Source organism: Candidatus Villigracilis saccharophilus, from assembly GCF_016711665.1.
On record NZ_JADJSO010000042.1, the window covers coordinates 1 to 57,671 of the forward strand.

51 protein-coding genes, 2 tRNA genes, 5 pseudogenes and 1 riboswitch (1 of these 59 running past the window's edge) are annotated in these 57,671 nt (G+C 49.8%); of the genes and pseudogenes, 27 read left to right on the forward strand and 31 right to left on the reverse strand.

Going from position 1 to position 57,671, the window contains the following annotated elements:
- The 3 genes and pseudogenes from IPL17_RS13375 to IPL17_RS13385 all read right to left on the reverse strand — a co-directional run.
- Positions 1–321, reverse strand: a pseudogene (locus IPL17_RS13375) (hypothetical protein); the annotation flags it as partial.
- 94 nt (positions 322–415) lie between these two features.
- On the reverse strand, positions 416–934 hold the full coding sequence (locus tag IPL17_RS13380) for a hypothetical protein (protein WP_345307585.1): 519 nt from the start codon (positions 932–934) through the stop codon (positions 416–418).
- 601 nt (positions 935–1,535) lie between these two features.
- Positions 1,536–1,793, reverse strand: a complete 258-nt coding sequence (locus IPL17_RS13385) for a fasciclin domain-containing protein (RefSeq protein WP_345307586.1) — start codon at positions 1,791–1,793, stop codon at positions 1,536–1,538.
- A 212-nt stretch (positions 1,794–2,005) separates the two neighbouring features.
- Here IPL17_RS13385 and IPL17_RS13390 point away from each other — a divergent pair, with 212 nt between their 5' ends.
- Both IPL17_RS13390 and IPL17_RS13395 read left to right on the forward strand, forming a co-directional pair.
- A complete protein-coding gene (locus IPL17_RS13390) occupies positions 2,006–2,365 on the forward strand; it encodes a type II toxin-antitoxin system RelE/ParE family toxin (protein ID WP_345307587.1) in 360 nt (119 codons plus the stop codon).
- Between the two features lie 17 nt (positions 2,366–2,382).
- A pseudogene (locus IPL17_RS13395) lies at positions 2,383–2,647 on the forward strand (Fis family transcriptional regulator).
- 151 nt (positions 2,648–2,798) lie between these two features.
- Here the strand turns inward: IPL17_RS13395 and IPL17_RS13400 are convergent.
- Positions 2,799–3,779, reverse strand: a complete 981-nt coding sequence (locus IPL17_RS13400) for a fasciclin domain-containing protein (protein WP_345307588.1) — start codon at positions 3,777–3,779, stop codon at positions 2,799–2,801.
- Between the two features lie 469 nt (positions 3,780–4,248).
- On the opposite strand from IPL17_RS13400, the gene IPL17_RS13405 reads away from it, so the two are divergent.
- Complete coding sequence (locus IPL17_RS13405; RefSeq protein ID WP_345307589.1) at positions 4,249–5,010, forward strand: tryptophan-rich sensory protein; 762 nt, start codon at positions 4,249–4,251, stop codon at positions 5,008–5,010.
- Between the two features lie 405 nt (positions 5,011–5,415).
- Positions 5,416–5,610 (forward strand): hypothetical protein, encoded by a 195-nt coding sequence (locus IPL17_RS13410; RefSeq protein WP_345307590.1) that lies wholly within the window; start codon positions 5,416–5,418, stop codon positions 5,608–5,610.
- 27 nt (positions 5,611–5,637) lie between these two features.
- Here the strand turns inward: IPL17_RS13410 and IPL17_RS13415 are convergent, their stop codons facing one another.
- From IPL17_RS13415 to IPL17_RS13455, 9 genes and pseudogenes are all read right to left on the reverse strand, one after another.
- Positions 5,638–6,588, reverse strand: a complete 951-nt coding sequence (locus IPL17_RS13415) for a nucleoside hydrolase (protein WP_345307591.1) — start codon at positions 6,586–6,588, stop codon at positions 5,638–5,640.
- Positions 6,589–6,595: 7 nt separating this feature from the next.
- Complete coding sequence (gene rbsK / locus IPL17_RS13420; protein ID WP_345307592.1) at positions 6,596–7,531, reverse strand: ribokinase; 936 nt, start codon at positions 7,529–7,531, stop codon at positions 6,596–6,598.
- A 27-nt stretch (positions 7,532–7,558) separates the two neighbouring features.
- On the reverse strand, positions 7,559–8,761 hold the full coding sequence (recF, locus tag IPL17_RS13425) for a DNA replication/repair protein RecF (RefSeq protein WP_345307593.1): 1,203 nt from the start codon (positions 8,759–8,761) through the stop codon (positions 7,559–7,561).
- An 84-nt stretch (positions 8,762–8,845) separates the two neighbouring features.
- Positions 8,846–9,376, reverse strand: a complete 531-nt coding sequence (gene def / locus IPL17_RS13430; RefSeq protein WP_345307594.1) for a peptide deformylase — start codon at positions 9,374–9,376, stop codon at positions 8,846–8,848.
- Positions 9,377–9,408: 32 nt separating this feature from the next.
- Entirely contained in the window at positions 9,409–11,199 is a 1,791-nt protein-coding gene (locus tag IPL17_RS13435; protein WP_345307595.1) for a cyclic nucleotide-binding domain-containing protein, read from the reverse strand.
- A 12-nt stretch (positions 11,200–11,211) separates the two neighbouring features.
- A complete protein-coding gene (locus IPL17_RS13440; RefSeq protein ID WP_345307596.1) occupies positions 11,212–11,715 on the reverse strand; it encodes a redoxin domain-containing protein in 504 nt (167 codons plus the stop codon).
- A 45-nt stretch (positions 11,716–11,760) separates the two neighbouring features.
- Positions 11,761–12,189 carry an NAD-binding protein gene (locus IPL17_RS13445; RefSeq protein ID WP_345307646.1) on the reverse strand — a complete coding sequence of 143 codons (429 nt, stop codon included), beginning with the start codon at positions 12,187–12,189 and terminating at the stop codon, positions 11,761–11,763.
- A pseudogene (locus tag IPL17_RS13450) lies at positions 12,175–12,660 on the reverse strand (NAD(P)-binding domain-containing protein); the annotation flags it as partial. The gene IPL17_RS13445 and the pseudogene IPL17_RS13450, both read right to left, overlap by 15 nt.
- Before the next feature lie 145 nt (positions 12,661–12,805).
- Positions 12,806–13,534, reverse strand: a complete 729-nt coding sequence (locus IPL17_RS13455) for an SIMPL domain-containing protein (protein ID WP_345307597.1) — start codon at positions 13,532–13,534, stop codon at positions 12,806–12,808.
- 132 nt (positions 13,535–13,666) lie between these two features.
- On the opposite strand from IPL17_RS13455, the gene IPL17_RS13460 reads away from it, so the two are divergent.
- The 9 genes from IPL17_RS13460 (at position 13,667) to IPL17_RS13500 (ending at position 20,838) form a co-directional block, all read left to right on the forward strand.
- Entirely contained in the window at positions 13,667–14,851 is a 1,185-nt protein-coding gene (locus IPL17_RS13460; protein ID WP_345307598.1) for a DNA double-strand break repair nuclease NurA, read from the forward strand.
- A 62-nt stretch (positions 14,852–14,913) separates the two neighbouring features.
- Entirely contained in the window at positions 14,914–15,507 is a 594-nt protein-coding gene (locus tag IPL17_RS13465; RefSeq protein ID WP_345307599.1) for a hypothetical protein, read from the forward strand.
- 74 nt (positions 15,508–15,581) lie between these two features.
- Positions 15,582–17,273 carry an ATP-binding protein gene (locus tag IPL17_RS13470; protein WP_345307600.1) on the forward strand — a complete coding sequence of 564 codons (1,692 nt, stop codon included), beginning with the start codon at positions 15,582–15,584 and terminating at the stop codon, positions 17,271–17,273.
- Between the two features lie 75 nt (positions 17,274–17,348).
- Positions 17,349–18,128 carry a DpnI domain-containing protein gene (locus IPL17_RS13475; protein ID WP_345307601.1) on the forward strand — a complete coding sequence of 260 codons (780 nt, stop codon included), beginning with the start codon at positions 17,349–17,351 and terminating at the stop codon, positions 18,126–18,128.
- Positions 18,129–18,134: 6 nt separating this feature from the next.
- Positions 18,135–18,299 (forward strand): hypothetical protein, encoded by a 165-nt coding sequence (locus IPL17_RS13480; RefSeq protein ID WP_345307602.1) that lies wholly within the window; start codon positions 18,135–18,137, stop codon positions 18,297–18,299.
- A 17-nt stretch (positions 18,300–18,316) separates the two neighbouring features.
- A complete protein-coding gene (locus IPL17_RS13485; RefSeq protein ID WP_345307603.1) occupies positions 18,317–18,844 on the forward strand; it encodes a hypothetical protein in 528 nt (175 codons plus the stop codon).
- A 363-nt stretch (positions 18,845–19,207) separates the two neighbouring features.
- Complete coding sequence (locus IPL17_RS13490; protein WP_345307604.1) at positions 19,208–19,438, forward strand: DUF433 domain-containing protein; 231 nt, start codon at positions 19,208–19,210, stop codon at positions 19,436–19,438.
- 35 nt (positions 19,439–19,473) lie between these two features.
- Complete coding sequence (locus tag IPL17_RS13495; protein ID WP_345307605.1) at positions 19,474–19,800, forward strand: DUF5615 family PIN-like protein; 327 nt, start codon at positions 19,474–19,476, stop codon at positions 19,798–19,800.
- A gap of 258 nt (positions 19,801–20,058) precedes the next feature.
- Entirely contained in the window at positions 20,059–20,838 is a 780-nt protein-coding gene (locus IPL17_RS13500; RefSeq protein WP_345307606.1) for a hypothetical protein, read from the forward strand.
- Positions 20,839–20,995: 157 nt separating this feature from the next.
- On the opposite strand, the gene IPL17_RS13505 is transcribed toward IPL17_RS13500, so the two are convergent.
- Positions 20,996–22,783, reverse strand: a complete 1,788-nt coding sequence (locus IPL17_RS13505) for a right-handed parallel beta-helix repeat-containing protein (protein ID WP_345307607.1) — start codon at positions 22,781–22,783, stop codon at positions 20,996–20,998.
- Positions 22,784–22,841: 58 nt separating this feature from the next.
- Positions 22,842–22,929: riboswitch (cyclic di-GMP riboswitch) on the reverse strand.
- Positions 22,930–23,214: 285 nt separating this feature from the next.
- Here IPL17_RS13505 and IPL17_RS13510 point away from each other — a divergent pair.
- Complete coding sequence (locus IPL17_RS13510; RefSeq protein WP_345307608.1) at positions 23,215–24,027, forward strand: exonuclease domain-containing protein; 813 nt, start codon at positions 23,215–23,217, stop codon at positions 24,025–24,027.
- 123 nt (positions 24,028–24,150) lie between these two features.
- Here the strand turns inward: IPL17_RS13510 and IPL17_RS13515 are convergent, their stop codons facing one another.
- The 5 genes and pseudogenes from IPL17_RS13515 to glgP all read right to left on the reverse strand — a co-directional run bounded on the left by IPL17_RS13515 (position 24,151) and on the right by glgP (position 30,580).
- Entirely contained in the window at positions 24,151–25,125 is a 975-nt protein-coding gene (locus IPL17_RS13515; protein WP_345307609.1) for a pentapeptide repeat-containing protein, read from the reverse strand.
- A 170-nt stretch (positions 25,126–25,295) separates the two neighbouring features.
- Positions 25,296–25,856: pseudogene (locus IPL17_RS13520) on the reverse strand (DsbA family oxidoreductase); the annotation flags it as partial.
- A 230-nt stretch (positions 25,857–26,086) separates the two neighbouring features.
- A complete protein-coding gene (locus IPL17_RS13525) occupies positions 26,087–27,682 on the reverse strand; it encodes a DUF4173 domain-containing protein (RefSeq protein ID WP_345307610.1) in 1,596 nt (531 codons plus the stop codon).
- A gap of 366 nt (positions 27,683–28,048) precedes the next feature.
- Complete coding sequence (locus tag IPL17_RS13530) at positions 28,049–28,393, reverse strand: rhodanese-like domain-containing protein (protein ID WP_345307611.1); 345 nt, start codon at positions 28,391–28,393, stop codon at positions 28,049–28,051.
- A gap of 54 nt (positions 28,394–28,447) precedes the next feature.
- Positions 28,448–30,580, reverse strand: coding sequence for an alpha-glucan family phosphorylase (glgP, locus tag IPL17_RS13535; protein ID WP_345307612.1), 2,133 nt, complete (start codon positions 30,578–30,580; stop codon positions 28,448–28,450).
- A gap of 205 nt (positions 30,581–30,785) precedes the next feature.
- Between glgP and IPL17_RS13540 the strand changes: the two genes are divergently transcribed.
- From IPL17_RS13540 to leuS, 8 genes and pseudogenes are all read left to right on the forward strand, one after another.
- Positions 30,786–31,901 (forward strand): ATP-dependent 6-phosphofructokinase, encoded by a 1,116-nt coding sequence (locus tag IPL17_RS13540; protein ID WP_345307613.1) that lies wholly within the window; start codon positions 30,786–30,788, stop codon positions 31,899–31,901.
- A 106-nt stretch (positions 31,902–32,007) separates the two neighbouring features.
- Positions 32,008–32,733: a (Fe-S)-binding protein gene (locus IPL17_RS13545; RefSeq protein ID WP_345307614.1), complete on the forward strand. Its 726-nt coding sequence runs from the start codon at positions 32,008–32,010 to the stop codon at positions 32,731–32,733.
- Between the two features lie 7 nt (positions 32,734–32,740).
- Complete coding sequence (locus IPL17_RS13550; RefSeq protein WP_345307615.1) at positions 32,741–33,295, forward strand: dual specificity protein phosphatase family protein; 555 nt, start codon at positions 32,741–32,743, stop codon at positions 33,293–33,295.
- The gene (locus IPL17_RS13555; RefSeq protein ID WP_345307616.1) at positions 33,232–35,274 is read left to right on the forward strand and encodes an LUD domain-containing protein; all 2,043 of its coding nucleotides are present in this window, start codon (positions 33,232–33,234) and stop codon (positions 35,272–35,274) included. The genes IPL17_RS13550 and IPL17_RS13555 overlap by 64 nt, the downstream gene beginning before the upstream one ends.
- Positions 35,275–35,373: 99 nt before the next feature.
- Positions 35,374–35,446, forward strand: a tRNA-Ala gene (locus IPL17_RS13560).
- A 22-nt stretch (positions 35,447–35,468) separates the two neighbouring features.
- A tRNA-Ala gene (locus IPL17_RS13565) sits at positions 35,469–35,541 on the forward strand.
- Between the two features lie 302 nt (positions 35,542–35,843).
- A complete protein-coding gene (locus tag IPL17_RS13570) occupies positions 35,844–36,767 on the forward strand; it encodes a branched-chain amino acid transaminase (protein WP_345307617.1) in 924 nt (307 codons plus the stop codon).
- A gap of 541 nt (positions 36,768–37,308) precedes the next feature.
- Positions 37,309–39,832, forward strand: a pseudogene (gene leuS, locus IPL17_RS13575) (leucine--tRNA ligase).
- Between the two features lie 93 nt (positions 39,833–39,925).
- Here the strand turns inward: leuS and IPL17_RS13580 are convergent.
- Both IPL17_RS13580 and IPL17_RS13585 read right to left on the reverse strand, forming a co-directional pair.
- The gene (locus IPL17_RS13580; RefSeq protein ID WP_345307618.1) at positions 39,926–40,897 is read right to left on the reverse strand and encodes an aldo/keto reductase; all 972 of its coding nucleotides are present in this window, start codon (positions 40,895–40,897) and stop codon (positions 39,926–39,928) included.
- Between the two features lie 57 nt (positions 40,898–40,954).
- Positions 40,955–41,413, reverse strand: a complete 459-nt coding sequence (locus IPL17_RS13585) for a hypothetical protein (RefSeq protein ID WP_345307619.1) — start codon at positions 41,411–41,413, stop codon at positions 40,955–40,957.
- 230 nt (positions 41,414–41,643) lie between these two features.
- Between IPL17_RS13585 and IPL17_RS13590 the strand changes: the two genes are divergently transcribed.
- Complete coding sequence (locus IPL17_RS13590) at positions 41,644–43,269, forward strand: long-chain fatty acid--CoA ligase (protein WP_345307620.1); 1,626 nt, start codon at positions 41,644–41,646, stop codon at positions 43,267–43,269.
- A 108-nt stretch (positions 43,270–43,377) separates the two neighbouring features.
- Positions 43,378–45,465 carry a hypothetical protein gene (locus tag IPL17_RS13595; RefSeq protein ID WP_345307621.1) on the forward strand — a complete coding sequence of 696 codons (2,088 nt, stop codon included), beginning with the start codon at positions 43,378–43,380 and terminating at the stop codon, positions 45,463–45,465.
- Positions 45,466–45,497: 32 nt separating this feature from the next.
- Here the strand turns inward: IPL17_RS13595 and IPL17_RS13600 are convergent, their stop codons facing one another.
- Genes IPL17_RS13600 through IPL17_RS13610 form a run of 3 tightly spaced genes read right to left on the reverse strand, consistent with a single transcriptional unit; the run spans position 45,498 to position 49,808 of the window.
- Positions 45,498–46,520 carry a CAP domain-containing protein gene (locus tag IPL17_RS13600; protein WP_345307622.1) on the reverse strand — a complete coding sequence of 341 codons (1,023 nt, stop codon included), beginning with the start codon at positions 46,518–46,520 and terminating at the stop codon, positions 45,498–45,500.
- 2 nt (positions 46,521–46,522) lie between these two features.
- Positions 46,523–48,793 (reverse strand): hypothetical protein, encoded by a 2,271-nt coding sequence (locus IPL17_RS13605; RefSeq protein ID WP_345307623.1) that lies wholly within the window; start codon positions 48,791–48,793, stop codon positions 46,523–46,525.
- Positions 48,794–48,836: 43 nt separating this feature from the next.
- Positions 48,837–49,808: a glycosyltransferase family 2 protein gene (locus tag IPL17_RS13610; protein WP_345307624.1), complete on the reverse strand. Its 972-nt coding sequence runs from the start codon at positions 49,806–49,808 to the stop codon at positions 48,837–48,839.
- Positions 49,809–49,859: 51 nt separating this feature from the next.
- Here IPL17_RS13610 and IPL17_RS13615 point away from each other — a divergent pair, with 51 nt between their 5' ends.
- Complete coding sequence (locus IPL17_RS13615) at positions 49,860–51,029, forward strand: response regulator (protein WP_345307625.1); 1,170 nt, start codon at positions 49,860–49,862, stop codon at positions 51,027–51,029.
- A gap of 5 nt (positions 51,030–51,034) precedes the next feature.
- A complete protein-coding gene (locus tag IPL17_RS13620; RefSeq protein WP_345307626.1) occupies positions 51,035–52,483 on the forward strand; it encodes an ATP-binding protein in 1,449 nt (482 codons plus the stop codon).
- A gap of 194 nt (positions 52,484–52,677) precedes the next feature.
- On the opposite strand, the gene IPL17_RS13625 is transcribed toward IPL17_RS13620, so the two are convergent.
- The 5 genes from IPL17_RS13625 to ssb form a co-directional block, all read right to left on the reverse strand.
- Positions 52,678–53,094 carry a nucleoside 2-deoxyribosyltransferase gene (locus tag IPL17_RS13625; protein WP_345307627.1) on the reverse strand — a complete coding sequence of 139 codons (417 nt, stop codon included), beginning with the start codon at positions 53,092–53,094 and terminating at the stop codon, positions 52,678–52,680.
- On the reverse strand, positions 53,091–53,705 hold the full coding sequence (locus IPL17_RS13630) for a hypothetical protein (protein ID WP_345307628.1): 615 nt from the start codon (positions 53,703–53,705) through the stop codon (positions 53,091–53,093). Before IPL17_RS13630 ends, IPL17_RS13625 begins: the two co-directional genes overlap by 4 nt.
- A 4-nt stretch (positions 53,706–53,709) precedes the next feature.
- Complete coding sequence (locus tag IPL17_RS13635; protein WP_345307629.1) at positions 53,710–54,396, reverse strand: haloacid dehalogenase; 687 nt, start codon at positions 54,394–54,396, stop codon at positions 53,710–53,712.
- 7 nt (positions 54,397–54,403) lie between these two features.
- Positions 54,404–54,742 (reverse strand): DUF3467 domain-containing protein, encoded by a 339-nt coding sequence (locus tag IPL17_RS13640; protein WP_345307630.1) that lies wholly within the window; start codon positions 54,740–54,742, stop codon positions 54,404–54,406.
- A gap of 123 nt (positions 54,743–54,865) precedes the next feature.
- The gene (ssb, locus tag IPL17_RS13645) at positions 54,866–55,297 is read right to left on the reverse strand and encodes a single-stranded DNA-binding protein (RefSeq protein WP_345307631.1); all 432 of its coding nucleotides are present in this window, start codon (positions 55,295–55,297) and stop codon (positions 54,866–54,868) included.
- A gap of 146 nt (positions 55,298–55,443) precedes the next feature.
- Between ssb and IPL17_RS13650 the strand changes: the two genes are divergently transcribed.
- Positions 55,444–55,977 (forward strand): cytochrome b/b6 domain-containing protein, encoded by a 534-nt coding sequence (locus tag IPL17_RS13650; RefSeq protein WP_345307632.1) that lies wholly within the window; start codon positions 55,444–55,446, stop codon positions 55,975–55,977.
- Positions 55,978–56,016: 39 nt separating this feature from the next.
- On the opposite strand, the gene IPL17_RS13655 is transcribed toward IPL17_RS13650, so the two are convergent.
- Both IPL17_RS13655 and IPL17_RS13660 read right to left on the reverse strand, forming a co-directional pair.
- On the reverse strand, positions 56,017–57,204 hold the full coding sequence (locus IPL17_RS13655) for an alkaline phosphatase family protein (protein WP_345307633.1): 1,188 nt from the start codon (positions 57,202–57,204) through the stop codon (positions 56,017–56,019).
- 2 nt (positions 57,205–57,206) lie between these two features.
- A protein-coding gene (locus tag IPL17_RS13660; RefSeq protein ID WP_345307634.1) for an NAD(P)/FAD-dependent oxidoreductase crosses the window boundary here: on the reverse strand, positions 57,207–57,671 show its 3' portion. It continues 810 nt past the right edge of the window; only the last 465 of its 1,275 coding nucleotides appear in the window; its start codon lies off the right edge, out of view; it ends in the stop codon at positions 57,207–57,209.

Consider the following 57,671-nt stretch of genomic DNA (forward strand, 5'->3'; position numbering starts at 1 on the left):
GGGGATAACTTTCAAATCGCTGTTGGATGTGCTGGATGGGCCTTTCTTATGATAATTATTGATCCAGTTAACGTAACTTTCACCTAGAGTGCAATTGAGCTGTTGGTGTGAAAACGTCCATTGCGGATTATAGGTAGTGTTATTGATCACCTGTGCGATACCGCATAACTGCATAAGCGGATTACGTTCAGCGTTATGAGCCATCAGGTTATTGAGGACGGATATATTTTCCGATCCCTTGCCGCCAGATTCACTGCCTTGATACCCGCCGATCATAAGTCCCTTGCTGTGAGCGCCTTTTGAGTGTGTGCTGTTATTCAACGCCTCAGAGATCAGTGACCACTGAATCGTAGCATCACGGACTCTGTACCAGGTTTCAATATTCGAATCGACACCCCAACTCAGGGAGTTATGGTCAATAATGATATTGTATAGCTCGGTGCCGTTTTTGCGATCTGGTTGGCATGGGTTTCTCCACGGGGCCAGGCCGCGCTGTGATATATCGAATCACAACATCATGAGTTTGGGTGGAGAATATATCTCCACCGGAAGCCGTCTTCAACGTAATCCCGCCTCCGGGTGCTGTTTGACCCGCGATGGTGATATATGGATTAACGATCCTTAGTGCTGATTGCAATACGATCAGTCCGCCGGTGCGAAAAACGCAGGTCCGCGCTCCGCTGGCTTCAACACATGCCCTAAGACTTCCCGTGCCTGTGTCATTCAGATTCGTAACTTCATATATGATTCCGCCTCGTCCGCCAATTGAATTTGCCCCAAACCCTTCCGCCCCGGGAAACGCAGGAAGCGTCACTGCCTGACTCTGTGGGAGCTGCCCCACATATGAAAATGCAGCACCTGCACTAGTAGAGTTTCCAAGCATCAAAACGAATGCTGTCAAGAGACTCATCATTCTGGAAATTATCTTACTCACTACTTTCTCCTTCTAACTTTATAAAAAAACTGCCTGACAATGCCAGGCAGTTTTGATGAATTGTATTCTTCAGCCTGGCGATGATGGCAAATGAACTACTTTGGCTCCTTGGTTTAGCAACTCTGAACGTCGACAGAGATGCTTTTTCTGGGATGGTGTTAGTGTTCATAATGGACAAATGTCACATCACTAATATTTAGGTTAACACAGGAGTCTCTGCGAAATGAAGGATATGAGCAGAAACTGCCTTACAAATCTGGTAACCTTCAATTAAATGAGTATTATCCGTTCTTTTATTACCAAATTCGCATAAACTTGCCTATCATCAAAGCATCCCCGACCCTGCAATAAACATCCGCTGTTAGGATTTGGGTATGGAATGTCAACATTAGGTGAGAATTTGCCTCCCGTGTTATGGCCGATACGGCTCTGGTGGTAACAGCGCCCGGGTCGCAACAGTGCTTGTGCTTGGGCTGGCGATCTACAGCATCATTCAACGGCGGCGCACGAAGGCATAACAAACGCAATTCAGGAATCAAAAGGACGGGCAATTTGCCCGTCCTTTCTTTTTACACTCAATCTAGGAGGAGAGAGATGCTTCTTATTGAGGCGGGAGAAGAACCGCGTCAATTACGTGGATGACACCATTGGAGGCTTCGATGTCAGTAATGATGACTTGCACGGTGTCGTTCAGGAAAACCTTGCCATCCTTGACGGTGATGGTGACATCCTTGCCAAGTACAGTGGTGGCGCCGGAAAGAATGACTACATCCGCGGCCATGACCTTGCCAGAAACGACATGATAGAGCAGGATGTCGGTCAGCGCTTGCTTGCTTTTCGGGCAGGAGCAATGTGTCAAGTGTGCCAGCGGGTAATGCAGCGAAGGCATCGTCCGTGGGGGGCGAAAACGGTGGCTGAAGCCCTTCCTCAGTTCGTGAAGTCGGCTGCGCCGACTCAGCACGGAGCGCATCCACGCGAAGCGCTGAGATAGGTTTTATCCCGAAGCGAAAGTAAGGATAAATCCCAAGGAGCTTCCCTTGACGGGCGTATCAATTACGGTACACTGTCCGCATGGATAAAGACGAAGAGGGCAAACCAATTCTGAATGTAGTGTTCTACAAAACCGAAGCAGGCAAAGAGCCTGTGCGGGAATGGCTGAAAGACATGCCAAAGGAGGATCGTCAAACCATTGGCGAAGACATCAAAACCGCACAATATGGCTGGCCGCTAGGAATGCCATTGATCCGCAAGATCGAACGCGGACTTTGGGAAGTACGCTCCCATATTGGAGCAGGAATTGCGCGGGTATTTTTTACGGTTATGGATAAGACCATGATCCTCTTGCATGGGTTTGTCAAAAAGTCACAGAAAACACCTCAAGACGAATTGGATACCGCCCGTCGTCGCTTGAATAATGTAGAGAAGGATTAAGCCATGAACAAAAACACATTGGAAGCAACTTAGATGATTTTCTCAAAGAAGAAAAATTTACGAGCAGGTACAGGCTGCCGCCATCAAGCGAGTCATAGCCTATCAAATTACAGAAGAAATGAAGAAAAGAATTTGACCAAGACTGAAATGGCAAGCCGCATGAAGACCAGTCGCGCGGCATTGGAGCGTCTGCTTGACCCTGAAAATGCTTCGATCACTTTAATCACGCTTGAGCGTGCCGCATCCGCGTTGGGGAAGAAGTTGACGGTACAGTTGGCATAATATCGAAAAAAGCAAAAACTGAGCGTGCATCCCGATAAATTAATTTTTGAGCCGGGCGGACCTCTCTCTGATCGAGACGATTTATGAATCAAAAGGACGGGCAATTTGCCCGTCCTTTCTTTTTACACTCAATCTAGGAGGAGAGAGATGCTTATTGAGGCGGGAGAAGAACCGCGTCAATTACGTGGATCACACCATTGGAGGCTTCGATGTCAGTAATGATGACTTCCACGGTGTCGTTCAGGAAAACCTTGCCATCCTTGACAGTGATGGTGACATCCTTGCCAAGTACAGTGGTCGCGCCGGAAAGAGTAACTACATCCGCGGCCATGACCTTGCCAGAAACGACATGATAGAGCAGGATGTCGGTCAGCGCCTGCTTGCTTTCGGGCAGGAGCAATGTGTCAAGTGTGCCGGCGGGTAATGCAGCGAAGGCATCATCCGTGGGGGCGAAAACTGTGAAGGGACCATCGCCGCTCAAAGTCTCGACCAGCTCGGCGGCTGTCAGGGCAGCTACCAGGGTGGTGAAGCGGCCGTCAGCGACAGCGATGTCAACGATGGTGTTCTTTTCTTCCATCGCAGCTTCATCGGCTGGAGGCAGGAGGACTGCATTGATCACGTGGATCACGCCATTGGAAGTGGCGATATCAGTGATAACCACCTGCGCTTCGTTGATGTAGACATTGCCCATGTCAACTTTGACGGTGACATCCTTGCCAAGCACGGTGGTGGCACTGGTCAGAGCGGTCACATCGGCGGCCATAACTTTGCCAGAAACTACATGATAGAGCAGGATGTCGGTCAGAGCCTGCTTGTTTTCGGGCAGGAGCAAGCTATCGAGTGTGCCTTCGGGTAAAGCAGCGAAAGCATCATCGGTGGGGGCGAAAACGGTGAACGGACCTTCGCCCTTGAGCGTATCCACCAACTCAGCGGCCTGGACTGCGGCCACAAGCGTTGTGAAGCGGCCATCGGCGACAGCGGTGTCTACGATATCGCTGAGCATCGGCTCAGGGGTGGCGGTTGGCTCCGGCATCGGTGTAGCGGTGGGAGCGGGGGTGGCGGCGGGCGCGCAGGCGGCCAAAGCCAGGGAAGCGATTACGAGTAAGACTGCGAACATTGAAAAGCGTTTCATTTTTTTCTCCATTTCTAAGGTTGTTATATGTTTGCACATGTTTTGCACATATATTGTTCGTATTTTACATGCTTTGTACAGCCTGTCAATATACTAGAATAATCTCTAATAAATCACTTAATCTAGCCAGAATTTTTGGATGCAACTACGAGGGTTTGATGAGAACGCTATAATATTGTCATTAATCTTCCGAAGAAAACAGGTTTAGAAACATTGAGGTGATTAATAAAATTGAAGCGATTTTGGTTGACTTGTCCATTTGCGGAACATGATGCTCCCGCTGCTCTTGTGGGATCCTGTAGGATACTGGAACAAATGGCATTTTTTCTTGTCTGCGTTTCAATCCCCTCAATCGGGGTGATTTGTGAACTAGATAATTGTCGCCCGCCCCGCTTATGATAGCAATTGACAGTAAGAAGTTGTATGATGAACCTGTCCCTGTGGCAAATATTTCATTATGGAGAATTTCATGAACAAAGACACACTTCGCCAGCTCGCCAACGCGCTATCCGTTGCAGTCGCGCTTACCGTCAACATCCTCGCCAGCACCCTGCCGCTGAATGGACAGAATACAGGCGAGATCTCAGATCGCTTTCAGGTCTACTTCGTCCCCGCGGGATACGTCTTCGCCATTTGGGGCATCATCTACATCGGCTGGATCGCCTTCGCAATTTATCAGTTTGGATCGGCACAGAAGGAAAGTCCGCGCCTGCGCAACCTCGGATATTTATTTGCGTTGAGCGGAATCTTCAACGCGGCCTGGCTGTTCTGCTGGCATTACAACCTGTTCGGTTTCAGCGTGCTGGTCATGCTGACCCTGCTCGGTCTGCTGATCGCCAGTTATCTCAAATTGAATGTCGGGCGCACAGCCGTGAGCAACACCGAAAAATGGAGCGTGGATGTTCCCTTCAGCGTATATCTCGGCTGGATCTCTGTCGCCACGGTTGCCAATGTCACCGATTATCTATACTTCATCAACTGGACTGGATTCGGGATCGCCCCGCAAATATGGGCGGTCATCTTGCTGGTGATTGCAAGCGTGCTCGCCCTGGCAATGACGGTCACGCGCAGGGACAGCGGCTACGCCTTCGTGTTGGTTTGGTCCTTCGCTGGGATCGCTCAAAAGCAGGCCGACACGGCTCTGGTGGCGAATAGCGCCTGGGTCGCAACAGTGTTCGTGCTTGGGCTGGCGATCTACAGCATTATTCAACGCCGTCGCAAGACAGCATAATTCCAGATACAACAGGGATCGTCTATAACCTGACAGGGTGGGATCTTCCCCACCCTGTCATTTTTTGCGAAGCACTAAAAAGGGAACATATTTTTATAAATCCCTGGAGGTTGAACTTATTCCAGAAAATCGTATAATTTAATTGGCGCGGGGGAATGAAATGGGCTGTGAAAACTGGAGGTTCAATGAAAACCATCGGTGTGTGGATCGATCATAAAAAAGCGGTCATCGTGATCCAAAGCGAACAAGGTGAGGAAATTCAAACAATCGAGATCAATTCAAGAACTTAAGTCAATTGGCGGGAGCAGCACATCCAAGATCCAAATACAGCGCCCAGTATCAACAGGGGAGGATGATCAACTGGATAATAAATTCACAGAACAACTGAATAAATATTATGAAAAAGTGATCGAACAATTCCGCTCGGCCGAAGCGGTCTTGATCATCGGGCCAGGCGAGGCGAAGCGGGAGCTTGAAAAACGCATGGCACATCACAAGGTCAATGCGCCGATATTGGGCGTCGAGTCCGCCGACAAATTGACCGACCGCCAGATCGCGGCCAGAGTTCGGAATTATTTTCAGGAGGCGGAAATAGCCTGATCGTTGAACGGGGATTTATTCTGTGAATTAAATCCTGCGGCTCAGGCTTTCCATGCGATCAATAAACAGTTCAACGAAATCACGTCCGCGCACGTCCATCGCCACTCTCATGTTGACTGGCTTTTTGGATACCTTCATGAGATCTGCGAATGTATTCCCGTGCGAGACTCCGCCTGAAATATCCACATCCACATGATGCTCTTCAAAGGTGAGCAATTCGGGCGCGATGAGGGTCGCCAGGGTCAACGGATCGTGCAGGGCGCAGCCGTCAAAGTTTTCATATTTTTTGTAAAAGTCCATATAAACTGCGGTTGCGTCACGCACAAAGCGCGCGATGGGTGAGTCGATCCTGTTGAGGTGTTCCACATCAGCGGTGGTGAGCAGGCATTTATAAGTCGCATCGAGCGGGATCAACGTGATCGGAATGCCCGCATGAAAGACGATATGCGCGGCGTGGGGGTCTGCGTAGATGTTGAATTCTGCCAGCGGCGTGACGTTTCCGCCCTGCTTGATCGCGCCGCCCATGATGACGAGTTCCTTCAGGGCCGGCACGATGCGCGGTTCTTTTCGGATGGCCAGCGCGAGGTTGGTCATCGGTCCGATCATGAAGAGCGTGATCTCCTGCGGCTCTGCCAGAATGTGCTCGATCAAAAAATCGATGGCATGTTGATCTACTATCTGAGATTTTGGCTCTGGCAAATCAGCTTTCCCGAGTCCGCTTGTGCCGTGGACCGCCTCGCCTGATGTTCCAAGCGGGCTGACCAGCGGCAGCGCACATCCGCGCGCGACGGGGATGCGGCTCGCGCCTGCCAATTCCAGTACAGCCAGCGCGTTGCGTGTGGTTTTGTCAATGCCAATGTTGCCGCAGACGGTGGTCAGCGCTTCGAGTTGGATCTCCGGAGAGGCAAGCGCCAGCAGGAAGGTCAGCGCGTCGTCCACGCCGGGGTCGGTGTCAATGATGATTCGTTTTGTGGTCATGGTTTTCTCATCCTTGTTTGATGAATTTTTCCACTTCTTCTTTTGTCGGCAGGGACGGCTGTGCGCCGAATTTTGTCGCCGCCAAGGCTCCGCAGGCGTTGGCGTATTTCACGGCTTCTTCAACTTCAAGTCCGCGCAATAGTGCGGATGCGAATCCGCCGATGAAAGCGTCGCCCGCGGCGGTGGTGTCCACCACCTCCACTTTGAATGCAGGGATGTGTTTTATTTCATCGTCGAATTTATCCACGATCAACGCGCCATTGCCGCCCATGGTCACAAGTACGCTGAAATTTCCATGCTCCTGCAGGGAGCGCGCCGCTTTTTCTGCGGAGGCAAGATCGGTCACCTGAATTCCGCTTAAGATGCTTAATTCAGTTTCGTTGGGGATGAGATAATCGATGACTTTAAATAATTCATCAGGCAATGTGCGGGCAGGCGCGGGATTAAGAATGACAAGGGCATCATTCCCAAAACTGGATTGGGCCGCATATACAACCGTCTCAAGCGGAATTTCCAATTGAAGCAGAACAGCTTGCATGGCTTGAAAACCGGGCGAGTGTTTCTTTACATCCTCCCTGGTCACTTTGCCGTTCGCGCCGGCTGAGAGGATGATGCTGTTCTGTCCATCTTCATCGACGACGATAATGGCCGTCCCAGTGGATGCATCATCGCGTTCAACGTCGGAAATATCCACCCGATTATTTTTTAGATTCTGCAGCAGGACATCACCGAAGCCATCCTTCCCCACCCGCCCGATCATCCCCACGTTCGCGCCTTGTCTCGCGGCGGCGACAGCTTGATTGGCTCCCTTGCCGCCCGGGATGATCTGCAGGTCGTCTCCGCTGATGGTTTCACCGGGCCGCGGAAAGTGCGGTGCGCGCACCACCAGGTCCGCATTGAGCGAACCAATTACCAGAATATCGTATTTGAATGTGTGGGACATGAAGGATATTTTACATCAATGACGGCACTATTTTCTCGGGGTTACCACGCCGCCGCTGACATCCCACACTTCGGCTTGTTCGACGAACTCCGGCGTGAACAGACTCAGGTCCGTCGTGGTAATTAAAACCTGTTCGCTTTTGCCGACATATTTCAGCAGGTCGGCGCGGCGGTTGCCGTCCAATTCGGCCATCACTTCATCGAGCAAAATGACCGGCCATTCGTTGGTGCGTTCCTGCATCCATTCCACTTCGGCGAGCTTGAGCGCCAGCAGGGTCGTGCGCATCTGTCCGCGCGAACCGTAATCGCTGACATCCGCTTTGTTGATGATGAAGCGGATGTCGTCACGGTGCGGACCGATGGTGGTCACGCCGCGCGCGATCTCTTCACTGCGCAGGGATTTCAACTTCGCTAAAAATCCCTTTTGAATTTCATCCAATTCCAAACCAGAGCGGTCAATCTTCGTATCCAGTTTAAGTCCCAACTGCATCTCAGGTTTGAGCGGATCATAGGACGGTTCATAGGCGAGACGCAGCACCTCGGTTCCGCGAGTCAACTCGTGATGAATGCGCGAAGCGAATCGTTCGATCTCCTGAACAGCATGGATGCGATGCAGGATGATCTGCGCACCGAGCCGTACCAGCGCTTCATCCCACACCTGAAGCTGGTCGCTGTTTCCTCCGCGCTCATTCAACGCTTTGAGAAGCGCGTTGCGCTGGGTGAGCGCCTGGTGATAATCACTTAAGATGCGCGCATACGCGGGGACAGTTTGTGCCAGTGCGAGGTTGATGTAGCGGCGGCGTTCATCGGGACCGCCCTCGATGATCTGCGACATTTGCGGCACAAAGATGACCGCGTTGAAATGTCCCATCACCTCACTGACCTGTTTCTTCGCGCCGTTCAATAAAATTTCCTTGCGCAGCCGCTGGCCATTCACCCCGCTTGGTTCAAGGATCAGACGCGCTTCGACGCGCTGCTTCGTCTTGCCGCGTTGATAGTCAGCCACGAGCCGGGTCACCGCCAGTGGATTCTTGGCTTCATGGAAATTAACGATCTGCCGGTCCACATGTGTTTGCAGTGAGGTGAATGCCGCCAGGAAATAAATGGCTTCGAGCACGCTTGTTTTACCCTGTGCGTTGCTGCCAACAAGCAGAACAACCCGCCGTGGAAGTTCCATATCCAGGCGGGTGAGACTGCGAAAGTTGGTCAGTGATAGGTGTTTTAAGTACATGTTTATGGGTTTGAAGGTTGGCAGGTTAAAAGTTGAAGGTCTTTAACTTGCAACTTTCCAACCAGTAACTTTCAACCGATGTTCTTACAGCTCGTGCTCTTCCTCTTCCTGAAATTTCCACAGCCGTTCAGCGAGGTCGGTAAATAACACGCCGTTGAGATGGTCTATTTCGTGCTGAAAGATGCGTGCCATCCAGCCGTGGACTTTAAGTTTTTGCGGTTTGCCAAAGCGGTTCAGCCCTTTGACCTGGATCGCCTCAAACCGTTCCACTTCGCCCTGAATGCCGGGGATCGAGAGACAGCCTTCGACACCCAAAACTTTTTCCTCTGAAGTCTTGGTGATCTCAGGGTTGATCATCACATAAAGTTTTTTCGGTTTTTCAGGTTTTTCTTCCGCATCTTCATCATCGTCCTCATCCTCTTCTGAATATTCGACGACGATCAATTGTTCCGAGATATTGACCTGCGGCGCGGCCAGACCCACGCCCGGCGCGTCGCGCATGGTCTCGATCATGTCATCGATCAAGGTTTGCAGGTTTTTATCAAATTTTGTGATCGGTTTTGCCTTGCGCCGCAGAACGGGTTCAGGCACGGTAACGATTTGTCTTAGAGCCATACTTTTCCTCTTTATTAATTTAGGTTGATTATCTACCAGAAATCTCCACTGTCGGCCTGTCCCTGTTGATCTTGCCCGGGACCGTTGAAATCGAGATCCGCGTCGGGTAGACCGGGATTTTTCATGTCATCTTCCATGGACGGTTTGGCGGTGTCGGTGAACTCGGACACATTTTGATGATAAGCCGCCAGCCAGACAGCCATGCGTTCACGCTCCACGTTGGCTGTATCTTCACTTTTCTTTGCGATGCGTGCCATGCGGCGACGATTAATATCCGCTTGGACCCCGGCCGGGTCGAGCACATCCTGAAATTCCAGTTTTGTTCCGCCCACTGTGATATACACCGTGCCATAATTTAACAAATATCCCATCAGACCGATGCGTTGATATTCCGTGCTGAGGATGTTTTCGATCTGCGCAGAACGGCGTTCCTCGCTTCCGAGCGGGGTTTTATCGAGATCGATGATCTCCTCGGGTGTGACCTTGAAGATGTCATTACTCCAATCAAGGTATTCCCATACCAGCCAGCCCGTCAGGGGCAGTGTGACAAACAGCAGGAACACGACGATTGAATCCGGGCGCGGTATCCCGGCCGCGTTGGGTCTGATAAACGTCAGATTGGGAGTCTGTAAAAGATACCAGCCGCGAATGATGATCAACGCGGTGATGAGCAGCAAATAAAATAAAGGCTGCCCAACCTGCTGCAACAGCACGAACCAATGTTTACGGTAGGTGACCGTGCCGCCGTCCTCCACCCGCAGTTTGAATATGTTGGCCAGGACGATCCGCAGCAATGATTTTTTCTGCACATTCTTATCTTCCATTGAAATGGGAGGCAGTTCCTCCTGCGGAATGGCTTCCACAGTTAACCCTAGCTTTGAGCGCAGGGCATTCTTCATTGCCATTTTTTGCGCCTGAGTGCCGGTCGCTTTGGTGCGTTCCCAATATTCGCGGATCATATCCGCAGCCTGGGAGGGATGATCTACATAATCGAAACGGATACTGCCGACGAAGGTCCGTACGCTTACATTACCGTAGTCCAATATGCGCCCGATCTGGTCTGTTTCCACGTTGACCGCCAGGATGGTTGAGAGTGGAACTTCCTGACGGCTGTCATAAATGCCGATCACACGTTCCACCCAGACCACACGCTGATTGGTGACAATATAATAATCATTGCTCCAGTCAACCGCCCGCCAGACAGCCCACAAAATATCCGCGCATAAAATGATCCCGCCGACTGCGTAGGGAGTGGTTGCGCCGGATACGAAGGACCAAAAGAACAACAGGATCGGGGCGGTCAGCAAAAATACAGGAGCCAGAAGTGTTTGATACAGGCGGATCTTGTGTCTGCGCGCCAGGAAGTAGATCACCTCTTTTGAACCCAGCCATTTGAAGCGCAGGGAGCGCGCCAGTTTGCGGCTCTTGATCGCCACCAGAAAATTCGGTCTTAATTTCTCATACTGGGTAAACAGTTCGTCGAAATCATCTTTTGAAAGGAAGAGGATGGTCGAAGCTTCCGCTGTCGTGATCGTCGCGGAGCGGTCGCGCTTTTCGAATAAGGCTTCCTCGCCAAAATAATCTCCCGTCGAAAGAAACGCCAGAAAATCAGTTCCATTCTCGCGCGGACGCGTGACATTCACCTTGCCCTTGTAGATTAAATAAAAACCATCAGGCTTTGCCCCGCGTTCGAAGATCACCTCATTTGCAGAGGGTGTTTTTTCATTCAACTTCGCGGCAATACCGGCAAGTTCATTCTCTTTTAAACCGCTGAAGAGATGGATTTTATTTAAGAAGGAAACACGGTCTTTAAGTTCTATCACGGTTTTATTCTATCAAACTTCACGCACAATCGTACAACCATACGCGGGAGATTCTGTCAGCGCCGGCAAATTCCCTGCGAGCAGCGACTCAACCGCCTCGTCCAGAAAGAAGCGGGTTGGGATTCGTTTGCGAAAAGTCATATCATCCACAGCGCCGCAGTAACGCAGAATTCCGTCCCGATCAATGACGTACACATGCGGAGTGGTCTGCGCCTCATACAGATCCGCGACGGAACAATTCGCATCCAACAGGACCGTTGACAGGCGTCGGGCGCTAGCGGCAGTTTTCACCGCCTCAAAATTCTCGCTTCGATTCGCCGCGATGGACAGCATCACCACGTTGTCGCGCCATTGTACGAACATCGCCATGATGGCTTTGTCCGTCCGCTCTGAGTGCGGACATTCACAAGACCAAAAATTGAGGATGACGATTCTGCCGCGATACTCACTTAAACTATGAAGCCTGCCTTCAAGATCAGGCAATTCAAAATCAGGCGCGGGTTGATTGATGTTCATAATAATTTCGTAGGGGCGCAGCATTGCTGCGCCCCTACGTGTTTATCAATCCAAAATTCCAACGCCCGCAAGCTTTTCGATCACGCCCACTATCGCGGAGTTGTCCAATTCGCCCATGCCCATGTCGATCATTTGTTGATAGAGTTTTGTATTCTCAACTGTCCCTGAAATTGGAACATCATATTCCTTCGCCGTTTCCAGAACGATATTCATATCTTTTAATTGCATATAGGATTTGAAACCGGGGTTACGATTGCCGTCAAATAAACGCGGAGGTTTGATGTCTAGCGCCCAGCATTGAGCGGCGCCGGCTTTGATCGCATCCACTACTTTGCGCGGGTCAACGCCTGCCTTCTTCGAGAAGACCAGCAGTTCTCCCATCGCCACCATCTGCGCGGCGACCATGATCTGGTTCGCGGCTTTCGCCACCTGACCCGCGCCCGCATCACCGACGAGTGTAATGGTCTTGCCCATGGCCTGTAAAACAGGCATGGCTTTTTCCAGCGCTTCCGCATCTCCGCCGATCATGATGGTGAGTGTTCCATTCTTCGCGCCAATATCTCCACCTGAGACGGGCGCATCCAACGAGAATACACCTTTCTCTTTCAATTTCTCTGCGATCAATCTTGCAGATGCGGGCTTGATGGTGGAGTTATCTATAACAATAAGCCCCGCACGCGCGCCTTCGATGATCCCATTTTCACCAAGCACAACTTTTTCCACATCTGGTGAATCAGGTAAATTTGTAAAGATAATATCCACTTGCGCCGCAACTTCTTTGGGAGAGCTCGCGGCGACCGCGCCTTCGCTGACCAATTCGTCCACTGCCGCGCGGGAACGGTTATGCACGACCACAGGAAAACCTGCTTTGAGAATATTGCGGGCGATTGATTTGCCCATTAATCCAAGACCGATATAACCAACTCTTAACATGAAGAGACTCCTTGAGGGGGAATGATGATGTGATTATAACCGCCCCCTCCGCCGCTTAAGCGGCACCTCCCCCATTTTCTTTGAAAATGGGGGAGGGATGAAAAGGAAAGAACCTGCTCCTCGAAACAGGAGCAGGTTCCAGTTAAGTAGGATGCGATTATTTGATCGAGTAGGTCATGTTGACGGTCACAGAAATTGTCAACTGGCCGGGCTGGATCGGGACTGCGACATCCGCTGCCATCGCTCCGCCGCCGCCACCCTTGCCGCCATAAACGGGGGAAGGATAGGAACTGTTGTCATAGAAGTTGATGTTTTGCACACTGCCGAGTGAAATGCCGGCGGAGTCGGCCAATTCCTGAGCCTGTAGTTTTGCATCTTCCACGGCTTTGGCGCGGGCATCCTTTACGGCCTGGGTCTTATCAGCCACATCAAAGGTGATGCTGTTGACGCTGTTCGCGCCCGCAGTGATCGCATCATCGAGCAGGTCGCCAAGGCTGTCAAGTTCGCGCACAGTGACATAGACCTGGTTGTCAACCATGTAGATCGTGCCTGTGATCTGCCCTTCGGGGCTGTATTGCTGGGAAGGCCAGATGCTGAAGTTGCTGGTGCGGATATCCTTCTCGGCTACGCCCGCTTTCTTAAGCGCATCGATAACGGAATTAGTGTGCTCCTTGTTCGCATTCACTGCTTCGGAGGCGGTTGCGGCTTCATCATGAACACCAATGTAGATGTAAGCAATGTCAGGGGTAAGGTCAACCATGCCGATGCCGTTGACATTCAAGGTTCGGACGTTTTCGGGCGCTGCCTGATTGATGGTCGTCGGACCGCAGGCGCTCAGGATGAGGGTAAAAGCCAGTACTGCAAAAACTAAAAATTTTCTATTCATTCTTTTCTCCTTTTGTTACATTGTTTTGTTTCTCTAGTGACGCCGTACTCTCAAAAAAAGTTCCCAAGTGAAACGCTTGTATTTTAGTACATTTACGGCTAAAATTTTGCACAAATGTTCTAATGAGAAACCATGCCCATAAACTATCAGGAAGTCTACACTCAAATAAAGAAGATCGGCAAAGGCGCAAAGGAAAGAAGAAAAAAGAAGGAAGAGGCGCAAGCCTCGGCGCGCGATTTGCTGAGCTTTTATGATTCTAAATTGGATGAATTGCGCTCCAAAGTGGACTCAGCCAAAGCTGTTGATCCAAATATTCGCTGTGCGTATCCACTGGACGAAAGCCTCGGGTCCTCCCACCCGGCGCCTGCTCCTGTTGTTCAAGCGACTCTGATCGCAGCTGACGGTTCGCAGATCACCCCAGACAGGCATGCGGCGATCCAGTTTTGTGTGGTTAACGTCGGCGCGATTCAAATGAAACTCGGCTCCGGCGAAACACCCGCAATATTCACCGATACTGAATTGTTATACGGTGACGATCTTTTGCCAAACGGATTTCCCATGTCTGATGGATTGGTGGCGTTAAAACGCGACCTTGCCGAACGGTCGAAACTGGATGTATTGTCTAAAGGTTTGCAAGGTTCAGTGGTTACCTTTACAGATGGACCGATCGAATTATGGGGCGCAAAAGGTGAAGACGCGCATTCGTATGTGGAGATCGTTGAGAGGTATCTTGGTGTGCTTTCCCGCCTGCAATCGCGCGGAGTGATCACCGCCGGTTATGTAGATAAGCCATCGGCTGACCTGGTTGTCCGCTTGCTTGAGATCGCATCTGCCGACAACGAGCAGGTTCAAAAAATAAAAGAGTTCCATCCATTGCGGAGTGTGAGTGACCGTTGGTTGTTTGGTGATCGAAAAGACCCATTGCTGCCGCCCGGTCACCGTTCAGCGGTGTTTGTGATTCAGTCCAGTTCCGAGAAGAAATATACAGGGACTCTGACGCTGCATTTCTTCTATCTCAACGTCGGCACGGAAGGACATCCCTGGCCGGTGCGGGTTGAAATTCCCAAATGGGTGGCAGATGATAAAGAGAAGTTGGATTTGCTGCACGGTGTTTTGGTCGAGCAATGCCGCATGATGGGCAGCAAGCCCTATCCATATTTATTGCATCGCGCGCATGAGACCGCCGTTGTCAAAATGGAAGAGAAACAGCAGATCGAGCAAATGCTGGCAATGGAATTACGCAATCAAGATGAAGAGATGGATGAAGGGTCTTATAAACAATCAGCAAAAGATGGTGCTGGCAGAACAAGAATGTAATCGTAGGGGCGCGGTCTCCGCGCCCAGGGCGGCAGGACGCCGCCCCTATAAAGGATGAAATCATGACACAACAAATCGAAATCGGACGTTTACTGCGGGCTGGGACAACGGGCTTTATTGCGGGCTGTCGCGTCTCACAATTGACCGTGCCTGCCTTTGGCGCATTGGTGCGCGCGCCATTAGGTGAGGGCTATCAAGTGTATGGACTCATCCACGATATTCACATTGACGATGACGGGCTGGTGCGCCAGTTGGTGACATCCAATAATGTCAGCGATGATGTGATGCGCGATAACCGTGAGAATCGCATCGTGCCCGTGGAGATGTCTGTGCTGGCGGTGGGATATGAACAGGATGGCAAGGTGCATCACCTTCTGCCGCCGCGTCCGCCGTTGAGTTTGGATGTGATCTATTTGTGCGACGACAAGGATTTGGTCAGGTTCACCGAGAAGTTCGGATATTTCCGTCATATCTTGAATGCAAAAGATGCTCCGATCGGTGAAGTGCTGGCGGCACATATTCAACAGGCAGGGAAGGCACACGGCGTGGAAAGTGGAATGTGGAAAGAAAAAGCTGTCGCGGAATTGATTGCATTGTTGAGAGATGATTATCCAACGTTGATGAGCGCGTTGGGTGCGCTGGCTGATATTTCTTAACTCTGGAGTGCGGGAGCTTGCTCCCGCATTTCCGACAGCGAGCTGTCGGAGTCCAGAATGGTTTGGAGGATATTATGGAAAATAAAATTATCGGCTACATCGTTGGCGGCGGACTGAAGGAGTCTTTCCGCGTGCGGTTGACGGTTGATCCGCTGACGGTGCAGGAGGGGGCGTTTGTGGTGATCGAGAGCGGGGACTATCATTTCTATGGACTTGTGACTGATATGCAGCTCGGTGCTACGGATGACCGCTTTGCGGATGAGAAGTCTGACCGATTGCCTGCGGCGCTGGCGAAGGCTTTGCATGGACAGACTCTGTATACCAATCTCGAAGTACTGCCCGCGTTGATGCTTGAGCGCGGGCCTGACCCTGCTTCGGCTGAGTATGATATTTGGGTGAAGAAGATCGGCGATTCAGTTCCGCATCCAATTCCAGTGAAAACAGTTCCGCCGCATCATTCGCAGGTGCGGATGGCGAATGAGGGTGACATTGCCGAGATATTCGGTGACCCGAATGTGGACGGTAAATTTATCATCGGTTACACCCGCGAGCAGGGACATCCTGTCTGCATTGATATGGAGAAGTTCGTGCAGAGGTCGTCGGGGGTGTTTGGGGCGACGGGCACGGGCAAGTCGTTTTTGACGCGGCTGGTGCTGGCGGGGCTGATGCACTACAACAAGGCGTCGGTGTTGGTGCTGGATATGCATAACGAGTACGGTTTTGACGATGTGGCGTCAGACACGAAAAAAGCCGTGACGGGACTCAAGACCAAGTTCAAGTCGAAGATTCGAGTCGTCGGCTTGGGAGCAGGAGCAACCATCAGAGGGCAAGTCCCCGACTTTAATTTGGAAATCTCAACAGGCGACATTTCCACAGCCGATATCGAAACGTTGAGCCGTGAATTGAATCTGAAAGAGACCACGCCCACCACGTTGAACGCCTTGTTCGGGTCGTTCAAGAATGATTGGTTCGCGCGCTTCAAGGCGATGAACCGCGAAGAGGTGGAAGTGGAGGACGAAAAGGGCAAGATGAAGCGCGTGCCGCATCCCGATAGTGTGGCGGCGTGGGCGGACAGCAACGGTGTGAACGTGATGGCGGCGGAGGCTCTGCACGATAAACTGCGGCGCTTGTTCGGCAAGCCGTATATCGTCGAGAAGCCCGCCGCGGACAGCGTGAAGAATATCATCGACGCGCTGGAGAATGGTCAGCATGTGGTGCTTTCGTATGGCGAACATGAAAGCGACCTGGATTATCTGCTCGTGTCGAATTTGCTGACGCGCAAGATCCGCGCGGCGTGGGAGAAGAAGACCAATGAATTCAGGACGCACGGCAAGAGCGAGCCGCGTCCGCTGGTGATCGTGGTGGAGGAGGCGCATAAACTGCTCAACCGTGAGATGGCGGCGCAGACCACCTTCGCGACCATCGCGCGCGAACTGCGCAAATATTACGTGACCCTGCTGATCGTTGACCAGCGCCCGTCGCAAATTTATGACGAGGTGATGAGTCAGTTGGGGACGCGCATCAGCGGCTGGCTCGGCGATGACCTGGATATTCAAGCCGTATTATCAGGTTTATCTGGACGGGACGCCCTGCGCGGTATGCTGGCGCGACTCCAACCGAAAGAGGAAGTTCTGCTGTTGGGCTGGGGAGTGCCAATGCCACTGCCTGTCAAGTCACGCAGGTATGATGATGCGTTTTGGAAGGAGTTGCTTGGAGGCGGGGGGAAGAAGAGCGAGGCGCAGAATTTGAAGGAGTTGGGGTTTTAGGCTTTTGGACGCAGATAAACGCAGAAGAACGCGGATTTTTTGAAATCTCTAATCAGCAAATCAAGGGTAAACAAAATGGAATTAAGATTGCCTGTCGGAGTTGCAAAAGATTATTCAAGTGGTGCTCAGAGAATTAGGGTGATGACAGAATATTGGGTGAATGACTCAATATTCTGTCCAAGTTGTGGCAATGAATTAAGCAATTTTGAAAACAATAGACCTGTTGCAGATTTTTATTGCAAGAAGTGCTCAGAAGAATATGAACTAAAGTCAAAGCAAGGTGTTATGGGGAAGAAAATCGTTGATGGCGCATATTCTGCCATGATTGAAAGATTGAGATCAGCCAATAATCCGAATTTCTTTTTCTTGACTTACGATAAGTCTACGTTTGAAATCAAGAATTTCCTGACCATTCCTAAATATTTCTTTGTGCCAAATATTATCGAGAAGAGAAAAGCGTTAAACGTTACTGCAAGAAGGGCTGGTTGGATTGGTTGCAATATTGACATGAGTAATATTCCTGAAATCGGGAAAATATTCTATGTTCAAAATGGAATTGCGAAAAGCAAGAATGAAGTTTTAGGTAAATGGAATAAAACTGAATTTGTCAAAACCACGCATGACATCGAATCAAAGGGCTGGATGCTGGATGTTGTACTCTGCGTCGAGAGAATCAAGAAGAATGAATTTTCGCTGGATGATGTTTATGGCTTTGAAACCTATCTGAAAGCCAAACATCCATTGAACAATAATGTCAAAGCGAAAATAAGACAGCAGTTGCAATATTTGAGAGATAAAAATGTAATTGAGTTTGTTGGTCGTGGTCAATATAGAATGAAAATGACAAAGGAGTAAAGTGTTATGCAAAGGTATATCGTTAGTCAGCTTGATGGAAATACTTTTGTTGTCATTGACCAAAAAGAGCAAAGAGAAGTTTGTGTGTGCGGGAATTATGAAGATTGGGAAGATGCAAAAGAAAGAGCAGAGAAAATAGCTGAATTGCTCAATGCGAGTGATTTAATTTAGAAGCTAAGGGAGATATTATGGGTGTTACCAATCGACTGTATATTGAAAGAGTTGCTGAAACTTCCATTGGTGCTTCCACGCTTCGTGGACATCCAGAAGGAACAATAAAAAAAGTTCGGAATTACCTAAAGACAATAAAACTGGAAGAATTTCAGTGTGAAACTGCTGAAGATTTTGGTAAGGTTTTAGATAAACATACTATTGCCTTGAGTAGAAAAATCAAAGCACTTGACCATAGATCTGAATATTGGGGTTCCGCTCGAAAAGCTTTGAATTTATTTTTGGGGAGTGTGGCTTACCATGCGGTTCTTAGAAAAGAGTATCGCTTTGATCGAACAGAAAAGTTTTTAGAAGTTCCATTGGATAGTCAGGTGGCGAATAAATTATTTTCTCTTTCAGGGGAACTTGATGATTTGCCCAAGTGGAAGACAATCAAGGGATTGTCTTCAGGAAACAGCAAGAAATTCCAAGACTTTGCAAATCGGTATGCAAAGAGAAAAGAATGTACGCGTATACAGTTAGATGTGATATTTTGGCGAAGATGATAATTATTGGGAGCGAGGGGCTGATTGATGGTGAGTCATGTCCGCGTGAGGGGGAGAGGTCGGTGCGGGACGCTACGCAGTCCCTGCCTCAGTTCGTGAAAGTCCACTGGCGTGGACTCCGCAATTACAACGCACGGGGGTAAACCCCGCGTGCTATGCGTACGAAGTCCGCTCAAGCGGACTAATCGGCTTCGCCGATTTTGTAGGTGTAGCCCTGACGTTCCACGTCGGGGCGGTGATTGGGCGCGGAGAATGTTTGGGGGCGCGAAGAGAAGATTGATGGTGGGTCATAGCCGCGTGAAGTTAGTAATCAATGGTCAATCAGTTTTTTTGGGGTGGGGTAAAATACAGGCAGGAGTTATTATGAAAAACCTGAAACGAATTACCTTTGATACAAATGTGATGGGCGGCAAACCGACCATCCGTGGTCTGCGCGTGACAGTGGGCATGATTATTGGTTTGATGGCGTCTGGTCACAGTACAGAGGAAATCCTCAAGGCTTATCCGTATCTCGAAAAGGAAGATATCCGTGAAGCTCTGACCTATGCCGCATGGCGTGTTGAAGAAATTGAACTTCCGCTTGCAAGCGCATGAAGATCGTCATTGACATGAATCTTTCACCCGATTAGGTGGAAGTATTACAAGCGGCTGGTTGGGAGTCCGTACATTGGTCGGCGGTTGGGGATATTCGCGCTGCGGATGATGTCATCATGTCCTGGGCGCGTGAAAACGGCTTTATTGTTTTTACACATGATCTGGATTTTGGTATATTGCTGGCATTAACCCGCGCTGAAAGCCCAAGCGTGATACAAGTCCGTACGCAAGATGTGTTTCCACAGGCGTTGGCGGATATTGTGATACAAGTTTTACGGGAACATCAGTCCACTTTGGAGGGTGGCGCTTTGGTGACAGTGGATGAAGATAAAACGAGGGTAAGAGTTTTACCTTTTCGATAAAGTATGGAAAATCGAGAAAACACTGGGCTGAATGTCCAGTGTTTTTTATTGGGTGCGTGGGGCTGATTGATGGTGAGCCATGTCCGCGTGAGGTGGGTCAACGGACTGCTTCGCATCACGGACGGGAACGGATGGCAGGAAGCGGAAGATTGGATAGCGAGCGGTGAGAAAAGTCCATGCACTGGGATATAGTTATGGGCAAAAAATTAGAATGCTATAATCTCTTCAAGAAAAAATCTAAATATTAGAGGTGAGATCATGAAGCAGATTCAATATGCAACATTTTTGGGCGGATTTGTCATTCTCTTATTGGCTTTAGGCTACATTTTTCAACTCCCTTTTGCTACTAATTTATGGCCCTGGCTCGATGGACGGCTTTCCTACCTGTTCATCGGATCGATCCTGGCCGCGGTCAGTGTGGCGGCCATCTGGATCGGCTGGACAGGTGAGCTGGGCGCGTTACCCGCCGGCGCGCTCAATGTGTTCGTCATCGCCGCCGCGTGCGCCATTTTCTTTTTACAGCTTGCGTTACGAGAAGGCCGCTCCGACTTGTTCATCTATGGATTTGCGTGCATCCTGACAGCGATCGCCAGCATCATTGCGTTTCAGTGGAGCCGTAAATTTGATCTGCGCGACTCTCGTCCCACCCCAAAACTGGTGCGTGTTTCCTTTGGGATATTCATCGCCGCGTTATTCCTGGCGGGCGGCTCGCTGGTGATGAAACTGCCGATCTTCCCGTGGGTATTGGATCCCAGATCGTCTGTGATATTCGGCTGTATCTTTTTGGGAGATGCGTTCTACTTTTTGTACGGGCTTTTTCAGCCGCGCTGGCATAATGCGCTTGGTCAACTCCTGAGCTTTCTGGCCTATGACCTTGTGTTGATCTTCCCCTTTCTGGCTCTCTTCAAAACCGTAAAACCTGAATATCAACTCAACCTGATCGTCTATGTGGCTGTTCTGTTATACAGCGGTGGTCTCGCGGTCTATTATCTATTCATCAATACGCACACTCGAGTGTGGAATTCAAATAAGAATTAATTTTTTAAATCAGCCACGCGCAAAATTTTGAACACCGAAAACGCTGAGCGAAAATTCTTTTTCTACTTTCATTGCGCAATTGCACTCGAAAACGACAAGGCTATGCTTTTTCTAAGCATAGCCTTGTCGTTTGATATTTAAGAAAGATCAGGACCGATTACTGCATCCCATCCCAATCCCCTGCGATCGGTATGTCACTGCCGCTGCCAAACGCGAAAACGATATCGGCAAACCCGATCGTATTGGAATTACGCAGATAGAAAGAGCCATTACGAAAGACACCGATCGTATCAATCCCATCATTATTCCAATCTCCGATCACGGGCTTGTCTCCGGATAGACCATAGTTGAGGGCCACATCTGCAAAACCACTTGTATTGGCGTTTTTTAGGAATATCACCCCATTACTCGGCCGGAATACCCCCGTTGTATCCATGCCGTCGCCATTCCAATCGCCGGTTACGCCAATATCACCCGGATTGCCTAATGCAAAACTCGTATCGGGCGCTCCTGCGGAGTTACTATCGCGTAGAAAAAACAATCCCTTACGATATACACCGATCGTGTCGATTCCATCGCCGTCCCAATCCCCAACCACGGGCTGGTCGCCGATGGCGCCGAATTGAAATGTGAGGTCTGCATAGCCGACCGAGTTGGAATTTCGCAAATAGAAGGTGCCATTGCGGTAAACCCCGATCGTATCTGTGCCATTGCCGTCCCAATCACCTGTCACAGGATAATCTCCGCTGGCACCGTAGCTGATTATCACGTCGGCGACGCCTGCTGTATGTGTGCTCTTGAGGTATAGCTGCCCATCACCCGGGCGAAATACTCCCAACGTGGTGCCGGGGGTCGGCGTGCTTGTCGGTATGGTTGCATCGCTGATCACGTTCCCAACAAGTGAAATCCCCGAAGTTTGTTTTACATAGACCGTATTGAATACGTTGTTGTATGAAACGACCACATTCTTGTTGGTTGAGGCTTGCATGGAAATACTGCGGACTTGCCCGCTTGGCACGCTATTGTTGCTAATGGTCGCGTTTGTTAGTGTTCCGCCAACATTGCTAGCAAATGCTACAATTCCATTCTGACAGTCCCTGACCGTATTGCCAGTGATCGTAACATCATGCAATTGCGCGCCCCAGCCTGTGTAAAATTCCTCTCCCAATGCTATGCCAGTAGCTCGATTGCCATTTCTTAAATGAGTGCCTGTACAGTAGGACAGGTTGTTTTGCACCACCACCCAGGGGGAATTGTCAACGTAATAATTGACATTGAAGTTGTCGTAGGCGGTATTATTCTCGACCAGCGCGATGACACCGCGTGTGACGGCTATGCCCTCGCCGCAATTGTTGTAAACAGTATTGTTCCGAATGACGCTGTTCTCGCCGCCGACTTTAACCTTAACCGCGCTGCCCCAGGAGGTGGACAGGCCGCAGGTTCCAACTCCGTTCTTGGTCACATTATCATGTAAGTTATTATTTTCGACCACAACATACTTGCCAGCTATAAGTATGCCAAAGTCAACGGCGCCGATAATTTCAAAATTCGACACTTTGATGTAACTGCCGGTAATTGAAATTCCATTGGCCTTTGAGGCCTGCATGTTCAGGATGGCCCCATTTCCGATCACAGTAATTGGCGCGGCCGCCGTACCCGATTTTGAAAGAGTTAATGTTTCGTTATACGTTCCCGCCAGCACTTGCAGGGTGTCACCGGCTGCCAGGACGGATGCGGCTTTTGAAAATGTCTTGAACGGCGCTGCTGCTGACCCTGAATTTGTGTCTTTGCCGCTTGTACTGACATAATAAATATTGGAGCCAGCCAGTGCCAATTGATGTTCTGGCATCGCGGCTGCGGAGGCAGCTTTTGTGTTCGTAAAACTGCCAAATGACAACAAGAGTGCCGCGATGACAGTCATGATTTGAAACTTTGTCTTTCTCATAATTTACTCCTTTGTAAAGCAAACTGCCTGGCATCCGCCAGGCAGTTTGCTTAACACTTTCAGCAACCTGGCAATCATAGTAAAAGAACTACTTTAGACCCTTGGCTTTGCGTCTTCGGTTTTCACCGAATTTGCCTTTTTAGATTTTTATTATTAGTTTATTTTCTTCAATGGGCAACAAAATTTGCCTGTGTGAAGGTTATCACACAGGCAGATAGGGGAAAGGTTTGTGAATGGGACTAAAGTACTATAGAGCCCCACACATTTGTTAATTGAAAAATGAGCCTTGCAGTTAAGTAAGAAGCCAATCAAAAAGAGCAGTTTTCATAGTTTTATAGCCAAAAACACCCGTCTATTGCTCGTGCTTTATGGTTGCGTTGTGTCTGGAAAAACGGTAAGATACCCCATACTCTAACAAGGCGGACCTCATCATGTTTGATATTTCCAACGCGCGCTTCGCTTTTCTGGATATCGAAACCACCGGACTTTCTCCGTGGTTTGGAGATCGGATCTGTCAAATAGCGATCGTCATTACCGAAGGCAGGCGCATCAAAGCGACCGTTGACCTGCTCCTGGATCCCGAACGCGACCTTTCACCCGCGGCGTCTCACGTCAACGGCCTGGATGTGTCGAAACTGTCAGCCGCGCCAAAGTTCGCAGAGATCACCGGCCAGCTGGAGGCGTCTTTAAAGGATGCGATCATTGTTTGCCATAATGCCAAATTCGACCTGCAATTCCTTGATAACGAATATCGCAAGCTGGGACATTCCGTCGAATATCCGAATTTGATCGACACACTTTTGCTGGCGCGCGACAACTATGACTTGGAATCCTACAGTCTGCAATATCTGGCGGATGCGTTCCATGTTTCGAATAGTTTGCAAGCGTCGCATGCCATGACGGATGCGATGACTGCCAAGAATGTCTTCTTTGCGATGATGGATGCGCTTAAGCCGAATGGCAAACCGCTCGACGAATATATCGGCATTTATAACTCTCCCGCCTGGCCGCAGGATGGCGTATACCTGCCGACCGAACTCAGTGAAGCCATAAATAGCGGAAGAAGATTATTTATCAAATATATGGATAAAGATGGATCGGTTTCTGAACGCTGGATTTCACCCACAGAAGTTATGGGCCTTACCGATTACATCTACCTTAAAGCCTTCTGCCATACCCGTGAAGCCGAACGCACCTTTCGATTGGATAGGATCATTGAGGTGGCGGTGGAAGTGGGAAAATAATCACGTTGCTGCGAGGGCTTTTGCTCTATGCCGAAGCAGTCTCCCCAACAACATGCGATTGTTTGGTCGGGAAGCGACAAGAGTCCTTTCACAATGATATGAATCCACACCCGTTTTCGAAGTCTATTCTCTAAGTATCGCCCCTGCCGCAATGGGATCAAATCCGTCTGGCAGTTTTGTGTTTTTATCGAAGATGGCGCCTGCCAGGTTCGCTTCTCCAAGATTGGTTCCTCTCAGGTCTGCTCCTCTCAGGTTGGCGTCTCTCAAGGTTGCATCCCACAAATCGGCACCGTTTAGGTTGGCGTTACTCAGGTCCGCTTCGCGCAAAAAAGCCTTACTGAGATTGCCTTTGCTCAGGTCTGCGCCGGTCAGGGAGGCGTTACGCAGGTAGAGACCTCGCAGGCTTTTCATTCTGGAATGCAATATCTGACCAAGTTCCTGGTCAGATATTGATATCTTAAGGGTTGCTCCAGCTTTCTTTTGATCAAACCCATCAGGCCAGATCGTTTTTTTATTGTAAATCGTCCCGCTCAGGTCGGCTCCGCCCAGATCAGCCTGGCTGAGGTTTGCATCGCTTAAGTCGGCGTCACACAACTCACTGCCGTTCAGGTTCGCGCCAATCAGATCTGCCTTGCTCAAGTTATATCCTTTCAGGTCAAGGTCTCTCAGGTCGATTGGACTTGTGCTCATCAACTTGTTCAGTTCTTCCTGTGTAGGCCGATACGCCGTTTTTTCGACCTTTATCTTTTGTTCTTCCTGGATGGGTTGGCGCGCTGCTTCTTCAGCTTTTCTCTTCTGTTCTTCCCGCGCATGTTGACGTATCGTTTCTTCGGCTTTTTCGTTTACATCATTTGCATTCGTTCTTGAGTGATTTGCAGGCCGGCTTCTTTGCAGATCGTAGTCAGCGCGCTTGCGGGGGTTTGATAGGATTTGATATGCGTTATTTATTTTCTTGAATTCTTCCTCTGCAAATTGTTTTTGTTTTGGGCTGGAGTATTTATCAGGATGAAATGCCTGCGCCAGGAATCTAAACCGTTCCTGAATTGCGTCAGGTTTGGCCTGTGGTTCCACTCCCAAGATTAGATAGTAATCTTCCATCGAATTTCCCTGTTAACTTATATAGTGAACTCTTATTTTATCGCCAGTATACTTTTTCTTGGGCATTTCGTTAACGGTCGTTTGTCGTTAAAAACAAACAAGGCAAGCCGTAAAGCCTGCCTTGAAAGTATGACCTAAAAATCTAGAAACTTCGGAGATCTGTTAATGAATTATCCATCTTTCATCGCCGCGATCTGTGCCAGCGCGTTCTTGAAGGCCTCATACGGCTGAGCGCCGACGATCGCATAACGATCATTGATCACATAGGTTGGAACGCCCGTTACGCCGATCTGCTGCGCCTGCTGAACCTGCTCAGCCACATGAGCGGTGTACCTGCCGCCATCCACGACAGTTTGCATGTCGTCCGCATCCAGGCCGACTTCCTCGGCGGCGGAGCGGAGCACATCCCATTGGCTGATATCCAAAGCCTCCGCGTAGACTTTTCGAAAAACCACATGATGGAACTCATTGCCCTTGCTGTACTCGCGGGCGTATTCAGTCGCTTCGTGGGCAATGCGAGTATTGTAGATACGATCTGGAGAATTGAACTCCATGCCGTGGGTCTTTGCCATGCTTTTCAGACGTTCATCTGCGCCGTTGGCACGCGCGCGCAGGATGTAATCAGGCAATTCCATGCCTTCGGGTGGAGTATCGGGGCGCAAGTAATACGGACGCCATTCCACATCCACATTGTGTTCAGCTTTCAGTAAGTCAACCACACCCTGGCCGACATAGCACCACGGTCATATGTAATCGGAGAAGATGGTCAGTTTGAAATCCATTGTCAGTCCTTTGTGAGAAGTGTGTTGTGCGTAGTGAACAGTGGATAGACATTCAATGGTGGCAGGTTCTTACATCAATTGTCATGTCATTGCGAGAAGCGAAGCGACGAAGCAATCTCCAACTTAATCAGGAGGTTGCTTCGGGCAAAGAGAAAGAACGCCCTCGCAACGACATTTAGTTAATCAATATAATACGGCGAGCAGGAAAATTCTTCACCCGCCGGAGTGGTGACCATGTTTGGGAATTCGCTATCGTCCACAGCATAACCCTTCAGGTCTTTCTTTACCAAAGCCAGCGCTTTGTCTGCATTGTAGCGAGAAAATTGGAAGGACTGCCATGAATATTCGCGATCTTCAGTTTCGCGCGTGTATTGGATACATGCCAGGGCTGCGCCAATTTTTTCTCGAACAGGAACAGGCAGGGACGGAGTCTGATACGCTTTCACCATGGGCGGAACCGCATCGTCAGATAGATCCAGAAAATATTGAGCATCCAGATCGACGGTGTTATTTTTTTGTGCGCGGATCTCGCGTTGGACATTTTGATTCACGATGAACGCGTCCACGTTCAGGATGGGCAGGGATATCGCGAATCCCAGCGATGCGATCAGCATGGCAAATGTGAAAAAGTTTTCCTTGCGCAGGATTTCAAGAACAATGGTCGCGATCAAAAGCAGCCCGATCCAGATGAGAAAGACGTGCGTGTACGTGCGCAGGCGCGAGAAGCCGTACGCCGCTTCATACAAACCGAGGCGCTGGTACGCCGAAAGGAGCATGACCAGCAGGAGAGCGACCAGCGTGACTCCCAGCCCTGAGAAAATTTTGCGCTGGGTTTCGGTGTCGCGTTTGGTGATGGCGCTAAAGGTCAGGAACAGGAGCAGTGCAAAGAATGCCACGGTGACCAGTTCGCCGAAACCGCGGCGCGCGTATTCGGCGTAGGTAAATCCGTCAATGTGAATGTTGGTCGTGCCGCCGAAGAAATACTGGAATTGGATCACCACGAATGTCAGGAAGAGCGCGACCACGCTGCCCAGCACAATGGTCGCTTCGACATAACCCAGGAATGGAGGAATGAAAGGTTTGCCTTCACTGGCAAGTTTTTCATCCTTTGATTCTGTGGAGGCATGCAGTATCACCCCCGCGATCCCATATCCAATGACGACGATGTAAACAAGACGGAAGATCAACTCAGGCAGATTTTCAATGTTGAACCATTCAATGACATCGGTCAGCCTCTGGCTGAAAATGGCGTCTGCAGAAGCGAGCAATGAGGCAAAGATGGCGATGATCGGCAGGGCGATGATAATTCCACGCACCACGGGCCAGATGTTGCGCTTTGCAGGTTGAATACCCGCTTCCAATTGCGCTTTACGAATATCATTCGTAAAACCGATCGGACGCACCAATACACTGCCTGCCAGCTGCATGAATTTACCAACGTAATCCACCATCGTGTACAGATACCAGCGTCCGCCCAGATAACTGACGGCGAGCAGGATCATCATTAACAGTGTGAATACATAGGCAAGAAAAGATGTCATCGACTCGGCGCGGATGAATGTCACAGCGGTGAAAAAGCCAAATAACGGGAGCAGGATCAGGCTGGTGCGGTTCGGGCGCAGACCATCGCTCAGTAAGAAATAGAAGGCGGCTGTCAAACACATACTTGTGAAAATGGCAAAGTTAATGCCAGGCGCCTGATTCCAGAATAGAAAATCGAACAGCCATCCGAGCGCGAAGACAATGATCCAGAGTTTTGTGGGATTGGTTTTCATGTATTTCTCCTGATTGAATTTCGACAAGGATAGCCCTGAAGGTCTGGCGGAGACTCTCAAAAGGTATCATAAAACATCCAAAAAAAATTCTTACAATTTCATGAGAATATCAATTCCGCCTATTGACATCCGATTTATTTTGTGACATACTTTCATTATCGGTGGGGGGCAAACAATTTATCAGCCATTTTACGAAATGGAGGAGGTGATGTCACTTATGAATAGTAGTAGTAAACCCAGCGCTGTGGCATCCCTCTCCGTGAACTAACGAAGAATTGCCACAGCGCCCCACGATTGCCATCCGCAAGGATGGCAATCTGGTTTAAATGACGTAGGGGCGCAGCATTGCTGCGCCCCTACAATTGTTTAATAAAACCCGATCGAAGAATCCACATTGCGTGCGTAGGCGTCAATTCCCCCGCTGACGTTGATCACATTTTTAAATCCCTGCTGGGCGAGCCACATGGTCACCTGCACACTGCGGCTGCCATGATGACACATCACATAGACGGGAATTTCCTGCGAGCGGGCTGATTCAGATAAAGCGGCAACACCTTCGCGGGACAAACGGCTCATTGGCGTGACCTCGAGCCTGCTGTCTGTTACTTTGGCATATTCCAACTCTGACAGTTCACGCACATCCAACAAAATAAATTTTTCATCTGACTTTAGTTTTTCACCGAGCTCGGTGACTGTGATTTCGGGGAACATAATTTTCCATTCATGTAATTGTAGGGGCGGGGTTACCCCGCCCCTACAATATTATTACTTCTTCAACGCGGGGGCGTAGAATCTTTCCGCGTATTCCTTGACCATGCGGCGCGTGGAATATTGCGGGATGCAGGTCTTCATCGTGTCTTTCATCATTGCGATCCATTCGTGTGAAATTTCCTTCGGGTCGCGGTTATAGTACATGGGAATGATCTTGTGTTCGAGTGTGTGATACAGGTCTTCGCCATCAGCCGCATCCTGGATTTCATTCGACTCGTATTCTTTATCCTCGCCAATAGACCAGCCGTTGTGACCATTGTAGGCTTCACGCCACCAGCCATCCAGCACCGAGAAATTCAGCGCGCCATTAATGGCGGCTTTCATACCCGAGGTTCCACTGGCTTCCATCGGACGGCGCGGTGTGTTCATCCACACATCCACACCCTGAACGAGATAGCGCGCAAGATTCATATCATAATCTTCGAGGAAGACCAATCGTCCGCCCGTTTCCGCTTTCTTGACGGTGCGATACACCTTTTGGATCAACTGCTTGCCGGGTTCATCGGCGGGATGCGCTTTACCCGCGAAGATGATCTGCACGGGCATGTTCGGACGGTTGATGATCTCTAACAGGCGGTCAATATCAGAGAGGATCAGGTTGGCGCGTTTGTAGGTGGCGAAGCGGCGCGCAAAGCCGATCGTCAATGCATAGGGGTTGATCAAGACACCTGAGGAAACCACTTGCACAGGATGGAATCCGCCGTGCGCCCAACGGTCGCGGACGCGTTCGCGCATGTAAAAGGCCAGTTTGCGTTTGAGGTGCAAACGGGTGCCCCATAATTCAGAATCCGGAATATTATCCAGTTTCGACCAAAATGCGGGCTCATCCAAATGTTCGTACCAGTCGCCGCCCAGATAGTTTTCAAATAGAACGTTCAAACGGCGCGCCATCCAATTGGCAGTATGCACCCCGTTTGTGACATGCTCGATCGGAACATCCTTCTCTTTGCGGTCGGGCCAGAGGAATTTCCACATTTCGCGTGAGACTTCCCCGTGTAATTCTGAGACGCCGTTGCTTCCGCCTGAAAGTTTCAAGGCGAGGATGGGCATGGAGAATGTCTCAGTATGGGGCTGTTGATGCTTGGCGATGTTCACGAATTCTTCGCGGGTCAGCCCAAGTTCGGGCCAGAGTTTGGCGAGATACTTATCGAGCAGCCAGAGCGGGAATTCGTCATTGCCGGCTGGGACCGGGGTATGCGTTGTGAACACATTTTGTCCGAGCGTCTTTTTGGCGGCTTTGGCAAAGGTGGAGCCGGATGCCACCAGTTCACGCACCCGTTCAAGGGTCAGGAATGCCGCGTGGCCCTCGTTCATGTGCCAGACGTCGGGCGCATATCCCAATGCCCGCAGGGCGCGCACGCCGCCCACGCCGAGCAAGACTTCTTGCATGACACGGCGGTCGAGGTCAGACCAGTAAAGGCGCGCGGTGAGCAGGCGGTCAAATTCGTTATTGCTTTCAACGTTTGAATCCAGCAAGTACAGCGGGACGCGCCCCACGCGGACTTCCCAGATTTGCGCGGTAATATTTCGATCGGGGAATTCGATCTGAATGGTAACAGGCTTGTCATCTTTTGTGACCAGTGTGACCGGCAGATGCTCAAAGGTCAACGGATTATTGAGGGCATCCTGCCAGCCGTCTTCAGAGATTCGTTGGGAAAAATATCCCTGACCGTACATGAATCCGACCGCCACGAGGGGCAGCCCGAGATCTGATGATTCTTTTAGATGATCGCCCGCCAGCACGCCGAGGCCGCCCGAATAAATGGGCAGTGTTTCGTGCAGTCCGAATTCCATTGAAAAATACGCGATGGAATTCTTAAATTCAGGATGACTTTTTTGAACCCATGATTCATTGGTGAAGTATGAATCGAAATCTCCAAAGAGCGCATCATACAAAGCCAGATAATCTTTTTCCTTGGCAACCTGGGCCAAACGTTCCTTGCCGATCTCCTGTAACATACGGATCGGGTTGTGTCCGAGGCGTCCCCACAGATCATAATCAAGACGTCCAAAGAGGCGTGCTGCTTCAGGGTGCCATGTCCACCATAGGTTGTAGGCTAATTCGCCGAGGCGCGCGAGGCGCTTGGGAAGGTCAAATTTTTGGGAGGGTTTAGTTTTGAAGTCCATAGCGGCAAATCATACCAGCATTTTAATGGTTGGATGCCGTGAATTCGGGTTCTGAAAAAATGAGATCTTGTGGTTTGGATGCATCGTGCCGAATGTCCCAAAAAATTATTAAAAGTCCCAATGAAATTGATGACAGGTTATTAACAGACTTATTCCAATTCAGTACTATAATCCAGCCTTGAAAAATACTCAAACGGAGAGCCTTATGGCCACTTATAAAAATATACCAATTAAGAAAATAGCGATCAGTACCGGCGGCGGTGATGCCCCGGGTTTGAATGCCGTCATTCGCGCCGCGGCGCTTTCAGCACATACGCGCGGCTGGGATGTGTATGGAGTCCTCGACGGTTTTCACGGGATATTATCTCCCGAGGAATATCCCAACGGAGGATTTATTCCACTAACGCGCGAAAGGGTAAGCGGAATTACTCATCTGGGTGGAACCATATTGGGAACAAGCAACCGCAACAATCCTTTGAAATATCCGATGTTGCGTCCGGATGGAACCATCGAGGAAGTGGATCGCAGCGACGAGATCGTTCGTGGATTCCGTTTGCATCATATTGATGCGCTCATTACGGTCGGCGGGGATGGTTCGCTGGCGATCGCGAGTGTCCTTGCCCAAAAAGGATTGCGCCTGATCTCAGTGCCCAAAACCATTGACAATGATCTGGATAAGACAGAAGTCACCTTTGGTTTTGATACCGCTGTCGGTTTTGCCACGGAAGCGCTTGACCGGCTGCATTCAACTGCCGCTTCGCACGGACGGGTCATGGTCGTTGAAGTGATGGGTCGTTATGCCGGCTGGATCGCCTTGCACTCAGGTGTGGCGGGTTCGGCAGACGTGATCCTGATCCCCGAACACCCATACGATATCCACAAAGTGATTGAAAAGATCAAGGAACGCGAAATGCGCGGCAATAAATTTACCATCGTGGTGGTGGCTGAAGGAGCTTCGCCCAAAGGCGGCGCATTAACAGTAGTTGAACATGAAGCCGGTCGTGCTGAGCGTCTGGGTGGTATCGGCGAAAAAGTGGCGGCAGAGATTCATGCCATTTCCGGCAAAGAGACGCGTGTGGTTGTTCTTGGCCACCTGTTGCGTGGAGGCTCTCCCACTTCCTTTGACCGTCTGACAGCCTTGCGTTTCGGAGCCGCGGCCATCCGTGGGTTGGAGGAGGGGTATGGCGGCGTCATGGTTGCCCTCGACCCGCCGCATGTCAAGTATGTCCCCATTGAAGAAGCCATGGGAAAAATGAAAATGGTGCCGATGGATTCAGACATTGTCCTGACTGCCCGCGATCTGGGCATCTCATTCGGATAGCATCGATCTTCATACATTAACATCAACTGCCCGATTCAATAACGAGTCGGGCAGTTTTTATTTTAGGGATCAGGTGATGTTTCTCTTTTGGGATTAAAATGGGTTTATGACTCAAGTCCAACTCTTCATCACCTGTTTGACCGATTCATTCTTCCCGAAAACTGGTCAGGCCGTTGTGGACATTCTCCAGCGCCTTGGCATTGACGTGGGCTTCGCGCATGAGCAAACCTGCTGTGGACAACCCCAATTCAACGCGGGACTCCGCAAGGACGCGCGCGCCATCGCGGAACACACGATTAAAGTTTTTGAGAACACCAAAGGGGATATCGTTACACCGTCAGGTTCATGCGCGCACATGTTCAGGCATAATTACGCTGAACTTTTTGAAGGTGACCCGATCTGGTATCCGCGCGCCAAAGCGCTGGCTGCACGGACTTATGAATTCACAGAATATCTCGTGGACAAATTAGGCGTCACTAATGTCGGCGCAAAATGGAGCGGGATGTTAACCTATCATCCATCCTGCCACACTCTGCGCGGGATCAACGTGGATAAACAACCGCGCGCCTTGCTGGCAAATGTGCAAGGCGCAATGCTTGTGGATCTTCCGCATGCCGAAGAATGCTGCGGTTTTGGCGGCATCATGTCTGTTGAACACCCTGAATTATCCGCCGAATGGCTCAAGCGCAAGATCAGCAACTTGGAAGCGAGTCAGTCACCGACTTTGGTTGTGACCGATGCGGGCTGTCTCATGCACATCGTGGGCGGATTGAATCGGCAGAAGAAAACTCAACGTGTGATGCATATCGCCGAAGTGTTGAACCATCAGTGAAGAAGTGATGAAAGAAAATTCGAGATACAATTTTGTAAAAGTGGGCAATGGACGGATCGCCCTCAACCACCGTCCGCGCGGTGTGGATTTTTCGCATCTGCGCAAGATCGGTTGTACACATATCGTCACTTTGCTCAAAGAAAGTGAGCGCGCCGAAACATATGGCACCATGGCGAAGAATGCGGGACTTAGCTGGATCTGGCTGCCAGTCCCCAACGGAGACCATCCAAGAGGAGAAGTGCACGACCGTCTCATTCAAGCCATGCCCCAGCTTTCGCAGATACTGGATGAAGGCGGTTCGCTTCTTATCCATTGCTCTGCGGGTATTCACCGCACTGGGACAGTCGCATATGGCCTCCTGCGCTGGAGGGGCGTTGAAAGGGATGAAGCCATGCGCATGATCGGAACGATCCGCCAGGAGACCGCCGAAGGTATGCTGGAAAAACGCAGGCGCTGGGGCGACGAAAATGCAAGACAGGTTGTTCAACAGGATAAATCATGGGCACATTCCGTCAAAGAATTCGTCAATCAATTGAAGACGAGACTCTTCAGATCGCGTTAGACAATAATGCTGAACGCCGTCTGAACGGACGCGCCGCGGCATTCGCCTCCATCCCCGATTGGCGCGCGAGGCGTCAGCGCACGCGCACCATCCGCGCGAATGTGATCGACAATCTCGATGAGTATCTTGCGCAATTCATTGCAAAGAATGAAGAGCACGGTGTGATTGTGCATCGTGCAAAAGATGCGGCGGAAGCGATTAAGATTATTTTAGAAATTTCAAAATCCTTACCACAAAGGGCACAAAGAGGAGGAGATAAACCCTTCGTGTCCCTTGGTGACCTTCGTGGTGAAAAAGTCTTAATCGCCAAATCAAAATCCATGGTCTCGGAAGAGATCGAATTAAATCATGCGCTTGAAAAAGAAGGCATTCAGGTTATCGAAACCGACCTCGGCGAATATATCGTTCAGCTTCGCCATGAAAGACCCAGTCACATCATCACGCCCGCCGCGCATTTGCGCAAAGAGCAGGTAGGCAAACTCTTTCACGAAAAACTTGGCATTCCATATACTACCGATATTCCTACGCTCACGGCTGCCGCGCGCAAAGTCCTGCGCAACATCTTCCTTACTGCTGATATTGGTTTCAGTGGAGTCAACTTTGGCGTGGCAGAAACTGGCACAACCTGCCTCATCACAAATGAAGGTAATGGACGCATGGTCACAACCATTCCGCCCGTGCATATTGCATTAATGGGAATGGAGCGCCTTGTTCCAAACCTTGATGATCTTGCGCTCATGCTTTCGCTTCTGCCGCGTTCCGCAACGGGGCAAAAATTGACGGTCTATACCCAACTGCTCAACAAGCCTCTTAAAGATCAAATACGCCATCTGATCATCCTCGATAACGGACGTATGCGGCTGCGAAATTCCCCGCTCAAAGAATCTTTATACTGCATCCGTTGCGGCGCGTGTCTGAACGCCTGCCCTGTGTTTCGTGAACTCGGCGGACATGCATATATTGGTTCGGATAATTCCATTGCGCCCTATCCAGGCCCAATTGGATCGGTCATATCCCCTGGATTGCTCGGCGAGAATTATGTTCAACTCGCGCAGGCATCTTCGTTATGTGGCGCGTGCAAAGATATCTGTCCTGTGGATATTGACCTGCCAAAGTTATTAACCCGCGTGAGGGCGGGACAATCTCCCTCGCCTTCAGGGAGAGGGATGTCCGCAGGACAGGGTGAGGGTGGCGCTGGACTTTCCTCCTCAACCAGAATTGGTCTGCAGCTATATGCCCGCCTCGCGACTCACCCGAAGCTGTATGTGGCTGCACAAAAATCTTCTGCATTGGGAACGTACCTACTCTCCCCGCGCTCGCCCTGGCTTCGTCTGCCTGCATGGACTGGCTGGGGCTACAGCAAGGATTTTCCGCGCTTTGCAGGGAAGACTTTTCGGGAAAGTTTTGTGGAGTCTCATGGCAAGCTGCAGAAATTTCAGGCGCATGAAGAAAACAGTATCAATATGCAGGAACTTGCTCCCGCACCCCGAAATAAAATGGAACAATTCGTTGGCGAGCTTACCGCGCTAAGCGGACATGTTACCTTAACAAAAGATGCAACCCGTGAAGTTATTGAATTTATTAATTCACGTGGAATTAAAAAGATCCATCTTGAACCAAATACTTTGGATGAGTCTCTTTTGCTGAAAGCAGATATTGAGTTTACATACGAGCCTGATTCGCAGATCCTTGTCGGGGTGACGAATGCCGTTTGCGGATTGGCAGATACGGGGTCGGTGTTGATCGCCGATGGACTCGGGAGCCCGCTGCATGCATCACTGCTTCCGGAGATCCACATTGCGATTTTGAAGGCATCCGATATTCTTTCATCCATGACTGATGCAATGGATCTGATCAAGGATAAAAAAGCAGCGGTGTTCATCACGGGACCATCCCGCACCGCTGATATTGAAATGACACTTACGATCGGAGTGCACGGTCCGAAAGAGATTCATGTGTTTGTGTGCCAACCCGGGTAATGATTCAGCAGCGCAGGGCAAATATCACTTGATTATTTGTGCAGAGTTTGCATTGACATTCCGAAATGCCTCAGGTAGAATACGCTTCGCCTTATTAAAGGGCCTGTAGCGCAGTTGGGAGCGCGCCTCAATCGCACTGAGGAGGCCAGGGGTTCGAATCCCCTCAGGTCCACTGCTACAGAAAAATTTTATATGGGCCCATAGCGCAGTTGGGAGCGCGTCTCAATGGCATTGAGAAGGTCGAGGGTTCGAATCCCTCTGGGTCCACAAATTAAGAAATAAAAAGTCACAGCAGGAGTAGTAGGTCATCCCGTCAGCGAGTTGGGAAAGTGAGGTGCAAGCCCAGCAAAGTGCCCATCGGGAGCGCAATCAGACCGAACTCGCCTGTTTCTCGCAAGAGGACTTCATCGGTGAAACGCGCTAATCCGCGAGTAGTTGATGACGGGCAAGCCCGTTATAGCAACAAAGTGGCGTTAATTGATTTAACGTAATTTGGGTGGTACCGCGGAGCGCAAAGCGTCCTTCGTCCCTGATGTGGATGAAGGAATTTTTGTTTTTTGGAGACTCGCATGGCTATACCGAAGACGGAATGGATCTGGCATAACGGTCAATTTGTAAAATGGGACGATGCGAATGTTCATATTACAACGCATGCCCTGCACTACGGATCGAGTGTGTTCGAGGGGCTTCGATCATATGCGGCCAAAGCTGGTCCAGCGATTTTAGGACTTGATCCGCATGTGCAGAGACTGTTCGACTCGTGCCGCGTGTTGCGCATGGATTTGCCTTATACGCAGGATCAGATATCTTCCGCTATTATTGAAACTGTCCTCCGCAATGGATTGAACGCCTGTTACATCCGCCCGCTGGCTTACAAAGGTACAGGCACGATCACTCTGGATGCGCGCAAAGCACAAACTGAATTTGCCATCATGGCTTTCGACTTTGGCTCTTTGATGGGCGCTGATGGACTCGAGAATGGCGTGGATGTGATGGTCAGCAGCTGGCGGCGCATGGCTCCCGATACCCATGCAGGTATGACCAAGGCTGGCGGAAATTATGTCAACTCTGGGTTTGTGACCATGGAAGCCAATGACCTGGGTTACATGGAAGGCATCACGCTTGATGTGAATGGTCATGTCAGCGAGGGGAGCGGCGAGAATATCTTCGCTGTGTATCGCGGCGCGATCTATACTCCGCCCGTAGGCGCATCCATTTTATTGGGCGTGAATCGCAGCTACATTATTGCCCTGGCGCGCGAGATGGGATATGAAGTCCGTGAAGAGACTTTCCCGCGTGAGATGTTGTATGTGGCGGATGAACTCTTCTTCACAGGCACAGCCGTGGAAGTGACACCGATCCGCTCTGTGGATCGGATCAAGATCGGGAACGGTTCTTGCGGTCCGATCACGAAACGAATTCAAGATCAATTCTTTGGCATCATCAATGGAGCCATCCCTGATACGCATGGATGGATGACTCTGGTTAAATAGATGTGGAGTCCGTCAGCTCGCTGACGGTGTCTGTGGGGCAGTCCCCACGACTCCAAAAAACCAAAAAAGGAGGCATGTATGAACAAGCGAATTAAGTTTATTTTCTGGAAGCAGGGACCTTTGCTTCCATGTCTCCTTTGTTATTTATGATCATCAAATTCGAGGTGTATTGGAAACCCGATCATCGAAACTGGAAATAGAGATTCTACTTAATGAGGTAAGAATGGCCGCAACAAAGAAAAAAGAAACTTCAAAAAAATCCGTAGTAAAGCCTGCGGTTAAGAAAGTGGCAGTGAAGAAAACTGTTTTAAAGAAAGCCGTGAAATCCGCAGTCAGGAAGACAGCCGTAAAAAAGGTAGTCAAATCTGTGGTTAAGAAATCAGTTGCCAAACCTTCTGCCAGTTCAAAGAAGGCGGTGTCAAAGGAAAAGGCAATTCAAGTTGTCATGCCGAAGACAAGTGCTGTCGTGGTCGCGCAACAATCCGTGAAAGCAATTGTGCCTGTTCAGAAAAAGAAAAAGGAGATCGTGCCTGTGAAAGAAATACCCGCCCATGAGGAAAAACCCCATCAGGAGAAATCTTACCAGCCGCAAATTATCGAAAAGAAATGGCAGGATAAATGGGAAGCGGATAAGCTGTATCGCTCGGTGATCGACATCTCCAAGCCGAAGCATTATGCGTTGACCATGCTGCCTTACCCGAGCGGTGACCTGCACATTGGTCACTGGTTTTCGATGATCCCCCCGGATACGCGCGCGCGTTTCATGCGGATGAAGGGTTACAACGTAATGTTCCCGATGGGCTTTGACGCGTTCGGTCTGCCCGCAGAAAATGCGGCCATCAAAGACGGTATCCACCCCATGAAGCGTACTTTCCAAAACATCGATCGTATGCGCACACAGATGAAGACCATGGGTGCAATGTTCGATTGGGAGCGTGAGGCCATATCGGCTTCACCTGAATATTACAAATGGACAGAGTGGTTCTTCATTCAGTTATACAAACAGGGATTGGCTTATCGCAAAATGTCTGCTGTGGACTGGTGCCCGAAATGTAATACGACTTTGGCGCGCGAGCAGGTTTGGGGTGATGACCGTCACTGCGAACGCTGTGGTACTCCTGTTATTAAAAAGAATCTGGATCAGTGGTTCTTCAAGGCGACCAAGTACGCCGATGAGTTGTTGAATTTCGATGGCATTGATTGGCCGCAGACGGTCAAGACTCTGCAGACGAATTGGATCGATCGCAGCGAAGGCGCGTCCGTCGTATTCAAGACTGAAATTGGCAATTATGATGTGGAGATATTCACCACCCGCCCCGACACGTTGTGGGGTGCGACCTTCATGGTATTCTCGCCAGAGCATCCGTTGGTGAGTGAGATTACCACGCCAGAAAATAAAGCTGCGGTCGAAGAATACAAGGCACAAGCCGCGCGCCAAACCGAAATTCAACGCGGCGCAGTGGACAAGGAAAAGACAGGCGTATTCACAGGGGGCGTATGCCATCAACCCTGTCAATCAGGCACGTATCCCGATCTGGATCGCGGACTATGTCATGATGTCCTACGGCACAGGCGCGATCATGGCAGTGCCTGCACATGACGAACGCGATTTTGCTTTTGCCCGAAAGTATGAATTGCCCATTATTCCCGTGATCCAGCCCGAAGGTCAGAGTGAAGCGGATGGAGCGGAGTTAACTGCCGCTTTCGTTGGATCAGGCGTAATGGTCAACTCAGGCATGTTGAACGGGACGAAGGTCAACACAGAAAAAGGAAGAAAGAACCCCAGCATCGCGGCTGCACTGGATTGGCTGGGTGAGTATGGTGTTGGCAGGGAATCTGTGAACTATCGCTATCGCGACTGGCTGATTAGCCGTCAGCGTTATTGGGGCGCGCCAATCCCGATGGTCAATTGTGAGATCCACGGTTGGAATCCTGTGCCCGATGACCAACTGCCTGTAGAGTTGCCCGAGGATGTGGAATGGCGGCCGACTGGTGAAAGCCCGTTGAAGCTGCATCCGACCTGGAAAAATACAACCTGCCCTGTGTGTAACGGACCTGCCACGCGCGAAACCGATACGATGGACACGTTCATGTGCTCGTCATGGTATCACTTGCGCTATCTGTCGCCGCATTACGATCAGGGCCCATTCGATGAAGCCGAGTACAACTATTGGATGCCTGTTGACACGTACACGGGCGGCATCGAACACGCCACCATGCATTTGTTGTACACACGCTTTTTCCATAAGGCGCTGCGTGACGCGGGTATCGTGGAAGGTCATGAGCCGATGCTGCAATTACGCAATCAAGGCATGGTTCTGGGCGAAGACGGCGACAAGATGTCGAAGAGTAAGGGCAATGTGATCGCCCCCGACGTGCTGGTGAACAAATACGGCGCGGACAGTGTGCGCGCTTACATCATGTTCTTTGCGCGCTGGGAAATGGGTGCGCCGTGGGATTCGCAAGGCATTGAGGGATCAGTGCGCTGGATCAGGCGTGTGTGGACATTGTTCACCGACTCTCCAACGGACTCTGTCACGGATTCACGGATTGAAACGGACTCGAAAACGGATGAAGTGAAGAAGAATCTGCGCCGAAAGGTTCACCAGACCCTGCGCAAAGTGACTCGTGACTTCGAGAATTTTGAATTCAACACGATCATTTCATCCCTGATGGAATTGATGAATGAAATGTACAAGGCGCGTGAAGCAGGCGCGGCCGGCAGTGATGAGTGGAAGGAAGCCCAGGAAATCTATTTGAAGATGATGGCTCCCGCCACACCGCACATCGCCGAAGAATTGTGGGCGTATTTGGGCAAGCCGTATTCGGTTCATCAACAATCATGGCCCATCGTTGATGAAGCTGCCACGAAAGAAGACTCCATTGAATTGCCTGTTCAAATCAACGGCAAGGTGCGCGATAGAGTCGTTGTCCCAGCCGAAGCGACCGAGGATGAGATCAAGTCCGCGGCGCTGGCGAGTGAAGCCGTTCAGAAGTTTTTGGATGGCAAAGAGCCGAAGAAGGTACTCGTGGCGAATCGGAGATTGGTAAGTATCGTTGTGTAAAGAAAGGTAGGCAGAAAACAATGTTATAAAAGAGTTGGCGGAAATATTATCTGCCAACTCTTTTGTAATCCCACTTTAGATTAGATAACTGAATTACCAGGCGTACGCTTCAGGCGCTTCTCCACCGGGACCGGGCCAGATCTCGTCTATTTGCTTCATGGCATCCTTGTTGAGTTTGATCTTCAAGGCTCGCAATGAACCAGTCAGTTGTTCCATCGTCCGCGGGCCGATGATGGGGGCAGTCACAACGGGATTTGCCAAAAGCCACGCCAGTGCCACGTCCGCGGGCTGTTCGCCGCGATCCTTGCAGAATTTTTCCCACGCGATGAGTTTCGAGCGTTTCTTCGCGATCTCTTTCTTCATGTCATCCGAGGCACGTCTGCCCGCCTTGATCTTTTGCAGGACGCCGCCGAGCAGCCCGCCCGAGAGCGGACTCCACGGGATGAGTCCCAGCCCATAGTCTTTGCTGGCAGGTATCACTTCCAGTTCGATCGTACGGTCATTCAAACTGTAAAGACTCTGCTCACAGACCAGTCCCATAAAGTGACGGGCCTTGGCCGCTTCCTGCGCTTTCGCAATTTGCCATCCTGCAAAATTGGAAGAGCCAACATACAGCACTTTTCCCTGTTGAACCAGCACTTCCATCGCCTGCCAGATTTCCTCCCACGGCGAGTTGCGGTCAACGTGATGCATCTGGTACAAGTCAATGTGATCGGTCTGCATCCGCTTGAGAGATGCCTCGCACGCCTCGCGGATATGCAGCGCGGAAAGCCGTGACTGATTGGGCCACTCGCCCATGCGCCCAAAAACTTTTGTGGCGATGACGGTCTTCTCGCGTCTTCCCCCGCCTTGAGCGAACCAGCGTCCGACGATATTTTCCGTGATCCCTTCCCCGATCTTCCAACCGTAGACATTGGCCGTGTCGAAGAAATTGATTCCCAGTTCGATCGCCTTGTCCATGATGGCGAATGAGTCTTCCTCGCTGGTTTGCGGGCCAAAGTTCATGGTCCCCAAACACAAACGTGAAACCTTGAGGCCTGTGCGGCCAAGCTGTGTGAATTCCATGTTTTCCTCCGTGATATGAAAATATCGTTTATTGATCGAGAATGATTAGTTTGATTTTTATGAAGTCTTGCTTAAATCACGTGCCTTTAGATTCCGCCCGCCGATCCACGAGCCGACCATGGTTCCAACAAGTGAAACCAGAAAACTAAGCAATACTGCTGATTCAAATTTTCCTTCGACCAAAACATTCAGGATCAGGATGTTAAGGGACATCACCGCGCTTCGAAATGAATCAGGGATGAAACTCCCCAAAAATCCGCCAAACACTGCGCCAAAGAGCATCCCAGTATAAGCGCCGGAACTGACTCCGCCGCTGTCGCCGCCAGTCCATACGGTCAGAGCGCCGGTTAATGCCCCTGTCACCAGTCCTAATGCCGCCCCGGTCAGCGCGCTAATCAGCACACCGTTCCAACTGGCGCTTAATGTGCCTGTGATCGCTCCAACGAGCATGCCAAATCCAAACCCCAGACCGGCTCCAAAAATACTGCTTCTTATGTAAAACTTATTATTTTTCATAATGGATTCTCTCTTTATGCTTACAATTAATATTTGTTTGATTGATAAGCAATCTAATGTGGGATAAGTACTGGATTATTTTAATTCATTTCACTTTGAATTCATATTCCAGATACTTTCCTGTATAATCTGCAATCGTAAACATGATCCACTAAAAATTGATCCGCTTGGTTTGTTCAAGAAATGCCTGTTCCTAAAAATACTAACGTATTTCACCAAAGGAGGCTTTTATGCAAGGACAAATGATGGATTACCAATTGACGCTGACACCGCTGTTGGAGCGCGCGCGTCGTCTCTTTCCGAAGAAGGAGATCGTCACCAAGGCAGGTCCCTCGCTTGAGCGTTACACCTACGCCGAGATGACCGAACGGGTCGGACGGCTGGCGAATGCGCTTGAAAAACTGGGGGTGCGGCGCGGCGACCGTGTCGCGACGTTTGCGTGGAACAATTCCCGTCACCTTGAAATCTATTTCGCCGTACCCTGCATGGGCGCAGTCCTGCACCCGATCAATTTGCGTTTGCCCGGCGACCAGATCGCCTTCATCGTCAATCACGCCGATGACCAGGTACTGTTCGTTGACCCGACTCTTTTGCCCGCGGTTGAAAAACTCGCGCCGTATCTCAAAGGCGTAAAACATTTTGTGGTCATGGGCGATAAAGTACCGGACGGCACCGCGCTCAGTCCTGTTCACGCCTACGAAGACCTGATCAAAGGCTCCGCTCCCGACCACCCCTGGCCGCATCTCGACGAGAATGAAGCCGCCGCGATGTGCTACACCTCCGGCACGACGGGGAATCCAAAGGGTGTGGTTTATTCACACCGCGCCATTTATCTGCACAGCCTCGGGTTGAGCATGACCGATTCCTTCGGGCTTTCAGAGCGCGACATCTTCATGCCGGTCGTGCCGATGTTCCATGTGCTGGCCTGGGGCACGCCCTTTGCCACCATCATGCTCGGAACGAATCTGGTCTTCCCCGGTCCGCACATGCAGCCGCGCGACCTGGCGGAATTGATCCAGGCTGAGAAGGTCACGCTCACCGCCGGCGTGCCAACCCTGTGGATGGGCATCCTCAACCTGCTTGAGAACGAACGCTATGATCTGAGCAGCCTGCGCGGCATGATCGTGGGCGGTGCGGCCGCGTCGCAATACATGATCGAGACCTTTGAGAAGAAACACGGCATCACCGTCATGCACGCTTGGGGCATGACCGAGATGAGTCCGCTCGGAACGACCAGCCGCCTCAAGAGCTATCAGTCCGACCTGCCCGAAGCGGAAAAATTCGCGATCCGCGCCAAGCAGGGCACTTCAGTGCCGGGCGTTGAAATCCGCGCTATCGAGGAAAGCGGCAAGGAAATCCCGTGGGACGGAAAGGCCTTCGGCGAATTGGAAGTGCGCGGACCGTGGGTCATCAGCGGCTACTATAACGATGACCGCACCGCCGAATCATTCCACGACGGCTGGTTCCGCACCGGCGATGTGGTCACGATCGACCCTGAAGGTTTTGTGCAGATCGTTGACCGCGCCAAAGATGTGATCAAGAGCGGCGGCGAATGGATCTCCAGCCAGGACCTGGAAAATGCGATCATGTCGCATCCCAAAGTTCTGGAAGCCGCTGTGATCGCCCTGCCGCATCCAAAATGGCAGGAACGCCCGCTGGCTTGCGTCGTGCCGAAACCAGATTTCAAAGATTCCATCACCCGTGAAGAGATCTTTGAACATCTCAAACCGCGTTTTCCAAAAATGTACATGCCCGATGATGTTGTTTTCATCGAAGCCGTTCCCAAGACCAGCGTCGGCAAATTCGATAAAAAAGTGCTGCGCGTGCAGTTTAAAGATTTCAAATTGCCAGATTGATCCATAAAGCATGAACGGATTTACCCATGTTGAAAGAGTGGGTAAGTCCGTTCGTTTTTTTATTGTTTGCAGCTTAAAATGTTTTACATTTATAACTAGGAGCAGATTATGACCGAACCCATGTATTTCCAATGGCAGAATGAGTATCTTTGCAAGACCATTTATCCGATGCGTGAACAAAAGTTAATGGATTTCCTTGTTTATTATAAGGAAATTGATATTTGGGCGCAGTACAAGGGCAGGGATATTGCCGCTTTGCAAAATGAGGTTCAGGAATTTATCAAAGCTAGGGAAATGATCGCAATTACCGCGTATAAATCATACGCATCCCTGCGAAGTTATTTTATGACAGCGGATGTGCGCGGCTTTTATTTAAAATTCAAACCCGTCGATGATGCGGAACTGGCTGAGATCAATAAACTTCATCAGTTGTTCATTTCCTCCTGGCCCAAGGATATTCGCGGCGAAAGGGGATTTGTCCAAATGCAGATCGCCAATTGGGTCCGCCATCGCGATCTGATCAAGGATTGGGTCAATAACAGAAAACGCCGCCTTGCCGCGATGGCACCGGATCATAAAAACCGTCCCGCGGAAACCAAGGAGTTAGAGGTGAAGGAAAATACTGTCCTGCCCATGGCGGAGCAGGAACTTGAGCAGCTGCGATCCTTCAATGATACATACGAAAAAATTGAAAAGCCCAAGCTGGAGTGGTATAAGCTGCAGAAGAGCGATCCCAATTTTAAAACACCTGAGGCGGATTTCCTTGTGCATTATTCGCCGTCCACGAAGATCACGGTTCAGGATATCGCTGTGTGGAAAGCTGAGGAGTACGAGGCATCCTTGAAAAATAAAGACCAATTTGAATTGCTGGAGGAGATCTACCAACGATTCAAAAAAGAGCCGGGACGGTATCCACACTGGCTGCAATATATGATCGTCCATTTTTCAGGGATGCGCTATGCCAGCGCGCACGGTTCATGGGCAGATCCCAAAGATCTTTTGATGCAATTAAGGATCGCGGAACTTGATAAGGAAAATAAACTGATCCCCAATGACCTTGAAGTTGAAAGGCTTTGCAAGGAAAAGATCGCGCAATATGAATCGGCAGCTGCGCCTAACAGACCCAGACTGGCATTGTCAACAGAAAAGGCATGGAAGGATAAAGTCGCTCTTCACATGTTAAGTCTCAAAGCAAATGGACCCAAAACCCGCCGCGCTGGTCTGGCGGCCATAAGAGCCGAGGAAGTCAGGTATGAGTTCATGTCCATGACGACCGATGAAGCGCTCGCGAAATTGGTTTCCATGAAGGATTCCTTCCCGAAATGGGCATGGAAGGAGATCGTCAAATTAACATCCTTGCGCGTGAACTATGTTACGGATTTGAATTGGGAGAAGTTGACCCCGGAAGAGGAAACCGAACGTAACTCATTTCAAGCCACAGCCCTGCGCAATGTCATGAACGCCTGGATCACTAAACATATCGGCGCGTGGCGTGATGAGCATGGTCGCACTCATGAGTTGATCGTCTCCCGTGCGGTCTGTAATGAAACAGCGGAACATATTCAGCATATTCGCGGACACTTGCCGCCAGGTGGATTAACCCCCAAACCCAGATGGTACCGCACAAATGAAAAGGAAAAGAAATTCCCGGGTGCTTATTATGTGAAGCCGGCTTCGGCGGAAGATTATGTTCAGGGCGCCAGTATCTTCTGGCTTCGTTTTGTGAACAAAGTGCCAAACGATTGGCAGATCGCTCATGCGGTCGAAACAGAGGCTGGCGATGGTCTGATTCCCAAGGGATTCATCGGGAGAAAGCCGAAGGATAAAAGTGACATTCCATGGCAGTATAAACCCGGTGATACGGTTACACGTTCGCGTACCTATGTAAATGCCAGTAAAGTCAGGGTCACGGAGCAACAATGGCTGCGCTGGATCCACGAAGCGACTGTGGTAGAGGTGGCGGAAACTGCCGAGGGGCAGGTGATCCTCACTTATGAAACAGCTCTCCCTGATGATGATCGCGGCACTTCTTCCATTGGCATGTTCAAAAAGCCCTTGAGATGGCTGCTCTCTGAGGGGACCGAGGATGCTTATAATCGTTCTTTTATAGGATACGTGCCTGAGGGGCAGGTTCCGATCGAACACATGAAAACGATGTTGAATTGGAACAGGATTTTGCGCAAGCAAGTTGTATAAAAAATAGGACAGCCGCGCGGCTGTCCTATTTTTTACGGGCTGCCAAAATCAACAACAATGTAATCCCCATAACTTCCGTTTGAAAGGTACGCATACCCTACCCCTAGTTCTTGAGCGTTTTGGTTCAGGATCGCCTCGCGATGGATTTGATCGCTCATCCACCAGCTCATTGCCGCCTGCGGACCTCCGCCTCCGTAAATGATCTCCTCAGCGTGTGAACCGGAGTACCCTGATGCAAGGATGCGTGTGTATGCTGAAGAACCGTCAGACCCAGTGTGGCTGATTCTATTATTGCATGCCATATCCGCGGCGTGACTTTGGGCTGCGCTGCCAAGCAGTGGATTAACAGTCAGCGCTGACAGGCCGGCATTCGCGCGTTCTGCATTGATCAAAGATGCGATCTGGTTAACATAGCCGGCATCCTGACTGTAGTTACAATTTGCTGAATTGACCGAGCCACTTCCTGTTTGCGTGGCGCCCAGAGTTGGCATGCTGCCGCTGCTTCCAACAATGATCTTCACCCAAAAGGTTTTTTCAATTCCGATCAATACAACTTCTCCAGCAGAATTATTCAAGGTGAAGAAGCCGGTATATGTCCCGTTAGCCGACGGCGCGGTCAATTCCACAGAGACCTGGACTTTCTCATTTGTCAGCGTGGCCGGGACCGGTGTGGAGAGATCCGCATTCATTTGGTCGCCCGCCGAAAATTTCAATGTGTAATCGATCCACGGACAGGTGCCGGTGTTTTGAAATTCCCATGTCTTTATGAATGTCTCCCCGGTTTTCATGAGGGTATTATCTTGAATGGTCACATCCCGCAGCAGGATCGCGCTGTCTTTACAGTTCGGCGGGGCGGTGATCGCGAGGGTCGGGGCGACAGTGACTGCTGGCGTCGGTGTCGCTGTGAGTGGAACGAATCCCGGTTTTGTGGGCTGCAATGTCGCTGTTACAAAATTCTGTTGCGCGGGAGTCGCGGTCGCTGAATCAACCTTGATGGAAATACAGGCTGTCAGCAGACTTGCAAGGAGTAAGAGCAGGGTGGCTTTTTTGTTCATGATCAAAACATCATCATTTGATTCGCGGATTGTTCGACGGGGTCGTTGGATATCTGTTCTTCAAATGTTTCGCGCGTCAAGACCGGGACTTCGGAAATGGTTCGCAGGAAACGGAATTTTATGAACCGATGGTTTTTCAAACGCGCCGCGAGTGATGGGTCGCGTTCTTGCTTGTATGCGATCAACGCCGCCCGCCCGCCTGGAATGACCAGGATCGTATCATTCTCATCTGTGTGCAAGGCGCGGTCGATCAAGGCTGATACCATGACATGAAACTTCTTCACGGGTATTCCATTTTCTTCCCATCGTACAAATTTATCACTCCTGCTTGTTTTGTACTTCAGTTTTTTACCGATCGATTCGATCAGGGTGAGTATTGTGTTTAATTCCTCCCGCCGCGCAGATGCTGTATCTTCCCTGCGCAATTTCCACATGCCGCCATCTTTTTCGGCATATGAATTCAAGACCGCATAGATCAAGCCTTTTGACGGCGTCAGCAAGCCTGCGAATTTTGGGTACACTTCATTTTCAACTTCAAGATAGATCGCGCTTTTATTCTTCTGTAAATACTTAACGACCTCAATTTCCACGCGGTCGGAAAGTGCTTCTGGCGGTTGGACGACATCCTGGGGGGGGGCGTTTTGATCGCCACGCCGAGTGGACGCTTCAGCGCCTTTCTTATCTGCGGCTAGTCTCAATCCCCACATACCTGTTTCGATATTTTCGCCCGCTGAATAATGGATAAATCTCCCCTCATCTTTTAGCGCGGCTTCAAATAACTTGCTTGTTTTTCGCAGGGCTTCATCAAATTCATGTTCAGGCAGTTTAAGAGCATGTGCTTCAGCTAATTTAATTAAACCCGCCGCGTGAATGTGTAGATAATTAGCCGGCTCACCGCGTGCTGAGAGATAGGCATGAATTGCGTTTTGCAGATCCGTTACATCCCCTGGCTGCGCTTTTTGTTTTTGCTCATTCTTCCAAATAACTTGAACTGCATCATGTTCGGTACGCATGGCTACGCTTTGCAGCGCGAAAGTGGATGCGCTCGCTGCGCTAAATGCGGATGTGAGAAAGGCAGGCTCAGGTTCAGGCAATAAGGCAAAAAATGGAGTTCCATCCGGAAGTAGGTCGCTTAGGTGATTGAACGCCGAATGCAATGCGGTTGCGTTCCACGCCCAATCATATCGGCGGCGGCGCAGGGCAACTTTGTACGGCTCAAGCGCTTCCTTGCCCCACAACCAGCCTGCCCACAGCGCGCAGAGAGTCCAAAAGGCTTGATTAGGACGAGGAACAGAACCAATTACAGCGGATATTGGTATTTCCTTTTTTACGATCTGAGCCAAATCCTTTAACCGACCTTCATAGATCAAGATGCCGCCACTCTCAGGGATCTTCATGGGCCACGCTTCACACGTGACCGCTGAGCCTGTTTCTGCCCACAGTGTTAATCCACGCTCGAGCATCATCCAGATGTTATGTTCGCGGAATTGAGCGGGTGTGCTCAATTGTTTTGGCCGTGGACGTTCCGCGGGGTGCGCCCAAAGCGTATTGCCTGCATCACATGCCAGCAGGATCAATGCGGTCAACGCGCGCTTTCTTTCAGCAGGTAGATTTATGCTGTCCAGGCGGTTAATGATGGTTGTAAGCACGTACAATGGGCGCGGTAAATAATGTTGAATGGCTTCTTCAGCGTATTGGCGGTCTTCATTATTTAATGCTGCAACTTTTTCGAAGGCGCGGGCGCGGTGCAATGTGTCTGTTTCGGCGATCTTCCATGCGCGTTCAATATCTTCAGCTGAAACAATTCGTTCGCCTGAGTCGCCGCAGTGACTGCATTCATAAATACGCGCGTAGGGTGCTTTATCACCTTTGCGCCATAAATAGGAGTGAGCCTGTATATGCTGGCCGCATCTTTCGCAAGAGGTGAGATAAAGGGATTGCAGGTGACCTGCCAGCCTTTCATCCCCTTTTTTTACTGCGCCCAGGTCTGCGAGAGCGGCTGTGAATTCGGACTGTGCGGGCGGGTTGGCGGATATTTCGAGCAGAAAACGGGTGACTGGATTATTCGCAGTTACAAGCACGCGATAACCGCTGCGTGCGGCTTCCAGAACCAGCCGCGGGGAGAATCCGAATGGGTCAAGCAGCCAGGCTGAGGGACGGTCCAGATGCGATAGCCAGGCAGAGACCACTCCTTCTTCAAATACAGGCAAAAATCGCGAGAGCGGGCCGGAATCTGCGCGGTTAAATCCAGGGATGTAAGGTTGAAGATCCATCTTGGGTTAAGTATACATCCCCATAGAGAAATCTTTTATGATTTTATTTTTCCAGCGGATATGAAATTGCGCTGCTCGGTGTGGAATTCATGTCAATTTCAATGGCAGAGAGCAGGATCTGGATCCCAAGGATCACAGAAAGTGTCGGGAGCATGACCGTGCCAGTTGGGGCGGCGATATTTTGGCTGGCGTATTGGATCCATTTTACGCTCCCGAACATCCCGCCGAATAATAAAAGCGGGATTCCGACCAGCAGATATAGGGACATCATCGAAAAGTCGTAGATGTAATATCTTAATAAGATGCGGCGAAAAAAAGTGGCCAGTAATTTTGAGGGAAATTCAAATAAAGTGCGGCGAATCGAGAGCTGCGAGGTTTCAGTTCCATACCGGGCGGGAATGGAGATGTCCATCACCAATGCTCCAAGCAGATATAAATTTGCGAGCATGGAGGTTTCAAAATAATAGCGGCGGTCTATTTTGTTAAGCGGCAGTTGCGCGAGGATTTCAGCCCGAATGGCCAGGAAGCCGTTTGTTGGGTCGAAGATATTCCAATAGCCTGTCGCCGCCTTGGATAGAAAGCTTAACCCAAGATTACCAACACGGCGAATAAAGGGCATTTTTTGCAAGGATTGAAAATCACGGAAGCGGTTGCCTTTGACGTAGTCAGCTTTCCCCTGGATCAAGGGCGTGATCAGCGCGGGAATTTGATCTGGGTCCATTTGTCCATCACCGTCGAGCTTGACGACGATCTGCGCGCCAAGTTCAAGCGCCTTGCCAAAGCCGCTGATCATGGCACCACCAACGCCCTGGTTTTGTGTGTGCTTAATCAGCGTGATGCGTGTATCTTTTTGGGCGGCGGCAGTTATCACATCTGCTGAAGCATCGGGGGAGGCGTCATCAATAACGATAATATACTTAATAAAGGGGGGCAGCCCATTTAGCACGGATTGAATATCGCGCTCCACCCGATAAGCGGGGATCACGGCGGCGATGTCAAATTTTGTAAAATCCATGAAAACGATTGTAATCGAAAAGGTGATAGAATCGCGTGAAGGAAAAAAATTATGGCAACCGGGGAACGCATACTGATTGTAGAAAGTGATCCAGATATTGCCGATTTGATCGCAAGGCAATCGCTCCAGCCGCTTGGGTATCAAGTGATTGTCATGGGCGATCCAGCTTCTGCGCTTATGAGTGCGGTTCAGACTCCCCCGGAGTTGATCATTGCTAATATTAATTTACCTGGTCTGAGCGGGAAAGACCTGCTAACGGCATTGAATTCTCATGGTGTTCAATCACCTTTGATCGTTATTGCAGAAAAAAAGCAGGAAGCGGATGCGATCCAGGCGTTTCGTTTGGGTGCGTCGGATGTGATTTTTTGGCCTGTGCGCGATACAGAAGTGGTCTCCATTGTTGAGCGAGCTTTACGGCAAACCAAGGAGAAACGCGAACGGTTAAAATTGGATTTACAGTTAAAGTCTGCGAATGAGGAACAACAGAAGAGATTGCGCGATCTGACCACGATCGTGACCATGGTTAAGTCAGTGATTTCAATCACCGATCAACGTCTGTTATTTGATCGAATTCTGGAAAATGTGTTACAGCTGGCTGAGGCGGATATTTGCTGGCTTATGCTGCGAGATGAACGCACCAAAACCTATCTACTTCGTTCCCAACGTAATCTGCCTGAAGCTTGGGCGAAGAAAATGAATCAACCGCTTGATGATGGGATTAGTTCTCTTGTTGCCCAATCTGGACATAGTCTGCTGATGAATGGTTCGCCTCTGCAAAAGTTTAAGGTTGCGGCTCTCGGCAAGGCAGTTGGTGTGATCCCAATCAAGATCCAAAATGAGGTGATCGGTCTATTAATTGTTGTGCGAAAAAAAGACCGTGAAATAAACCGCGACGGGCAGATTTTGCTTGAAGCAATGGCGGATTTTGCTTCCATTTCGCTGGTGAATGCACGCCTGTTCCGTGCATTGGAGCAAACTGCTGAAAATGCGCGAACGGGAGAGAAGCATCGTCACGCCGCGCTTGATGCGATGCGCGAAGTCATTCACGGAGAACTGCAGGCAGCTGGGTATCCTCTTAACTTTGTGTTGACAGAAATGCCCGGCGCGCTTAATGCTGAACAGAAACAAGCACTTCGATCAGTTCAGGAGGCATTAAGCCGCCTCTCACGCTCATCTGAAAATACAATGATTCCTGCTTCACCAAAAAATAAATCATCATAGAACCTATGCCAGAAAAGGAACCCATCCTAGTAGCACTCAATCCATCTCCAATTTTGGATTTAATGGAGCGTACTTTGCGGGCAGCAGGTTTTGATGTGGCGATTGCCCACGACCATTCCGGTCTGGAGCGTTGCGTTCAGGAAACGATACCCGTTCTATTGATCATTGGCGAAAATTTTGCAGATCAGGATGGGTTAACTGTTTCAAGCAATCTGCTGTTGCGTTTTCCAACATTACCCATTATTTTATATGCGGATCGAGATTCGATCGAGCTTGTCAAGGCTGTTCTAAAACGAGGATTGAGCGGCTACCTATATCCACCGCTTAAAATGCAGGATATTGTTGATGAAGTCCAGAAGAATCTGACCCGGGCAAGACAACTGGGAGATTGGGTGCGGCGGGAAGTAAAACGCACGACTTCTTCACTTTCGGAAAAAGCTGCCATCTCTGAAGCCGAGCGTGGAAAACTTGAAGCGATTATCGCGAATATCCAAGATGGCGTGATCGTTATTGATGATAATCAGAAGATTTTATTGGTGAATCGATCTGTATGCGATGTTTTTAGTTTGAATGAGAAAGAGATCGCAGGCAAATTCCTTGCGGACATCATCCCCAACGCGGATTTGAAGAACATGCTGCACCTTTCGAGTAAAGGTCCATTGAAAAACCATGAGATCAATTTTGAGGATGGTCGCGTGTTTAATGCGCATTACACTCCCATCCCAAAAATCGGCGCGGCGGTGACCATACAGGATATTTCATATCTCAAGCAGCTCGATCGTTTAAAGAACGATTTTATTTACACCGTTTCTCATGACCTTCGTTCACCTTTGACCTCCATCCTCGGATATGGAGAACTGATCGAACGGGTCGGTCCTTTAAATCAAAACCAACAGGATTTTTTGCGCCGCTTGCAGGGAAGTACCCAGCATATTACCAATTTAGTGAATGACCTGCTTGATCTTGGAAGCCTCGAAGCAGGTTTTGATACTTTACGGGAGACTGTTCAGCTTGAAAACGTTTTGAAGAACTCCCTGGACATGTTCGATGCTCAGATAAAGAAAAAGAATATCAATCTTTCCAGTCATATTGAGACTCCGCTAAAGCCGATCTTTGCAAACCCGATTCGAATTCGCCAAATGGTCGATAACCTGGTTGGGAATGCGCTCAAATATACGCCGGATTATGGGGATGTCCATACCATCCTGTTTATGCAAGACAGCCAGATCATACTCAAAGTTCAAGATAGTGGTCCGGGCATTCCACCTCAAGAGCAAAGCCACGTTTTTGATAAATTCTATCGCGCCACCAATGCTCCTGATGGGGTACGAGGTTCTGGTTTAGGACTGGCGATCGTAAAATCAGTTGTGGAAAGCCATCAGGGACGAGTTTGGGTGGAGGCAAATGCAGAGAAAGGTTCGTTGTTTATCGTGATTCTACCCACAATGGATTAATAAAAGGTCATGATTAGGTGATTAAATACGCCGCCGCCAAGTAAGAACTTGACGGCGGCTTTCGCCAAAGGAGGAGACTAGGAGGAGCATTTTGGAGGTGTCTTTGTTCCGTCTCCGTCCTTATATTATTACACTTCCTATTTTTCAACCATCGTCAAATGTCACGCATTAGTTGTGACAATATTCACAAATGTTTATAGATTGTGAAGGTATGTGAGTGTTTGGGCAATGGCTTCCTCGACAGTGGAATATTCCTGTATTGTTAGCGCCTGATCCGGGTTGCCGGTGATCATTTTTGAGACCCTGCGCTCTTTTTTGTGTATACATAATACCGGTTTTTGAATGGTCAGAGCGTAGCCGATCTCATATCCCACACCATGTGACGGCACGCTGACTTCCGCGATCAAAACATCGCAATTTTTTATCCAATTTACATCGCGTTCATATACATCTTGCGGTACAAGTATTCTTTCCTTTTCCATGACTTCTGATTGCACCAGATGCGAGGTGGGAATTTCGTGTCCGTCAGCCATTAGCGCGGCTACGATTTCTTGATAGACAGGTTCGAACTCCCGTCCGCCTGTAATAGAACATGCAAAATAAAGATTCATTTTTTATTGGTGGGGAGCCGTGAAAGGATTGAGTTATTGCGTTTGGGCTGAGCGCTGACAGCTCCAGCGCCTGTGCGCATGCTTTCCATTTCTGAACTGAAACGCATCCAATCGTTAACAACGATCACAAAATGCGGGGTATTATCCTTGAAAAAAAGCGGCGAAAGGAACAACTTTAAAAAAGATCTCGGCATGGGGTGCCCATTCAGTTCAAGCACAAGTGCGGTCATTTTTGCAAGCGGTTGGATAATTTCCGCCTGCCATTTTGAGATGTTTTGAGGCGGGAACAATGCCCCAAAATTAGCCGAGGACGCCCGGAAAAATCGTTTGTATGAAATGTTGAGCCGTAATAATGGCGTTGCCAGCCGCAGATGATCGCTGAAGGGCTGTACGTATGCACCTTTGCGCGCAATCAAAAATAAAAGCCCAAGAAATAGATTTAGCACGCCGATACTGGCGAATGTGAGCCAGCGCCATTGCTCAAATCCCCAAGAATAGAGCGCCCACGATAAAGCCAGCAAGGCAAGCCCGATCGTAAAGATCGCCGGCCACCACAGGTCGATCATGCGCGTATAGAGTACCAGTGGATAACGCCGCCCGCCCTTTGCCATATTTTTATTTAATATCCTGCGAAAGATGCGGGACTGCGCTTCCTTGCGTATCCGGTTGATTGCTGTTTAATTGAATGATCAACTTCCCTATGGCTTGTTCAAGGTGTTCGCCTTTCAGGCTGAAGGTGATGTCTCCGCGTGTTTTTTCAATGATGCCGCGGGCAAGATCTGTCTGACGGCGCAAGCCATTGGTTATGGCATCTGGATAATCCATGGTGACCATGACTGAATAGATCTCATCCATGATACCCAGCAGCCGTTCAACCTCCGGAGAATATCCATGACGAAGGATATCCAAGCTGCGTCGGCGTAATTCACCGACGACTTCTGCCAACCCGTTGAGATAGGTTGAGGGCTCAACGACCAGTTCTGCGGGAGTCAGAAGCGGTTCATTCCGAATTAAGGCGCAGGTAACATTCGCTTCAACAAATTCCTTGAGCGCATCCTGTGTGTAGCCGGCGTAGAACAGGTCAGGATAATTGGCAAGTGAATTGCGAAGCGTATCTGCCAGTTGACGCGCTTCCTCAAGATGCGAATTCATGACATCGGTTTCATCACGATGCACGGCGCGGATGGCGAGCGAACAGGCGCGGGTTAATTGACGAGCCTGTGCGAGCGCCTGGTCACGCGCTGAAGTGCGCGCATCAAAGATCTTTCGGATCTGGTCTGTGATCTGTTCAAGTTTATGCATGTTTATCCTACGGTTCTTTGGGTGGATCGGGCGGCTGTTGAAATGGGCGGAAAAGATTATCTGCCAGGGTGGTATTGGTTGGCAGGTGAATTTCTCCGAACGCAGCTTCGTAGCGTGTTATGTTATCGGTCAGGGCCCGTACCAATAGTTTGGCGCTAAGTGGAGTCATGACGACTCTGGAACGGATCTTTGCTTTTGGTTCGCCCGGCAGGAGATGGGCAAAATCGATCACGATGTCAGCGGGGGAGTGGGCGATGCGCGCGAGATTGGCGTACACAATTTCAAGTTCTGCGGGAGCCTCCAGAACAGGACCGGTCTGTTTGGGAGGTGGTTGTGGTATGGTCATGAGATTATCCGTTTCTTGTTTAATGATAATGTGGCCGTTTGATCAGGGCATTGCTTGTCATGTATCAAATATATTGCACAGACTTCGGAAGTTCACTTGCTTTCCGAAGTCTGTGAGCATTATTTAGAAAGGAATATCGTCTTCCGAAGGGCCTTCGAACTCCTGACCGCCTCCGCCCGGAATTGGACCGCTTTCACCGACTTCACCGCGTGCTGAAAGAAAGCGTACTGTATTGGCTGTGATCTCAAATGAGGAACCGGACGTGCCATCCTGTTTGGTCCAAATCTTTGGACCGCCCGTATTTGGGTCTGCGCTGATACGGCCTTCAACCAATACTTTGCTGCCTTTTTTCAAATATTGATTACAAATTTCAGCTTGTTTGCCCCATGCGGTGACCCGAAACCAAATGGTTTTTTTTACTTTTTCACCATTGGCGCTTGTATAGGATTCGCTTACGGCAACGGAAAAACTAGTGACCGCCTGTCCTGAAGGTGTATAACGCATCTCAGGGTCTCGACCAAGATTGCCGGCTAAAATTGTTGTATGAAATGTCATGGGGATTCTCCTTGGGGGTTAAGGTACCCGCCGAATTACGGCGGGGGAAATATTTCAAAATCTATTTTACACCACTACGTATTTTGTAAGAAAGGAGTTTATGGGATTGTCTGGTTATAAATTCTTATAATTTATCGGAGGAAAACATGACTGAGTCTGCTCCAAAACGGTATCACCCTGCCCATGTCGCCATTCACTGGCTGATGGCTTTACTGGTTATTATGATGCTGGGTATCGGTAAATTTGTCATGCCGGGCATATCTCCAGATGACCCGCAGAAGGTGATGATGCTGCAAAGTCATACCTATATTGGCGGATTCATTGCTCTTCTGCTTGTTATCCGTGTTGTTCTACTTTTTGCTGTCAAACGCCCCGCGCCTGCCGATGCGGGGAACGCTTTTCTCAATATCATTGCAAAAGCGACCCATGGTTTTTTATATCTCTTCCTGCTTGGTATGGCTGCCAGCGGACTTGGTTTATTCCAACAGGTCGATTTGCCCGCTGTTTTCAGTGCGGCCAAGCCTTATCCTTCCAACTTCTTTGAATACCTGCCCCGTATGGGGCATGGGTTGACCTCATGGCTGCTGTTGGCACTTGTTGCTCTTCATTTTGGCGCGGCGATGTATCATCAGTTTATTAAGAAAGATAACCTGCTTGCCCGCATGTGGTTCGGCAAGTAAATACGAAAAACGATGGAAGAAAATTCCATCGTTTTTATTTCACCGAATCTCACAGGAATAAAGCGGAATCTCCATCTCCTGCGGAGTTAATCCACCGTGATGTCCATAATATCTTTGCTCATACTTCCCTTTTTCATACCACCAGACTGACTCATGCTGATAAGGCAGAATTATAAGGTTTGCCACCCGCTCCCTGAAATGGGATGAGATATCATCCCCAAAGTATCCATCCGCGATCAATGCCTCTGTTTTCACAACATCCGCCTTGCCTTCGAATCTTTTGGCGAGGAATGTTTGAGCTTCATCGAGCATGTCATCTTTGATGTAAAGGAACATGTCGCGCGGCGAACCAGCCGGGACAAGTAAGTGTCCCCTGCGATTCTTCTTCACAAAGCGTTCAAAGCCCGAAAAATTCGGATGGACATTAAGGAATGTTGTCGTCTTCGGATCAACCTCACCCATGCCGTGATCGGCTGTCATCATAAAAAGGATTTTTTTCTTCCCGTGAAAAATCCGCTCAAAGTAATATTCCATTATCAGTAGAAAGGTCTCGATCTCAGCCTCAGTTTGAGGTGCGGTCGGACCGTATTCATGTGCGAGCGCATCGATCCTGTCAAAATAAAGTTGAATATAAACCGGCGTCTTTTTTTTCGTCAGGAGCGTGCCGACATTCACGAAGGCTTCTGAAAGGGTTTTGAATGAGCGCAACTCCGAACCTGCCATCACCACGTCCGAATAAGTGGATGGCGTATATTCACGCAGGCCAAAGTTGTACGAATCCACATCCATCTTTTTCAATTCAGGATAGAAAATCCCTTGAGGATAGATCTCGGTCGCATTAATATTTTTCTTTTTTAATGTATCCCGCTCGCTCGACCCTGCGACCGAAAATAACAACGGCGCAATGATGCGGTCTGCCCGGGGTTCGTAGTAATACCATTCGTGTACGCCGCTCATACCAACTGGCAAGCCTGTGTGGAGCGTCGTCACATGCGCGGCAGTTGTGGATGGGAATTGCGAGGTCAGTTTTTCGATCGTCCCTTGCTTCTCCATTCGTTTGATAAATGGAGCATCCTGAAAGCGTTCGTAAAATCGCCACCCGAACGCATCTATGAAGAACAAAACCACCGCATCATATTTTTTGGATGCGAATGCATTTTTGATCCGATTTGGGATTCCTGCAAATCCGCTTGAGTCGTAACGAGGCTTTATAAAAGTATCGTTCATTTTTACTTCATCATTCTGGCGGCTTTGCGACCAATCTCCACCGCAAAGTTCGTTCCCCGATCCCAAGGATACACCTGACTCATCGAAGCAAAATACAATCCTTCAATGGGTGTTTGTATTTCAGGAATATTTTTTGAGTGATTTACCAACGGCACGGGCTGTGCATAATTTGTTTTATGCACCCAAATTTTCTTGACCCAATTACGCGAAAACTCAGGGTTGAATTTTTGGAACGCGGGCACAAATCTCTCCAGCAGTTCATCATCGCTCATTGAAAAATATTCGTGACCCAATTCCAGATAATCACCGGCATACACAATATGGTCGCCGCCAAAATTCTCCTTGGGCACAAAATTCGTGTGTTCCACCAGCGCCAAAAACGGATAGCCTTCATCCTTCGGCACGTTGAACCAGTAATAACCGTCCTTCGAAATCGAATGCTTCAACGCCAGTGTCATCACCACCGC

Excerpts from the sequence above, each read along its gene's own strand:
- IPL17_RS13390 (WP_345307587.1), top strand. The coding sequence starts at position 2,006 with ATGGATAAAGACGAAGAGGGCAAACCAATTCTGAATGTAGTGTTCTAC.
- IPL17_RS13400 (WP_345307588.1), bottom strand. The coding sequence starts at position 3,779 with ATGAAACGCTTTTCAATGTTCGCAGTCTTACTCGTAATCGCTTCCCTG.
- IPL17_RS13405 (WP_345307589.1), top strand. The coding sequence starts at position 4,249 with ATGAACAAAGACACACTTCGCCAGCTCGCCAACGCGCTATCCGTTGCA.
- IPL17_RS13415 (WP_345307591.1), bottom strand. The coding sequence starts at position 6,588 with ATGACCACAAAACGAATCATCATTGACACCGACCCCGGCGTGGACGAC.
- rbsK (WP_345307592.1), bottom strand. The coding sequence starts at position 7,531 with ATGTCCCACACATTCAAATACGATATTCTGGTAATTGGTTCGCTCAAT.
- recF (WP_345307593.1), bottom strand. The coding sequence starts at position 8,761 with ATGTACTTAAAACACCTATCACTGACCAACTTTCGCAGTCTCACCCGC.
- def (WP_345307594.1), bottom strand. The coding sequence starts at position 9,376 with ATGGCTCTAAGACAAATCGTTACCGTGCCTGAACCCGTTCTGCGGCGC.
- IPL17_RS13440 (WP_345307596.1), bottom strand. The coding sequence starts at position 11,715 with ATGAACATCAATCAACCCGCGCCTGATTTTGAATTGCCTGATCTTGAA.
- IPL17_RS13445 (WP_345307646.1), bottom strand. The coding sequence starts at position 12,189 with ATGGGCAAGACCATTACACTCGTCGGTGATGCGGGCGCGGGTCAGGTG.
- IPL17_RS13455 (WP_345307597.1), bottom strand. The coding sequence starts at position 13,534 with ATGAATAGAAAATTTTTAGTTTTTGCAGTACTGGCTTTTACCCTCATC.
- IPL17_RS13460 (WP_345307598.1), top strand. The coding sequence starts at position 13,667 with ATGCCCATAAACTATCAGGAAGTCTACACTCAAATAAAGAAGATCGGC.
- IPL17_RS13465 (WP_345307599.1), top strand. The coding sequence starts at position 14,914 with ATGACACAACAAATCGAAATCGGACGTTTACTGCGGGCTGGGACAACG.
- IPL17_RS13470 (WP_345307600.1), top strand. The coding sequence starts at position 15,582 with ATGGAAAATAAAATTATCGGCTACATCGTTGGCGGCGGACTGAAGGAG.
- IPL17_RS13475 (WP_345307601.1), top strand. The coding sequence starts at position 17,349 with ATGGAATTAAGATTGCCTGTCGGAGTTGCAAAAGATTATTCAAGTGGT.
- IPL17_RS13480 (WP_345307602.1), top strand. The coding sequence starts at position 18,135 with ATGCAAAGGTATATCGTTAGTCAGCTTGATGGAAATACTTTTGTTGTC.
- IPL17_RS13485 (WP_345307603.1), top strand. The coding sequence starts at position 18,317 with ATGGGTGTTACCAATCGACTGTATATTGAAAGAGTTGCTGAAACTTCC.
- IPL17_RS13490 (WP_345307604.1), top strand. The coding sequence starts at position 19,208 with ATGAAAAACCTGAAACGAATTACCTTTGATACAAATGTGATGGGCGGC.
- IPL17_RS13500 (WP_345307606.1), top strand. The coding sequence starts at position 20,059 with ATGAAGCAGATTCAATATGCAACATTTTTGGGCGGATTTGTCATTCTC.
- IPL17_RS13505 (WP_345307607.1), bottom strand. The coding sequence starts at position 22,783 with ATGAGAAAGACAAAGTTTCAAATCATGACTGTCATCGCGGCACTCTTG.
- IPL17_RS13510 (WP_345307608.1), top strand. The coding sequence starts at position 23,215 with ATGTTTGATATTTCCAACGCGCGCTTCGCTTTTCTGGATATCGAAACC.
- IPL17_RS13515 (WP_345307609.1), bottom strand. The coding sequence starts at position 25,125 with ATGGAAGATTACTATCTAATCTTGGGAGTGGAACCACAGGCCAAACCT.
- IPL17_RS13525 (WP_345307610.1), bottom strand. The coding sequence starts at position 27,682 with ATGAAAACCAATCCCACAAAACTCTGGATCATTGTCTTCGCGCTCGGA.
- IPL17_RS13530 (WP_345307611.1), bottom strand. The coding sequence starts at position 28,393 with ATGTTCCCCGAAATCACAGTCACCGAGCTCGGTGAAAAACTAAAGTCA.
- glgP (WP_345307612.1), bottom strand. The coding sequence starts at position 30,580 with ATGGACTTCAAAACTAAACCCTCCCAAAAATTTGACCTTCCCAAGCGC.
- IPL17_RS13540 (WP_345307613.1), top strand. The coding sequence starts at position 30,786 with ATGGCCACTTATAAAAATATACCAATTAAGAAAATAGCGATCAGTACC.
- IPL17_RS13545 (WP_345307614.1), top strand. The coding sequence starts at position 32,008 with ATGACTCAAGTCCAACTCTTCATCACCTGTTTGACCGATTCATTCTTC.
- IPL17_RS13550 (WP_345307615.1), top strand. The coding sequence starts at position 32,741 with ATGAAAGAAAATTCGAGATACAATTTTGTAAAAGTGGGCAATGGACGG.
- IPL17_RS13555 (WP_345307616.1), top strand. The coding sequence starts at position 33,232 with ATGGGCACATTCCGTCAAAGAATTCGTCAATCAATTGAAGACGAGACT.
- IPL17_RS13570 (WP_345307617.1), top strand. The coding sequence starts at position 35,844 with ATGGCTATACCGAAGACGGAATGGATCTGGCATAACGGTCAATTTGTA.
- IPL17_RS13580 (WP_345307618.1), bottom strand. The coding sequence starts at position 40,897 with ATGGAATTCACACAGCTTGGCCGCACAGGCCTCAAGGTTTCACGTTTG.
- IPL17_RS13585 (WP_345307619.1), bottom strand. The coding sequence starts at position 41,413 with ATGAAAAATAATAAGTTTTACATAAGAAGCAGTATTTTTGGAGCCGGT.
- IPL17_RS13590 (WP_345307620.1), top strand. The coding sequence starts at position 41,644 with ATGCAAGGACAAATGATGGATTACCAATTGACGCTGACACCGCTGTTG.
- IPL17_RS13595 (WP_345307621.1), top strand. The coding sequence starts at position 43,378 with ATGACCGAACCCATGTATTTCCAATGGCAGAATGAGTATCTTTGCAAG.
- IPL17_RS13600 (WP_345307622.1), bottom strand. The coding sequence starts at position 46,520 with ATGAACAAAAAAGCCACCCTGCTCTTACTCCTTGCAAGTCTGCTGACA.
- IPL17_RS13605 (WP_345307623.1), bottom strand. The coding sequence starts at position 48,793 with ATGGATCTTCAACCTTACATCCCTGGATTTAACCGCGCAGATTCCGGC.
- IPL17_RS13610 (WP_345307624.1), bottom strand. The coding sequence starts at position 49,808 with ATGGATTTTACAAAATTTGACATCGCCGCCGTGATCCCCGCTTATCGG.
- IPL17_RS13615 (WP_345307625.1), top strand. The coding sequence starts at position 49,860 with ATGGCAACCGGGGAACGCATACTGATTGTAGAAAGTGATCCAGATATT.
- IPL17_RS13620 (WP_345307626.1), top strand. The coding sequence starts at position 51,035 with ATGCCAGAAAAGGAACCCATCCTAGTAGCACTCAATCCATCTCCAATT.
- IPL17_RS13625 (WP_345307627.1), bottom strand. The coding sequence starts at position 53,094 with ATGAATCTTTATTTTGCATGTTCTATTACAGGCGGACGGGAGTTCGAA.
- IPL17_RS13630 (WP_345307628.1), bottom strand. The coding sequence starts at position 53,705 with ATGGCAAAGGGCGGGCGGCGTTATCCACTGGTACTCTATACGCGCATG.
- IPL17_RS13635 (WP_345307629.1), bottom strand. The coding sequence starts at position 54,396 with ATGCATAAACTTGAACAGATCACAGACCAGATCCGAAAGATCTTTGAT.
- IPL17_RS13640 (WP_345307630.1), bottom strand. The coding sequence starts at position 54,742 with ATGACCATACCACAACCACCTCCCAAACAGACCGGTCCTGTTCTGGAG.
- ssb (WP_345307631.1), bottom strand. The coding sequence starts at position 55,297 with ATGACATTTCATACAACAATTTTAGCCGGCAATCTTGGTCGAGACCCT.
- IPL17_RS13650 (WP_345307632.1), top strand. The coding sequence starts at position 55,444 with ATGACTGAGTCTGCTCCAAAACGGTATCACCCTGCCCATGTCGCCATT.
- IPL17_RS13655 (WP_345307633.1), bottom strand. The coding sequence starts at position 57,204 with ATGAACGATACTTTTATAAAGCCTCGTTACGACTCAAGCGGATTTGCA.